This is a genomic window from Sarcina sp. DSM 11001 (assembly GCF_900101015.1).
Classification (GTDB): Bacteria; Bacillota; Clostridia; order Lachnospirales; family Lachnospiraceae; genus CAG-791.
The window spans coordinates 1-57,671 of the sequence record NZ_FNFZ01000015.1; the positions used below are offsets into that span (position 1 = coordinate 1).

Here is a 57,671-nt window from a genome sequence, read left to right on the forward strand (position 1 = left end):
AAGGTCTGCCTTGTGACACGCAGTAGCTGCAGTACATCTTTTGAACGCAAAAGCATCACCTCCTTCAAGGTAATTTTATTAGAAATACAAATTATATTAAAATATTTTCATATTTTATAACATATTTAATGTATTTTTGAACCATATCAGCCTTTAGGGTTCGAAGCGGGAACTTCCGATATATTTGCTGACCGTCTTCAGGCTGAAAACTTCCCGTACTGCAAATACTGCAAAGCTCATCGCGGGATCATGCTGCGGGTGCCGCCCTGCGCGAGGAACTTTTCGCGTGCGGCGATGACCTGCTCCACATGGCTTGCGACTGTCGTGCAGCAGCCCCCGACAGCTTCCGCGCCTGCCTTCATGTAGTCCAGGGCATATTCCTCAAAGGACTTCGTGTCACCGACACCGTGCCAGGTCTTAGTGACGGGATCGTATTCTTCGCCGCTGTTGGGATAGACACCTATGGGGATCCGTTTGCCCTCTTCTGAAGCGTTCAGGCCGGCGCGGAGCTCCCTCACGAGCCCTGCGATGTAGATAGGCTTGGAGCAGTTGACGCCGATCATCCGCAGGTGCGGGTGGTCTTTGGCAAAGGCCTTCGCGCAGTCGCGGATAGGGTCGCCCTCGCAGATGTGTTTTTCATCCATGCACGAAAAACTGATCCAGTAATCCGCGCCGAGCTCCTCCGCGATCCCGGCGGCAAGCAGAGCTTCATGCAGGGAAGGCTGCGTCTCGATCAGGAGGATATCCGCTCCCGCCTCATGCAGGATCTCCATTCTACGGCGGTGAAACCCGTCCAGCACGTCATCGCTGACACCATAATGTCCGCGGTATTCCGAACCGTCCGCGAGGAAGGCTCCGTAGGGACCGATTCCTGCCAGGCACAGAGGCCAGGCGCGGCCTGCCTTTTCACCCTCTTCTTCCCACCACTGCTGCCTGGCTTCACGGAAGATTTCAACCGAACGGGCGATCAGATGCTCCGCCTCAGCCTGTGTATATCCGTTTGCCATCAGGCCCGGAATCGTCGCCTGATAACTGCAGGTGATCCCGCAGTCCGCTCCGGCTCTGAAATAGTCCAGGTGGACCTGCCTGACGAGTTCGGGCGAATCGGCCAGAGCCCTGGCGGTCCAGAGCTTTGAATTCAGGTTCGCTCCCAGCTGCTCCAGAGCTGTCGACATTGAGCCGTCGATGACCATGATGCCGTTTTTGTCAATAATCTGCTTGATGGAGTTTTCCATTTTTAGCTGTTCCCCTTTCTTTAAACTGTTCTATACCTTTTTTTAAAAAACTTATCGATAATGGTTCTATGGGTGGTTAAAACAAGCTGAAAAGCAGTTTTGGGATAGTCTGTCTGACATGCGGATACTTTTCATATTTCGAAATATCTTTTACCCGTTGATGAAACATCGTACTTTTTTGACTGTTAATTTTACTTTTTTACTTTTTTGTGTCAAATGTTCGCCCGAGAGACGGGGGACGGTTCTTTGTCTCCTTTTCTCTGTCTCTATCAGTAGTTCTTTTCAAACTGTCTGCCCTGATTGACAGGTTATCCACGGGAAATACATTGCCCTGCTTGACGGATTATCTCCGGGGAACACATTGCCCTGATTGACGGTTATCCCCGGGGAACACATTGCCTGATTCCAAGATTGAGCCCGGAAGACAGTCTTATTGTGTCCGCCGGTTTTATTTACAACCCCTTGTCAAACTGCTATGATGAAAACAAGGATACAGGGAAAGATTTCTGCGTTCGGCGTCCCCTGTGTTTACAGGCAACCAGAGAAGTGTAAATCAGGGAAATATTAAGGGAAGAAAAATCTTTTTTTATCTATGCCGTCGGGTGCAGGCGGCGGAATGGAGAGAACATGAAATTTATTGAACATACAGTCACGTCATTTACTGAAGTCCTCGCTTCTCCCGCGCCGGTACCGGGCGGCGGCGGGGCCAGCGCCCTGGCGGCGGCAATCGGCATCGCCCTGGGAGACATGGTCGGAGAGCTCACCGTCGGGAAAAAGAAATATGCCGATGTGGAGGAAGAGATCAAAACACTGATGGCGCAGGCCCAGGCCCTGCGGGAACGCTTCCTGAAGCTTGTGGACGGAGACGCAGAAGCCTTCGCCCCCCTCGCGAAAGCCTACGGGATCCCCAGGACTGACCCGGATCGTGACAGGATCATGGAAGAAGCCCTCATGACGGCCTGCGGAGTTCCCATGGAGATTATGCGGGCCTGCGGAGAAGCGATCGATCTTATTGATGTATTTGCGCAGAAAGGCTCCCGCCTTGCCGTCTCCGATGCCGGCTGCGGCGCCGTACTTTGTAAGGCAGCCATGCAGGCAGCCTCTCTGAATGTTTATATTAACACGAAGTCCATGAAAAACAGGGAGGAAGCGCAGAAACTGGAAAAAGAAGCAGATACACTGCTTGAAAAATATACTTCCGCGGCTGACGACATTTATGCGGGGGTCGTAAATTCCATTCGCAGTTGATAACCCTGCAGGCGGCAATGATTCAGAGAAATCTGTTTCTCTTTGAATTAACCGCTATTCCGTTTTGCGATGATTAAAAAAACCTACAGAAACCGGCTGGGAAAACATGATGAAATTTGCTTAAGAAACCCGTGAACTATTGATTGAGAAACCGGTGAAGAAATTAATAGAGAAGCCGGAAAAGAAAGTTGATTGAGAAGCCGGAAAAAAACGAATAAAAAAGCTGGAATGAAATCGATTAAAAATCGAATCTGGAGCAGTGTGCTTCCGGAACTGAAAGAAAGTGAGGAAAGAATGGCTGTTGTATTGAAGGGCAAAGAAGTGGCGGATGCGATGACTGTTCAGATGCGGCAGGATGTGGCGGCACTGAAGGAAAAAGGATGCACCCCGACACTCTGTATACTGCGGGTCGGCGAGCGCCCCGATGACCTGGCTTATGAACGCGGAATTATTAAGCGGGCGGGGACTGTCGATATAGAAGTGCAGAAAGTCGTACTGCCGGAGAATGTGTCGCAGGAGGAGTTCGACCGCACTCTGACCAGGCTCAATGAGGACGACGTCATTCACGGAATCCTTATGTTCCGCCCCCTTCCGAAGCATTTGGATAATGAAAAGGCAAGGTGCATGCTCAACCCTGCCAAAGATATCGACGGATGTACAGACCTGTCCCTCGCCGGTGTATTTACAAATACGAAGACCGGTTTTCCGCCCTGCACTGCGGAAGCGGCCATGGAAATCCTCCATCATTTTCAGATCCCGGTCAGCGGTAAAAAGGCAGCTGTCATCGGGCGTTCTCTGGTCATCGGCCGCCCCGTGGCCATGATGCTCATGCATGAAAATGCCACGGTCGTCAACTGTCACACACGGACGAAGGACGTGCCGGAGATCACACGCAGGGCGGACATCCTGATCGCCGCCTCCGGACAGCTTCACAGTGTAACAAAGGAATACACCAACCCTGGCCAGGTCGTGATCGATGTCGGGATCAACTGGGACGAAAAGAAGGGCGGCATTTCCGGGGATGTGGCTTTCGAGGATGTCGAGCCTTTTGTGCAGGCCATCACCCCTGTACCCGGTGGTGTCGGCAGCGTGACCACCTGCGTTCTCATCCGTCACGTAGTTGAAGCGGCGAGACGTTCCTGCGGTCTTCATTAGGTCCTTCGCTAAGCCGTGAAAAACAAAGCCATATTCTGCATCCACAACTGCGGGGTCACGCATGCCGAAAAATAACAAAGCGATATTCCATCTCCGCAAGCCCAAGGTCACGCATGCCGCGAAAAAGCAAAGCGATATTCCTGTTCCGCAAGCCCAAGGTCACGCATGCCGCGAAAAAGTAAAGCGATATTCCGTCTCCGCAAGCCCAAGGTCACCCATATCGCAAAAAACCAAAGCGATATTCCGTCTCCGTAAGCCCAAGGTCACCCATATCGCGAAAAAGCAAAGCGATATTCGTCTCCGTAAGCCCAAGGTCACCCATATCGCGAAAAAGCAAAGCGATATTTCATCTCCGCAAGCCCAAGGTCACCTATATCGCGAAAAAACAAAGCGATATTCCGCCTCCGCAAGCCCAAGGTCACCTATATTGCGAAAAAGAAAAGCGATATTTCATCTCCGCAAGCCCAAGGTCACCCATATCGCGAAAAAGTAAAGCGATATTCCGTCTTCGTAAGCCCGAGGTCACCCATATCGCGAAAAAGTAAAGCGATATTCCGTCTCCGCAAGCCCAAGGTCACGCATGCCGCGAAAAAGCAAAGCGATATTCCGTCTTCGCAAGCCCAAGGTCACCCATATCGTGAAAAAGTAAAACATTAAGGATTACATATTTGGAAGTATGACCCTTAAAAAAATCCGGCCGAAGCCGGATTTTTTTCTAATTTCCTAATATATAAGTGGACCTTTGTTCGCTTAATGTTATATGCTCCCTTCCAACCCCTTCTACTTGTATTCAAGAGCCCTGCATTCGAGAACCTTGTATTTGAGAGCCCTGCATTCGAGAACCTTGTATTCGAGAGTCCTTCATTCGAAAACCCTGCATCTGAGACCCTTTTACAGAGACACAGGAAATACTGTGCTGCGCAATCTGCACAGTTCATTAATCTGCAAATCTTTACTGACCAAAGCCACTCTGATCAAAAATCTCCCTGTCCGTTGTCCTAATTAAATCTCCCTGACTAAAGCCACTCTGATCAAAAATCTCCCTGTCCGTTGCCCTGATCAAATCTCCTTGATTAAAGCTGCCCTGATCAAAAGCCACCCTGTCCGTTGTCCTGATCGAAGCCTCCCTGATCAAAGCCGCCCCGATTAAAGCCTCCGTGCTTGAAGCCTCCTTTTCCACCGCCGTGACCTCCCATCATCTGATTGGTGATCGAGTCAGTCTCTGTGCCGTTGACAATGATCGTGCCGCCGGTCTTCTGCACGGTGCCGTCATAGTCAAAAGGACTCTGGGCGGTGAGATCGATCGTACCGCCTGTGATTATCAGGTCGCCATTGGAATCGATGGCATCTGTGTCGCCGGCGCCCATTGTGATCGTGAGTTCTCCACCGTTGATCTCTACAAGGGGAGTGCGGAATGAGGACTTCCTGCCGGCGTTGATCCCGTCATCGGAAGCATCGATCGAAGTCTTCCCGCCGTTGATCTGGATCCAGGTCCCCTCAAGACCTTCCGCGCAGGACAAAGTGATCGTGCCGTTGTCGACCTGTGCGATCGTTGTCGCGTGGATGGCATCGTCAGCTGCTGCAATGTTAAGAGTACCGCCACCGATATAGACATATCCCTTCAGGTCATCCTCATCATTCTCGGCGTGGATTCCGTCCTTATTTGACTGGATGGTGACGGTGCCGTCCGCCATCACGACAGAGTCGTTGGCTTCCAGCGCGTCAGAAGCACAGGTGATGGCAAGAGTTCCGCCGGTGATCTTCAGATCATCCTTGCTGCTGATCCCGTTGTCCGTGGAGGAGACGTTGAGTGTTCCGGCTCCGTTCAGGACCAGGTCGTCCCTGGAAAAAATGACTGCATCTGTGTTTGTCTCTCCGTCTGCCTTAAAAGTACCAGTCACAGAGAGGGCGTTTTCCGAGTCTGTTGTAGTGACGAATACCTTGTCCGCTTTTTTGACATAGATACAGGGTATGCTGTCGTTGGTGATTTTGACACCATCGAGGACAAGCTGGACCTTATCCTCTTCCCCCGCTTCGACACAGATCTGCGCATTGGAAGCGGTTCCGGAAATGACATAAACGCCGGCGTTCTTGACCGTGTAGACTTTGCTATCAGCAACGGTGATTGGACGAGCCCCGGTTGTGTCGGCCTTTTGCTCGAGATCCCTGTCAGTAAACAGTTTGGAGGTATCAAGGGCGCTGCCACTGTCTGAGGAATTGTCCGGGGAACTATCTGAGGAATTGTCCGGGGAACTGTCTGAGGAATTGTTCGGGGAACTGTCTGAGGAATTGTCCGAAGAATTGTCTGAGACTTCCGTAGACGCCGCCATGACCGATACTCCTGAATTCTCTGTGACTGCTGCAACTGTTTCCACAGCTTCCCCTGCATTTAAGGCACCTGCGGCATCCGGCTCTTCTGCATTGTCAGAAATGGCTTTGTCAGAAATAGCATTGTCGGAAATGCTTTTGACTATGACACCATTTACCACTGACTGGGAGGAAGACGTTGACCCTGCTGAAGCCAGGGCGTTGCAGCCGATCATGATCGAAAGAAGTCCTGCGCATACAGATGCGGAAAATAATCTTTTATTTATCATTTGTATATATCCCTTTCTTCTCTTTCCGATTTGATCCGGAATCTTCTATATTATTATTGTTACAACTATTGTTCCTGATTTTAGTGATGATAGTGCCTGGTGATGATGTCACTTGGCAGATTCCTGACAGTACATAGCTCATTCATGATGTTACCTGGCAGATTCCTGACGTACAGTACTGATTCATAATGACGCTGACAGATTCGGTTTCTGCCAGTTTCAGCTGCAGACAAATCTGTACAGGCTGTTTTTTTTATACCATAAATCTAGAGGGAAAAAATGAAAATGACATGAAAAAAACATGAGAAGGGAATGAAAGTGTAAAGAAATCACAGTAAAAACATATCTCCTGTGTATCGTTAGATTATGCTATAATCCGTATGGGAATTTACGATGCTTATGTCATGTCGGAAACTGATGAAAGAGAACAGTTGAAGTGTCTTCTTTATATATTTTTATATAGTAAAGATTATTATATATTAAAGATCAAAGTTCCATAAGGAGGCTGTTTTTCAAGGATGAAAAAGAACCGGTTGAGTAATGTGCTGCTTTCAGCCATGATCGCGCTAACTCTCTGCCTGCAGGCAGGACCATACCACATATATGCGTCAGAAGCAGCTGCATTCAGGCAAACTCTGGAACCTGCAGCCTTCCAGGCTTCCCCGGAAACTTCCGATGAAGAGTCTGCTGCGGACAGCATTACACTCCAGGCAGCGGAGTATGGCGTCATTCCGGAGGAGACTACAGACCCGGAAGACGATGATACGAACGGGGGGGTCAGCGCGAAGGACAGTGAGGTGCAGGAAGAGATCCTGGAGGATATTCCTGCGGATGAGGTGGAAAAGGATACTGCCAAAAAAGAAAAGGAAAACGAGAAGAAATCTTCAGAAAAAGAATCTTCAGATAAAAAATCTTCGGATAAAAAGTCTTCAGAAGAAAAGAAATCATCTGAAAAGAAATCTTCTGAAAACAAAAAGAAGTCTGAAGGCCTCCCCGCGGAGGAGGCTCCTCCGCTTGCGGGGGATGACGTTGTCACCCCCGAGGAAATCGCCGAGGCCCCGGAGATCGCAGTGGGCGGGCAGACGGATGTCTATGTCACCCTCAAGGAACCCTGCAGGCTGTTTCTCTTTGTCCCTCAGGAATCCGGCTCCTACCGTTTTTTCACAGAAGGGGAAGGGACGGATACCTATGGCGAGCTGTACGATGAAAACGGCGTGAAAGTCGCGGAAAATGATGACGTCGGGGAAGAGGATGCCAACTGTTCGATCGATTATGCCTGCCTGGCGGGAAAAAAGTATTGTCTGAGAGTCAGGCACTACAGCTACGGAGAACTCTATTTCAGTCTCCGCCTGGAAAAAAACGAGACTTCATTCCAGGCCTGTCCCGCCTGCCCGTCGTTCTGGTACCTCCAGGCCCGGGAAAGCGTGACGCTTTCGGTCAGTGCTTATTCCAATACACCGCTCACTTATCAGTGGAACAGATTCGGCGCGGACATTCCCGACAGCAATTCGGACAGCTTTACAGTGGAAGCCGATCAGGCTGGAATGGTCTCCTGCACGGTGACAGACCAGGAAGGCAATACAGAGACCTGTTTCTTTGAGATCATGGTGGACAACCATCTCAAAGCCTTTCCGGAGGGTGCCGAGAGCGATGCGGAAAAGACGATCAGCACTAAGCCCGGAAAGACCATCGCGCTTGATGTCAAGACCTCCGCAGATGATACCAGCGGTCTGTGGTATGAGTGGTATCAGGAGATCGATGATGAGAAAAACGATACGGAAAGAGAACTGATCGAGGGGGTGAACTCCCCGTCCTGTGAGATCTCCACGGATGATGGCACTGCCAGTTACGTCTGCGTTGTCTATGACCAGTACGGATCCCGTGCGGAAGCCTCCTTCAGGATCATCGTCAATCATCTGGCCGTATACCCCGAAGGCAGCCGGAAAACACAGACCGCCAGACAGATCGTCTCCGAACCCGGACAAAAACCTGTCCTTAAGGTGAATGTCTCCGCGGATGACAAAAAAGGCCTCAAATACAGGTGGTTCCAGGATGTGAACGGCAAGAGAACCAGGATCAAAGGGGCGGACAAGGCCGTATATGAAGTCCCCTATGTTCCGGGACCCTCAGCTTATATTTGCAGCGTATCGGATAAATACGGAAATACCGGTTTTGCCCGCTTTGAAGTCAGTGTCAATTCTCTGGAGGCCTGGGCAAAAGGCAGTGAAGACCATGCTCAGCAGCTGGACGTTTTCGTAGCTCCCGGGGAAAGCCCGGTGCTGGAGGTGGAAGTGTCTACGACCACCCCTGACCAGCTCTCCTATGAGTGGTACGATGAAGAAAATGAAGTGATCAAGGACGCGGTTTCCTCCGTCTATGAGTTCCCGGATGTCAACAGCTGTACCACCTGCCGGTGCCTTGTCAGTGACCCCTACGGCAACTCCGAAGAAGTATATTTTTCCATTTATCCGAATCACCTGCAGGCCCGTCCCGCAGACCTTCCCGAAGGTAAAGCCTCTAAGACCATTGTGGTCCAGGAAGGAAAGGATGTGGATCTCGATGTAGAGGTCCGGGCTGACGACACCAGCAGCCTGACCTACCTGTGGTATGATGATATTAACGAAGAAGCGGTCCCCGGATGGGACAGCGCATCTGTCCATATCGAGGGAGCTGCCGCTTCCGGATCTTACAGATGTGACGTCTGTGACCAGTATGGAAACATCTCAAGCGCCGTCTTCATGGTGGAGATCAACCATCTGAAAGCGTGGCCTGAAGGCTGTGAGGGAATGACAGAGACAGAGGTCTATGTGGAAGAAGGAGAGACAGCCATCCTCAGAGTTTTTGCCTCCGCCGATACAGAAGGAGAGATCGGTTACCGCTGGTATGACGACGAACTGGCGGATGAAAACTATGACACCCTCCAGCACACCGCAGTCTACCAGGTCGCGGATATACGCAAAAACCACACCTGGCGCTGCCATGTCTACGACAGTTATGCAAATTATATCGATATTTATTTCCATGTCTGTGTCCAGAATCATCTGCAGGTCACCCCTGACGGCGAGGAGGAAAATGTCGCCATCGTAAAGGTGCATACTGACGAGAAGGGAAAGGCAAAACTGAAAGTAGACGCGCAGGCGGATGACACGCACGATATGCAGTACAGGTGGTACTATGAAGACAGGTCTTCCGGTTCCTGGCAGGAGATCGAGGGAGAGACATCCAGATCTCTGAAGGTCGAAGTGGAAGAAGCTTCTTCCTACAGATGCGTAGTCACTGACCGGTTCGGGAACGAGGGGATCGTAAACTATACAGTATACAGACAATAAAAGAGTGAGATGGGCCGAGTGGCTACACTCACAGAATAGTTGACAGCATACATTTCATCTAAGAGGAGGTATGTTATTTATGAAAAAAAGAACGTTTACTATCCACAGGATCCTTTCAGCCGCGACTGCTATGCTCGTGGCCGGTTCCCTGATCGCCTGCGGCTCGGAAGGTGCCCAGGGGAGTGCTTCCTCCCCTTCGACTGCTGAAGAGTCGGCTGTGACGACAGAAAATGAAGCAGGTGCCGGAGCGACGCAGTCTCCGGAAGTAGGAGCGGGAGCGACAGATGAGGAAGGCGGTCTCCTGGCGGGTGGTCTGCAGAGCAATGAAGCCGCGATCGAAGGCTTCACTTCTCCCGATGTAGAAGTGGCCGCGCTGACCGAGGAGGATATCAGCGGCCAGAACCCGGTCATGAATTTTATCGGCAGGTATTATTGCGACAGATGTGTTATGACCGTGGCAACAAAGGAGAACAGTGAAAAAGGCGCCGAGATCACGGTCCAGTGGGGCGGCAGTGCCTGGGAGAGCGCGGAGTGGAGAATGAGCGGAGACCTGGATATGGAGACCCTCACGATCGAGTATGATGACTGCGTCAAGAGCGAAGCGGTCTATAAAGATGGGGGAGAACTGGAATCCGAGACTGAGATCTACAGAAACGGAAAGGGACGCATTGTCTTCCAGAGCGGCCTGGGCTCCCGGAATTTGATGTGGGAAGATGACGAAGAACACATAGCGGACGGTTTTGTATTTGAATACAACAGCTACGACGGGGAGGAGTCCGGCGGCGTGGGGATGGCCAATCCCTGGAGAGATGTGACCGAAGAGGAGGTCGCATCAGTCGTCACCCATCTTTTCCGGGTACCGGAAGGCGCGGAAAACGTCATGTGGTCCATGATGGATGCTGGAGAAGCCCAGGAGGCGGAAGGAGAGGAAGTCTCACCCCTCGTCCAGCTCTTCTTTGAGATGGACGGGACGCAGTTCACCGCCCGGGCAAAACAGGGAGGAGACCCGGAGGAGGATATTTCCGGGATGTATTACGACTGGGATGCGACAGAGGACATTGTAGTCGGCAACTGGAACGTGCCCGGAAAAATTTACTCCTTCATGGAAGAAGGTGATAACGCCCAGCTTTGCTCCTGGAGAGACGAAGATACTGCCACTTCCTACAGTCTGGCCGCCAACGGATCGGATCTGGACGGTCTCGACCTCACGGCAGTCGCAGCATTTATGTATAAATAAGACCTTTGTGTAAAACCAAGCCCTTTGTGTAACGTTAAGCTCTTTATGTAAAGATAAGATTACAGGATTATGCTTTTAGAAATCTTTCGAAAAGTGTAGTGTTTTTCAGCCGATCTGCAGTTTTTTACGCACAGACACAACCACCCCTGTCGGGGCTGGCTGTGTCTGTTTTTTGTTAAATAAGCCTGGGACCAGGAGAACTGCCGTAAAGAGAACTGCAGTTACGAGACTTACGGCCAAACAGCCGGCGGTTAAAGGAATTCATGGCCAAACAGTTCACGTATACAGAAGCTCAGGGGTTCTCCTCGTTCCATGCCTGAAGCCGGCTCCTGAAATCGGAGGGAGACATGCCGGTCTGTTTGCGGAAGAGCCGGCTGAAATACAGCGGGTTGTCGTAGCCGACGAGCTCGGCGATCTCCGTGATATTGTGGTCAGACGTCTCGAGGAGACTCTGCGCGGCGGAGATCCGGAGGGAGATCAGGTACTGGGCGGGGGCGGAACCGGTATATTCACGAAAACTTCTGGTGAACCAGCTCACGCTAAGGCCCAGATCCTGGGCGTAATCTTTGATCGAGATCGGCTCACTGTAATGAGCATGGAAATATTGAACTGCGGTGTTCATCTGTCCCGACATATGGGCAGACTGGCGCCGCGCTTTTTTATCGCTCAGACGGCTCAAAAGGATAAAGAGAAGGTGAAGCCGATAGATGCAGGCTTCCTCGTAGTGAGGCTGGCATTCCTTGAGCTCTCCAATGATCTGCTGGAAAATATGGCTGTATTCCAGGGAAGTGCCGCTGTGGATCACATGTTCTCCGTCTTTGAAACCATAGTGCCGCAGGATATTGGTGACATCTGAACCTGTGAAGTGGATCCAGAATACCTCCGTGTGATCGGCACCGTAGTAATAGTACCGCTGCTCTTCTCTGGGACGGTACAGAACCATGTTCCCGGCGGGAATGATGTGTTCTTTTCCGTTGTAATAAAAATGTCCCTTTCCCGCCGCGACATACAGGAGCTGAAAATCGATGCGGCCTCTGGGCCGGTGGGTCGGAAGCTTTGTGATCGATAACAGACGGTACGTCCCGCAGCTCCCGACGAACAGGGGGTGCCTCCGGTCTTTAAAATCAATTCTCGAATTCCGCCAGTATGCGGAGTCAACGTACATATTCTTTCCTCTTTCTTTAAATGCGTGTATCGAAATGAGTGTATCTTTTTGTGCATGTTCTGTCTATCACAGTTTATGTTCAAAGGAGGAACCATGTCGTATGATAGCAATATGCATAACTATTCTAGTGAAACACTATACCACAATATATACGGGAAAGGTATATGTTTTTGAGGGTTTGACGACAATATATCCATATTTTGAAGTTGCTTATTTCAAGATACAGCCGGAAAGAGGATCCGGATAAGGAGAAGGGATCGCCCGGCTGTGACCGCGGTTTCCGGCAAACGCTTTTTGTCCATGAAAGGCCCAAAAACATGCATTATCTGTGCGTAGGAGAGGGACACCCGGAACTGAACACCTTTTTTGTGTATATCCATCTGCGCATCTGGGAGGAAATACTTTGATCATATCTAAGCATTACGAAGATCTGTCTGTCCTTCATGAGGGAACTATGCCGGATCGTGCCTACTATGTACCTGCGGGCAGACGAATGAAATGTCTGGTGGAAAACAGAGAGGCCTCGGACCGTATACATATGCTGAACGGTTCCTGGAAATTCCGGTTTTTTGACAGTATTTATGATTTGAAAGAAGAGTTTTACTGGACGGACTTTGACGTATCCGGTTTTGAGGAGATACCGGTTCCCGGCGTCTGGCAGAATTATGGATACGGCCGGCACCAGTACACAAATATCCGCTACCCCTTTCCGGCGGACCCGCCTTATGTTCCGCAGGAAAACCCGTGCGGTGCCTATGTACATCGGTTTCTGTTTGAAAAAAAGGAGGATCTGCCCAGGACCTTTCTGGAATTTGAAGGCGTGGATTCCTGTTTCTACGTGTGGCTGAACGGACAGTACATCGGTTACAGCCAGGTGTCTCATGCACTTTCCGAGTTTGAGATCACAGACCAGCTGGTGGAAGGAGAGAATGTCCTTGCTGTCCTTGTGCTCAAATGGTGCGACGGCAGTTATCTGGAGGACCAGGACAAATTCCGGGTGAGCGGAATCTTTCGGGATGTCTATCTGCTGCGCAGGCCGGACCAGTGTATTTTTGACTACACGATCCGTTCACAGATTGTCTGGGAGAAAGGGAAAAAGGAAGTGCCCCGCGCGGAGAGCGCCATGCTCTCTATGAAGGTGGAATATCTGGAAAAGGCGGCACCTGTGACCGCGTCTCTTCTGGATGCCGAAGAAAATGAGATCTGCCGCTTCCAGTTTGAAGGTGAAACAGAGTTTACCATAGAAGACCCCCATCTGTGGAGCAGTGAGGATCCTTATCTGTATACGCTTTTTATGGAGACCCGCGGTGAAGTGATCACTGAACAGATCGGTATCCGGGAGATCACGGTGGAGGGAAATGTTGTCCTGATCAACCGCCGTCCCGTCAGGTTCCGGGGCGTGAACCGTCATGACTGGGACCCTGTGAGCGGCCCGGTGGTCAGAGTCGACCATATACGCCGGGATCTGGAGATGATGAAACGTTATAATTTCAACGCCATCAGGACCAGCCACTACCCCAACGCTCCCATGTTTTATCAGATGTGCGACAGGTACGGATTTTTTGTCATCGACGAGGCGGACAATGAGAGCCACGGCCTCTGGATGCTCTGCTACAGGGAGGATACAGATGAGGAGAGGGCGGCCCGCTGGAATGAAATGGTATCGGACAACCCCGCCTTTATCACAGCTACCCTCGACCGCACAAAAAAGCTGGTGTACCGGGACAAAAACCGCCCCTGCGTGGTGATCTGGTCCATGGGAAACGAGAGCAGCTACGGCTGCACCTTTGAGGAAGCCCTGCGCTGGACCAAAGCCTATGACCCCACGCGCCTGACCCACTATGAGGGCGCCTGGAACCCGGGAAGCGCCCGCACCTTCGATCATTCCAACATCGATCTCTACAGCCGGATGTATCCTGCCTTTGAAGATGTCATCAGCTACGCAGAGTCTGATCCGGAAAAGCCCTTTATCATGTGCGAGTACTGCCATTCCATGGGCAATGGGGCAGGAGATTACGAGGACTATTTTGGCCTGATGGAAAACTACGACTGCATCTGCGGAGGTTTTGTCTGGGAGTGGAGCGACCATGCCGTTTACAAGGGAACGGCGGCGGACGGCAGATCGATCTACTATTATGGCGGGGACCACGGAGAGTATCCCCACGACGGCAATTTCTGTGTGGACGGCCTTGTCTATCCCGACCGCACGCCCCACACAGGGCTCCTGGAATATAAAAACGTTCACCGCCCCGCCCGCGTTGTTTCCTGGGCCTGTGGATCCAGCGTTCAGGAGATCCTGAAAGGAGAGACGGACCCTGCCCGCGCCAGAGCTTTGAAGACAGATCACGCAGATCCTGTCCGCACCGGGGCCGTGCATATGCATGACCATTCCGGCAATGCCCAGACCACATGCATCCTCAACATCAAAAATGAGATGAATTTCGTTGATCTGCAGGAGTATATCACTCTGGAATACGAAGTGACCTGCGATGATGTCCGGATCGCGGGAGGTGTGGTCTCGGCGCCGCAGATCCCTTCTGTCCTTCCGGGGAAAACAGGGAGGATCTTCCTGTCCCTGCCTTCCCTCCCCGAAGAAGGAAAGATTTATATGAAGGTCTTTTATCTTCTCCGGAAGGCCGATGAATTCCGGGAGGAGGGTATGCTTCTCGGCTTTGATGAGATCCCTCTGCAGATTGATCGGGGAAACCGGATGGTCATCACCATGGAAAAAGATTCCAATGTGTGTGCGAACAAGATGAAAAAGATTCGCGTGAAGGAGGATGAGCGCCGGCTGATCCTCAAGGGAGAGAGTTTCAACTACGTCTACAGCAGACTGTACGGTATTTTTGAAAAAATGTCTTTTGAGGACAAAGAAATTCTGGATAAGCCGATGGAACTGAATATCTGGCGTGCTCCGACGGACAACGACAGGTATATCAGAATGGAGTGGGAGAGAGCTATGTACGACCGGACCCGTTCCCGCGCCTATACAACAGAATGGACCATGCTCGAAAATGCAGTACAGATCCACAGCAAAATCGGCATCCTGGCTCCCACTGTACAGCGGATCATGGATATCGATGCAGTGTGGACCGTCACCTTCAGCGGCAGGATCAGTGTGCATATGGACGTAAAGAGGAATACGGACTTTCCCGAACTGCCGCGCTTCGGGCTGAGGCTTTTCCTTCCCGAGACCATGCAGAATGCTGTCTATTACGGTCTGGGTCCCCTCGAGAGTTATATCGACAAGCACCGCGCCTCCTGGCACGGGCTCTTTGCCGCGACAGTACGCGACCTCCATGAGGACTATCTTCGTCCCCAGGAGAACGGCAGCCGCTGCGGCTGTGACTTCATGACTCTCAGGGACAACAGCTTTTCCCTCACCGCCTTCAGCCGGATCCCTTTTTCCTTTAACGTATCCGCCTATACCCAGGAGGAGCTGACCGGAAAAGCCCACAACTACGAGCTCTCCCCGTGCGGAAGCACAGTGCTCTGCCTGGATGCCCGCCAGAACGGCATAGGCTCCAACAGCTGCGGTCCACGGCTCCTGCCCGAATACCGCTTTGATGATGAAGCTTTCACCTACGACATGACCCTTCTTCCCTGCATGGGCTCTACGGAGACATGCACCTGCGAAGATTAAACAATGAAATCCCTGGCCTGCCTCATCGGCCTGACCCCCCTCCGGGCCGATAGGAGGCAATATGAGCGCCCTCATCGCTGCCTGCTCCGAATGCACATCCCTGGCAGAAAGCTGATCAATGAATTGTCTGACAAAGGATTTTTCTTTAGGGAAAGCTGATGAAACGGATGACAAGATAAAGGGATGACTTGACAAGGGGATGTATCTTTACAGAACTCTGATTGAGGAATGATTCAGTAAGGGATGTTTTTTATATAGATGCGTTTCCGGTCACATGCGGACAGGTGTGTGACCGGAAACGGCACAATTTAAGTACGACTGGCGCCGATGGCGGAAAAGATTAACCTGAATTAGCCTGAATTATTCATGGGCATATCCCGCGCGTTATGAATAATTCAGGTTTGTTTTTTGATCAGTCTTGTCACAGACGCTGCCCCTTCCGGAATTGGAGCATTGAATTAGTGCACGTTATTTCGTTGATTCAATTTTGTTAATTTTGCCCGATTTTAAATGATTTATTCTAGTATTGTTGTATAATAATACCATGTATTTATTTCAATTCTTTTTTCTTGGAAGGAGGACATATTTATGAAAAAGTATTTGAAACAGTTGATCTGCGCATTGGCTATACTCTGCCTGGTAGCCGGATTTGCACCCGCTCAGGCAGAAGCAGCAACCATCAAGGGGAGTTACAGAATCCATACCATAAAACAGAAGAAATGGTATACTTCCATATCTTCAGAAAAATATACAGACTACTACAAATTTAAAGTTCCGTCCACAGGATATATCAAACTGGAAGTGGATACCAGTAAGACCACAAGCCACCACAGAGCTCCCAGAATAACTATTGATACCAATTATGGTGATGGTGGTATAAGGACAGTGGATGTCTTCAATGGTACAAGCTGCATTGCGCTGCCCAAAGGAACCTATTATTTTTACGCAACTCACGAGAATACACGGTTCAGATATGAATTCGTAAAGCAGAGCCGTACTTCCAACTACTGCCAGGCAAAGGCTGAGTCATTGAAGGCCGGCAAAAACAAGATCGTGGTGTTTGACTATGGGTATGAATTCACCAAATGGTATAAAGTGAGCCTTACAAAGAGCAAAAAGATCAGGATCTGGGCGGCTTCAAAAGACGGATATGGTGATTATACCCCTATCGTGATTGACAAAAACGGGAAGATCCACGATGTTACTTTCCTCTATGAGAATAAGTCCCAGACAGAGGTGCTTCCCAAAGGAACCTACTACATTTTGCTTTCCCGCGATCTGCAGGCAAACAGACGCCACCACAAAAACGCAACAGGCTATTATGTGGAACGTACTGTCTCCTTCACCTGGAATGCTTATTGACATGTGTTGACCCGTCAGAAAAAGACGTCGGTCATACCTGCCTAATCTTACAGAATCCGGATAATCTGCCCATCTTTTCATCTATACAGATAGCATGCTGACGCTGTTTGGAACACAGCCTGTTCACGCCTCTGAAAAGGGGTGAAGATGAAGCGATCCGGAGATATGATCCGATGATCTAACGGGAAACAGAATGATATGATCTGATGATCTAACGGGAAACAGGATGATTTGATTGGAAGATCTTTCGTGAAACAGAATCATTCAGGGATTATCCTGTAAAACAGAAATGCGCCGGGTTTCCGGCGCATTTTTTCTGTCCCGCCAGCTTTTTATGTCAGCGGTCACGAAGAGGCTGCTGCCGGGGTTCTGCAGATCGCCGGCAGGGGAGACAGGCTGTAATTACCTGCACGTTATCTGCCCACGCCCTGTTTTTCCCTGAATACGTGAAAAACAACAGATCCTGCGGTATAATGGCAATACCGGACAATTGTTACACTCTGCTAAAGGAAAGCCATGGACTACTACAACGAATACAGGCAGAAACTCCGGACACCGGAGGAAGCGGTCAAACTGGTAAAGAGCGGGGACTGGGTGGACTACGGGACCAATGTCTGTTTCCCGACTCTGCTGGATGAAGCCCTCGCAAAGCGCAGGGACGAGCTCTTTGATGTCAAGATCCGGGGAAATCTGTGCTTTGGCCCCATCAGAACGGTGGAGTCCGATCCCGAACGGGAGCATTTCTGTTATAACAGCTGGCATTGTTCTTCCTATGAAAGAAAACTGAGCGACAGGGGGCTTTGCAATTATATTCCGATGATCTTCCGCAATCTGGTCCCCTATTACAGGCATTTCCTGACAGTGAATGTCGCTATGATGGCTGTGACTCCCATGGACCGGCACGGATTCTTTAATCTCTCCTGTGCCGCAGGGATCGCCCGCGGGATCCTGAAGGAGGCGGATATTGTGATCCTTGAGGTCAATGAACATCTGCCCAGGATTCTGGGAGGTTTTGACGAAAGCATCCACATTTCAGAAGTAGACCACGTAGTGGAGGGATCTCATCCTCCGCTGCCTGAGTTTCCGATCTCGCAGGCGTCTCAGGAGGACATTGCCATCGCTAATATCCTGGTGCCTTTTATTGAAGACGGAGCAACCCTTCAGCTGGGGATCGGCTCCATGCCCAATGTAGTGGGAGGAATTCTCGCACAGTCGGATGTAAAGGATCTGGGTATGCATACAGAGCTGTGCGGGGATGCCTATTATGAACTTTTCAAAGCGGGAAAACTAACCAATCGTTATAAGACCTTCCGGCCCGGAAAGGGCGTTACGGGAATCGTTTTCGGATCCAGAGAACTCTATGACTGGGTGGACTGTAACCCCGGTGTGGTCATTGAACCGCTGGAGTATGTGAATGCTGCCGAGACGATCGCCAGACAGTACAATATGATCTCCATAAATAACTGCATCTCTGTGGATTTGTATGGGCAGGTCAATGCGGAGAGCTCCGGCCTGCGCCACATCAGCGGGACCGGCGGACAGCTTGACTATCTCACCGGCGCTGCCATGGCACATGGAGGAAAAGCATTTATCTGCATGACCTCGACATTTACAGATGAAAAGGGAACTGTCTCTTCCCGCATTGTCCCCCATTTTAACGGGGAGATCGTCACTAACCCACGCAGCCAGAGCTACTATATTGTGACCGAATACGGGGCCGTTAACCTCACCGGACGAACTACCTGGGAACGGGCTGAGCTGCTGGTCAGCATAGCCCATCCCGACTTCCGCGACGGACTGATCCAGGAGGCGGAAAAGCAGAAAATCTGGCGCAGATCAAATAAAAGATAGCAGATTAAATAAAAGATAGCAGATCAAATAAAAGACAGGGGAAAGGAACCGGTGGAATGAACAGACCCGATTTTCGAGGAATCCGTATACTGATCGACAGTTTTCAGGCTCTGGATAAGGATTTCCAGAGGATGTTTGACCAGGCTGCGGAACAGGAAGCCGGGTTAAAGGAATGCTGTGCCCGGATCCTGCGGGAACAGGCGGTCTGCGGTCTGGCAGATATCCCGGTGGAGGAATTGCGGAATGCCCGCGCCGGGATCCGTGTGGCGGCGCTGAAGCAGGCGGGCTATCACAGCCTGCTGGACCTGTATGAGGCAGACGAATGGAGACTGCAGTCTGTCGAAGGGATTGGAGAAAAGCAGGCCGCGTCGATCAGGATGCTCATAGATACGTTTCTGGAAAAACTGTCCGCATCAGGACGGATCCGGCTGACGACAGACATCCCTGCGACGAACACCTCTGCTGCGAACGTCTCTGCGGAGAATACATCTACATCGGGCACCTTTGCTACGAATACCTCCGCTACGAACACCTCTGCGGCGAATACCTTTACGACAGATACCCCTGCGGCGAACATCCCTGCTGCGGGCATCGCTGCAATGAACACCTCTGCAACGGGCACTTCCTCTGCCCGGGCTGTTCTGGCAGCCGACAGCCGCGTGCTGATCACCCTGCTCGCCAGGAGCAGGGAAGCGGCTCTTGTCCGCCGGGACGCGGAACCTCTGCGGGAGGAGTTTCATACTCAGGTGGAAGCCGGAATACAGGCCGTGGAGATCCGTAACCGTTTCCGGTGGATCTTTTCCGGACGGCAGAAAAAGGAACGGACTCTTCTGGCGGTCGGTTCGCTGCTGGAGCTTGACCGGAGTCCTCTGTGCAGACGTGTCCGCCACCTTTTGTCGCTCTATAACAATACCGTAAAGATCAGCGAGAAAGAAGCTGTTGCGGACTTTGAAAAAAACAGTGCATCGTATTATGCCTGGCTGGAAGCCCGGGGCGGGATCTCTGCCCCGCAGAAAATGATCTACAGCAGCATCCCCGCGCAGCTTGCCGCCCGGATCGATGCGGCACCGCTGGACCTTACCGCCTTTAAAGGAAACCTGCGCGCATACCAGGCCTTCGGGACCCGCTATATCCTTACACAGAAACGCGTCCTCCTCGGTGATGAAATGGGCCTGGGCAAGACCATTCAGGCCATCGCCGCCATGTCCCACCTGACGGCAGAAAAAAGGCAGAGCCTTTCCGCTTCTAATTTGCAGACAGAGGGCACGCAGTCTCCGACAATAGAAGCAGAGAGTGTACAGACCCCGGCAACAGCAACAGGGGGTGGGCAGATTTCTGCTCAACAACCGCATTTTTTGGTTGTCTGCCCCGCTTCAGTCATGATCAACTGGTGCAGGGAGATCGTGAAATTCAGTGAAGTGAAGGCACATCTGCTCCACGGTCCCTTTCTGGAGACGTCTTTTGAGAGGTGGAATACAGACGGCGGCGCAGCAGTTACCAATTATGAGAGCATGGGGAAAATTTTCTCCCGTATAGACGGGAAGATGCGCCTTGCCCTGCTTGTGATCGATGAAGCTCATTATATAAAAAATCCCGAGGCAAAGCGGACCCGCTATATCCATTCCCTTGAGGATGAATCGGACCGTATCCTCCTGATGACGGGAACACCGCTGGAAAACAATGTGATCGAGATGTGCCAGCTGATTGGTTTTGTCCGTCCGGATATGGACTGGAAAATCAGGGAAAATGCCGCCATGCGGCATGTGCCGGCTTTCCGGGAAATGCTCGCTCCGGTTTATCTGCGAAGGCAGCGCGACCAGGTTCTGGATGAACTTCCGCCCTGTACCGAAGAGGAGGAGTGGTGTGCCATGACCCCGCAGGACCTGGAGAACTACAGCAGTTGTGCGATCGAGGGAAGCTTCAATGGTATGCGCCGGGTCTCCTTCCTGCAGGATGATCTGCGGACCTCCTCAAAAGCTGTCCGTCTGATGGAGTTGTGCGAAGAGGCAGGGGATGAAGGAAAGCGGATCGTGATCTACTCCTTTTTCAGGGAGACACTCCGTAAGACAGCGGCCCTGTTGGAGGATTGGAATAAAAAACGGGAGGATAATCCTGATACGCCCGCCGGTCAGATGGATCAGGTTTGTGAAGAAGACCAGACCGGCAGCCATCATATCTATATCGGCATGATCACAGGAAGCACTCCTGCTGCGGACAGGCAGAAGATCGTAGACCGTTTCTCCGGTTCGCCGGAGGGAAGCATTCTCCTGTGCCAGGTGCAGGCCGGAGGAACCGGCTTAAATATCCAGGCAGCGGGAGTCGTGATTTTTTGTGAGCCCCAGATCAAGCCTTCCCTGACCCGGCAGGCCATCGCGCGCGTATACCGCATGGGACAGACGCGGAATGTGCTTGTCTATCACCTGCTCTGTGAGAATACCGTAGATGAGGCCGTGAGAAAGCTGTTGGAGAGCAAGCAGGAGGAATTTGATCTTTTCGCGGACGAATCAGCGCTCGCCGACGCTGCAGACAACCTGCTGGACCGCGAGTGGATCCGGAAATTTATCGAAGAAGAACACCGCAGATATCTGCCTGCGGTTTCAGATGTACATTAAACAGACACATATTTTTCACATAAAAGAGAAAAGATACCATAGAAAAGACAACAGACAAAAGATATCAGACAAAAGAAATCAGAAAAGGATACCAGAGAGAAGACATTCATAAAAGATAGATTTTAGAGAGAAGAGAGAGAAGAAAAAGAAGGGACAAGAGAAGAAGAAAGAGGAATTAAGATGTCTGTAAATCAAACAATGATGCAGTATTTTGAATGGTATCTGCCAAACGACGGTCTGTGGTGGAAGCGTTGTGCCGCGAAGGCAAAAAATCTGAATGACATCGGGATCACAGAAGTCTGGCTCCCCCCGGCCTACAAAGCCATTTCTCAGGAGGATGTCGGATACAGCGTGTACGACTTGTATGACCTGGGTGAATTTGACCAGAAGGACACGGTGCGGACAAAATACGGAACAAAAGAAGAATATTTGGAGGCGATCCAGGCGTTTCACAGCGAAGGGATCCGGGTGTTTGCCGATATCGTCCTCAATCACAGAATGGGCGCCGACGAGGCCGAGGATGTGACTGCCGTGACGGATTCTGCCGAAAACCGCACCCAGCAGGTCGGCGGTGAGCGCCTCGTCAGAGTGTGGTCAAAATTTACATTTCCCGGCAGGCATGGGAAATACAGTAATTTCATATGGGACCACAGGCATTTTTCCGGGACAGATTACGACGAGAACAACCGGGACCAGGGCCTGATCTATCGCTTTACGGGAAACAACTGGGCAAAAGACACAGATCCTGAAAAAGGAAATTTTGACTACCTGATGGGAATGAATGTCCAGATGAGCAACCCGGAGGTTGCCGAAGAAATCCGCAAGTGGCTGCTCTGGTATATCCGGGAGACAGGCATTGACGGCCTGCGTCTGGACGCGGTCAAACACATCAGCTTCAGCTTTTATAAAGACCTGCTCCAGAATGTCCGCAGGGAACTGGGCACCGGTCTGCCGGCTGTGGGCGAATACTGGAATGCGGACCTCGGGCGTCTTTTGTACTATCTGGACCAGGTGAACGGGGAGATGTCCCTTTTTGACGTCGCCCTTCATTACCAGTTCTTTAACGCGTCCCAGGCCGGCGGCGAATATGATCTTCGACACATTTTTGAAAACACCCTGATCGAACAGCGGCCGGATCACGCGGTGACCTTTGTGGACAACCATGACACTCAGTACGGACAGAGCCTGCAGTCCTTCGTCTCAGATGCATTCAAGCCCCTGGCCTATGCCATGATCCTCCTCCGGGAGGGCGGCACTCCCTGCGTTTTTTATTCGGACTACTACGGGAATCCTGTGCAGGACCGCCCCATGGTCCCCAACCTCGGCAAGATGATCAAGATCCGCCGCGGTTATGCCTACGGTGAACAGGAGGATTATTTTGACGATCCCCATATCATCGGATGGGTCCGCAGAGGCACAGCGGACCACCCCGAATCCGGTCTCGCGGTCGTGCTCAGCAACACCGTGGAAGGTGAAAAACGTATGAAAGTAGGAAAAGAACATGCGGGCGCTGCATTTCGCGACGCTATGGGCTGCTTTCCGGATCCGGTCATCATTGATGAAGAAGGATACGGCGTTTTCGGAACAAGAGGCATGGATGTCTCCGTCTGGGTCCGCGAAGCCGGCTTCGAATACCTCGTCGTGACTGAGTAAAGACCAGAACTGAGCAGAAAACAGAAACCGGAGGGTTTCCATATGAACATGAATAAGATCAGCAAGCGGCTTTCATGGCTCCTGAGGCACTGTCAGGAACCCTTATATATTGATCCGCAGGGCGGATGGGCCCCGGTGGAAACCGTTCTTCAGGCCCTGAGCAAAAAAAACCGGACCGTGGACCGCCAGATGCTGGAGACCATTGTCGCCACCGATGAGAAGGGACGCTATTCTTTTGACGCATCGGGAGAAAGGATCCGCGCAAACCAGGGACATTCGATCCCCGGCGTCATCATAGAGATGGAAAAACCGGTTCCGCCCGAATATCTTTACCATGGGACAGCGGGGGACTTTTTGCCCTCCATCATGGAAAAAGGTCTGCTGCCCATGAGCCGGCAGTACGTGCATATTTCTCCTGATTATGAGACAGCCGTCCGCGTGGGCACCCGCCACGGCAGAAACCATGGCGGAACAGCTATCCTCGAATTTGCCGCCGGCGATTTTGTCCGTGACGGACACGACCTGTGGATCTCCGCCAACGGAGTCTGGCAGGCAAAAATAGTTCCCCCTCAATATCTGCAGGTGCGGGTCGAATTTTGCGAAAAACAGATCCCTGCGGAAACGGAAATGCGTTTAACGGAGGCTTTGACTTCTGAATCAGCTTCCGTTGATTCTGTATCTGCTGATCCTGTATCTGCTGACCCTGTATCCGTTGATCCTGTATCTCCCGATTCTGTATCTCCCGATTCTGTAACCATTGATTCTGTTTCAACCGGCCCGACATCCATACCGGATTCCGGCGGCAGGAGAAAAACGGACCACTATGCGATCCCCTGCAAATACTGTATGCCTGTCCTGAGGGACAAACCGCTGAAAGGGATAATTCTGGGTATACACGGTTTTTCCGGCAGTAAAGAAAGCACCGGACTGCATGTCCTTGCAAAGAAGGTTGTGCCGGAAGGATACGGGATCGTCTGTTTTGACCTGCCCGCCCATTGGAAAAGCCCTGCGGCGCCCGAAATGCTGACGGTGGAGAACGCCATGAGAGATATCCTTTTCATGGCTGAAGAATGCCGGCGCGAATTTCCGGATCTCCCGAAATACATTTTTGCCACCAGCTTCGGAGCATACCTGACCCTCCTGTGCTGCAAGGAGAGCAGCCGCCTTATTGCAGGTGGGGATAAAGGGGATAAAAGCCTGACTGCTGCAGGCGGAGATCAAGGGGATAAAAGCCTGACCACTGCATGCGGAGATCAAGGGGGTAAAAGCCTGATGACTGCAGGCGGGCAAAAAGATCTGAATCCTGCAGGCGGAGAACTTGCGGACTATCACATTATCCTCCGCGCCCCTGCTGTAACCATGCCGGAAGTTTTCCTGAACCTCCTGAACATGACAGCGGAGGAATTCCGCACCAAAGCTCCCCTCGACTGCACCAATGATCCTGCCAGACCGCTTCCTGTCTACTACAGCTTCTACGAGAGCCTTATACAGCACAGCGTCTTTGATGCCGGAAAAGAGACCTACCCGCCCATGCTGGTCATGCACGGCGATGCGGACGAGGTCGTCCCCCCGAAGGATGTCCGCAGATTCTGCGATCAGTTCCCGCAGATGGATCTTCACGTGATCCCGGGCTGCGACCACGGCTTTACTGCTCCCGGAGCCCACGAGGAGATGTGCCGCCTGGCAATGGATTTCCTGCAGGAAAATAGATGAATGCAATATCTGCTTAACTGTTTCAGAACGATTTCAGCTTAACAATTTGGGCATGTAGGATGATTACTGATGAGAGAACGAGAACTTTTGCTGAAGCCGGCAGTTATGGCCCTCAATGATCTGAATCTCTATTACATTACCGCAGCCTGTGAAGCCGCACAGAACGTCCAGTCCGGTCAGGATGAAACATCATTAAACCGGAAGGAATCGACAGCCCGTGAAGCCGCACAGAACGTTCAGTCCGGGCTGAAAACAGCAGGGAACGGAGCGCCGGAAATCACTTTGACTGGGAATACTGTGATTGGAAAAGGCAGGCCCATTGTGCTCGTCCACGGGAACGGAGAGGATCATCACCTGTTTGATACGGAGATCCGTCAGCTGGCGGAAGCCGGTTTCACTGTGTATGCACCGGATTCGAGAGGCCATGGGAAATCGACACTTGTTTCGGATGAACCGGTCACTGAATACCACTATGCCGACATGGCGGAGGATATTTATCAGTTCATAAAAGCGCTCGGGCTCAAAAAGCTGGCCCTGTACGGGCACAGTGATGGAGGTATTATCGCTCTGCTTCTGGAGATCAGTCATCCGGGGACCCTTGGGATCATGGCGGCCAGCGGGACAAATCTGTCTCCTCAGGGGCTGATTCCGTCTTTTATTGAGGAATATTCAGAGATCAATAAAAAAGAAGAGGATCCCCTGATCACCCTGATGCTGACGGAGCCCCATATCGATCCGGAATCTCTCAAAAAGATAAGGATACCCGTGCTGGTCACGGCTGGCGATAACGACCTGATCCTGCGCTCCGAAACGGAAAAGATCGCAGCTGCCCTTCCGGACTCAGAGATGGTGATTGTGGAGGACGCAGACCACGGCAGTTATATCATGGACAGTGAGATCATGGGGAAGCTGCTGCTTGATTTTCTGCAGAGAAGGTGGTGCTAGTGGCTGGTATACCGTCCGGACAAAATAAAAGGCTGGAAAAAAATTAAAATAAAAAAGGTAGACACAATAAATGAAAAAAGGTGATTTGCTGGAAGGAATCGTGACCCGGGTCGACTATCCGGGAAAAGGGATCGTAGAGACACAGGAGGGAATCTGTGTCATAAAAAATGTCCTGCCCGGGCAGCGTGTCAGCCTGCGCGTGACGAAAAAAAGGAGGGGGAAGGCTGAAGGGACCCTGCAGGAGGTGCTGGAAAAATCTCCCGTAGAACGCACAGCTCCCTGTCCTCATTTTGGCGCCTGCGGCGGCTGCGTTTATCTGAATCTCCCTGAGAAGGAGGAATCCGCGCTGAAATGTTCCCAGGTTCATTCTCTCCTGGAGGATTCTATGCAGAAAGCTGCTCAGCTTTCCGGGATCGGAGCGGAAGAGTACAACGATATCCTGGCGCCGGACAACTGGTTCGAAGGAATCCTCACCAGTCCCAAAACCTTTGAATACCGCAATAAGATGGAGTTTACTTTTGGCGATGCCTGGAAGGACGGCCCCCTTGCCCTCGGCATGCACAAAAGGGGAAGCTTTTATGACATTGTCACGGTAGAGGGATGCAGACTGACCGATCCGGACTTCTCCCTCATACTGCGGACTGTCCTGGAGTATTTTCAGGAAACACCTCTCGATGCGCTTCTTGTGCGGCAGGAGACAGAAAGCTCCCGGGACGCAGGCGTGCAGCAGAAGACAGAAAGCTGCATGGACGCAGACGTACAGCAGGAGATAGAAAGCTCCCCGGACGCAGGCGTGCGGCAGGAGACAGAAAACTCCATGGACGCAGACGAGCCGCGGCTGCAGACAGTTCCTTTTTACCACAGATTGCGCCACACCGGTTATCTGCGGCACCTCCTGGTGCGCCGCGCAGCCTTTACCGGAGAGATTTTGATCGATCTTGTCACGACGACACAGATGAAGCTCGATCTGTCCGGACTCGTGGAAAAACTTGTCTCGCTGCAGGGGCAGACAGGGACTGACCAGCTGTCTCCTGCTTCACCAGCAGAATCCGATGCAGTGACAGAAAAGCGGAGTTCAACCGGGACCATATCTCAATCTGCCGCAGAAGGCGGAACGGATACAGCGGCAGAGCACCGGAGTCTCGCTCAGGACTCACCGCATCTTAACGGAAAAATCGTCGGCATCCTTCATACATCCAACGATTCACTCGCGGATGTGGTCGCAGATCAGGGAACAGAGATCCTGTTCGGCACTGATCACTTTACAGAGGAGCTTCTGGGCCTTCGGTTTAAGGTGACCCCTTTTTCTTTTTTCCAGACAAACAGCTATGGAGCAGAAGTCCTTTATGAGACGGCGAGAAAGTTTATCACCGAAAAGAATGACCGCTGTGGAATTGTCTATGACCTTTATTGCGGGACAGGCACCATCGCTCAGCTGATGGCCCCCTTTGCGGACAAAGTGATCGGTGTTGAGATCGTAGAGGAGGCTGTTGAAGCTGCCCGCGAAAACGCAAAAAGGAACGGACTTTCCAACTGTGAATTCATCGCGGGCGATGTCCTGAAAGTCCTGGACGGAATCGATGAGAAACCGGACACCATCATTCTCGATCCCCCCCGGGACGGTATTCACCCCAAAGCCCTTCCACGGATTATTGCCTATGACGTGGAAAATATCCTGTACATCTCCTGCAAGCCGACAAGCCTCGCCCGCGACCTCCCTGCTTTTATCGCCGCCGGCTACCGTCCCGTGCGCGGCATGTGCGTCAATCAGTTTCCCTGGACTTCATCGGTCGAGACCGTGTGCCTCTTGAACAACCGAAAACCTGATACGAAAGTCAGGATTGATGTAGATCTGGAAGACTACTACCGTATCAAGGATTCTAAGAAGAATCAGAACTGAAAATAAAACACCGAACTAAGAGCGAAAGCTGCTGATGTGTAAAAGCATTGGCAGCTTTTTATCGCCGAAGGGAGGTTGCGCCTATGATCTGGATCCGGTGATCTTGGAAATGATACTGACAACCAACGACAATCTGAGAAACGGAGGAAATCATAATGGCAAAGAAGAGAAGTGTTAAGGTTTACGGACAGAGCGGCTATAAGTATCGGGAGACGCCGACGATTATGCTTAAGGGGCTGTGGCTTAAAGAAGCCAGTTTTGATATTGGGGATTACATTTCCGTCACCTGCGAAGATGGTAAGATCGTCATCATCCAGGACGCCGAGAGGGCTGCTGTGAAGGCCGCAGAGGCTGGGCGGATTTCGAGAAAGGAGATGAGATAGAATTTCGATGGAAGGCCGTTTTTTGTTGAATCAGTAGAATGTATGTTGATTTTTGAATTGGCACGCTAATAATGAGATTTATTATCGAAAGAAAGCGTAATAAAAGCAGAGAATCAAAAGTAATCCTTGAAAAATCTCAAAAAATGAGATAAATTCTTGCGTTATTTTCGCGGAGGAGTATACTATTAATTGGGGACAGTACGATTTCATGATTTGAGACAGAAAGGAGCGAGTGTCATGACTAAGTTTATTAATAATGTAAATAAATATTTGTCAGAGATGAAGATCAAGCAGACATACCTTAGCATGATTACTGGGATTGATAAGAATAAAATATCGCGCATATTAACCGGTGCTCAGGAGGAAAGCGGCACAGATATGGAAAAAATCGCTCGTGGTTTAGGAAAAACCGTTGAGTTTTTTTTGGCGGACACAGTCTATATCCCGCAAATGGGAACTGCATCAGCCAATAAAATTGCGTTCTATGCCGGAGAACCATCTGAAAAGCAGGAACAAATTGCTGATCAGCTAATGGAACTGATGGAGAATATTGATGAAGTGTTGAGCGCAAAAAGCCGGTTTGAGCACATAGCAAGAGGATAAGGTATGAATGTTGAACGTTTGCGAAAGATAATTTCATACAGTGAATCGGATCGTGAAGAAATTGATTCCAAGGTGAAGCGGTTCTGCTCTTTTGCCGGAATCGAATATGATAGTGACCTGCTTAACATCTTGCAGATTGTCAGATCTTCATTTCAGAAAAAAGGATACCTCGTTTTTGAAATACCTTTTGCTGATAATGAAATAGGAGCTTTGTGTTATAGAGGAGATGGGCTGGGGTATGTTGTACTTAATACATCATTGCCCAAAGTGAACGTTAACTTCGCTATAGCACATGAGATTTATCATGTTTTTTTTGGGTCTGAGGAGTTTGTCTCAAAAGTCGAATTTGTTGATGACCACTACTACGAGCACGAGGGAGAATATGCTGCAAATCTCTTTGCCGGAATGCTCCTGATGCCTGAAGTTAGTTTCAGAAGAATGTATTCGAAGTTCAAAGACGAATCAGAGGAGGATGAAATCGGTGCAATCGTTAGATTAATGTCTTACTATCAGGTACCGTATATGGCGGTATTGATAAGATGCCTGGAATTGGGCCTGATTGAGGGAAATGCTAAGCTGGATGTAATGTTTAGCATTGATAGAGCTCAAGTAAAGAAGCAATTGACAGAATTGTGGTTGGATGAAAGTATTATGGAACCCTCTTTGCGTGATGATTACATTCATATTGAAGCTCTTGTTGGCAGGTTTGGAAGAGAATTCATTGAAGATAAATATATTAATGAGAGAACAGTCAGTAAAGCGCTTAAAAACATGCGAGAAATATACGCAAAGATTAAGGGGGAGTAGATATGGCATCAACATATGCGGAAACCCCTTACAACTATAGTGAAATAGAAAAATCTGTTGTTACGGATATAGATGAGATCAAAAGGATGTTCTTCAAAGCTGAAAAGGTGCTTTTTTATGATGCATGTTCGTTTCAAAGGCATTCGAACTTAAAGGAAAAAGAGAAGAGTATACTAATCCAGTATTTTGAGAACCGGGGAATAGCAATCTTTTTGACAAGATGTATATTGATGGAACTGTCCGGAGACAACCACGTCTTGGATCGGCGGTTTATTGAATATATAAATAAACTGAAAAACTCCGGAGTGAGTGTAGTTATTTTCGACGAGGAATATACATACAGCATCCTTTCGGATTGCTTCTCTACGATTGAAAGAATAAATGAGTATCTAATGTGGGCCGTACGAATGGTGAAAAGCCCTACAAGCACTATTACGGATACTTTAAAAATGAATGATAAACTTAATTCTGAGGTAGTCGAGGGGAAAAATCTCAAAGCATCTGATTTATATCAAAGATTCTTTTCTGCGGTGAGAAGCAATAAAGAGCATGAAGATAATCTCGGAGAAGAACTGATTTCAATATGTGCGCACATCTTATCCTATTTGCCGGGAGTACCGGATGGAAAGCTGTGTGTGCTCACTGATGATAAGGGTGCAGCCAGTAAAATAGATTCTTTAATGAGAAGAACTAATCAAGAATATCGAGGCTCAAGAATTATCCTATTCAGCACTCCGAAGCTCATACAGCATATGTACCAGGAAGGTGTAGGGTTATCAGAAGATGAAATTGTAAATGTTCTTTCCCAAGGCATATCTGAAAATATCGTGATAATGGGGATTACAGACTATGATTTTAGGGTAAATGATAAAATTCCGCTTTCATGTAGAGAGCTCGCTCAAAAAATCATTGAACCGAATGGAATCAAGATTGTTTTTTAAAATATCAGATAGGAGGGACTTCATCAAAGAGATAGAATTGTATCCTGAACGACAGGACGACGGACGCATCTTAAAGCAGCTAAGCTTAGGATTTCCGGTGTTTTATGAAGGTTCTGAGGGTGATACAATTCGGCTGCTCAAACAAAACACAGTCGAGACCGTGGTGCTATTGTCGTGTATGCGTTTTTACAACCGGAAACAGCAGAAAAACTGATGGAAGAAGGAGGTCTGAGCCATGAAGGGAATACTGAAAAAAATGATGATTGCAGCGGCAATGCTGTTTCTGGGGGCAGGTTTAGTGTCGTGCAGTCCGGATGCCGGTGAAAATACCAAAGATGCCAGGTTGGTGATCCTGCATACCAATGATGTGCACGGCTTTATGGAAGCTTCGGACAGCTGCCTGGGAATGGAGGCTGTAGCGCAGCTCAAAAAAGATTACGAACAGCAGGGCTGTGATGTTTTGCTTTTGGATGCCGGGGACATGCTGCAGGGAAATGCTTTCGCGGGTTTTTCCCAGGGTGCGTCAGTCGTGTCGGTCATGAATGCTGTCGGATATGATGCCGCAGCCCTGGGTAATCATGATTTTGACTACGGCTCAGATTTGCTCGAGCAGCGCATGTCAGAGATGGATTTTCCGGCACTGGCAGCAAATATTACAGTGGATGCCACGGGGGAATCCTTTGCCGAAGGAAATGCAGTATTCACACTTTCAGACGGCTCGAAGGTCGGTGTGTTCGGGCTGGATACCCCCTCTACCTCAACCATTTCCACGCCAAAAAATACAGCCGGCCTGTCCTTCGCATCGGGGGAGGAACTGTACGCTCTGGCGCAGGCGCAGATTGATGAGTTGAAAGGCCAGGGCTGTTCCACAATCGTGTGTCTGGGACATCTTGGAGAAGGAAATGCCATTAAAGAAATCGATGCAGAGGAAGTTGTGGAGAATACCAAAGGTCTCAGCGTCATGATCGACGGACACGACCATCAGGTGGAGAACCAGACCGTCAAGGATTTGGAGGGGAATGACGTCCTGATTGCCGAAACAGGTTATTATCTGAAGAACATAGGGGTTTTGACCTGTGAAGATGGCAGATTCACAGAAAGCCTGGTGGAAGTGGGAACCTATACCGGGAGCGACCCGAAAGTGGCGGAGATGGTCGCAGGGATCTCTGAGGAAATTAGGGGTACTTTGGGAGAAAAAGTCGCCGATACCGACTGGGACCTGGATGGGAATGACAATGACCAGGAGACCAACCTGGCTGACTTTGTCACCGATGCTATTTACTGGCAGGTAGATCAGGCTTCTGCTGCGCCGGATGCTGTAGTCCTGAATGCCGGCGCAGTCCGGAAATCCATCAAAGCCGGCGAGATCCAGCGGCTGGATATTTACAATGTATTTCCGTTTAACAACCAGCTCTGCACCATTGAAGTGACCGGCGCAGAACTTCTGGAGACACTGGAGGCTGCAACACAATCATCTCCGGAGCCTGCAACCGCATTTCCGCAGGTCTCACAGATCAAGTATACACTGGATACGACAGTACCCTATAAGAGAGGGGAACGTTACCCCGGCACCACGTATTACGCGCCGGCTGCACCGGGCTCCAGGGTCACCATCACCGAAGTGGGCGGGAAAGCGTTTGATCCGGAAGCCACATATACCATTGCAACCATTGATTTCGTTGCCAGCGGAGGCGATACCTATTATCGCTTTGCGCAGGCAGGCGCCGCAACAAAGATTTATGTCGGATATCTTGATTCTGAGGCGCTGATCAATTATATGAAAACAGAACTGGGCGGAACGATTCCGGAGAATTACGCCGAGCCGCAGGGACGCATTACCGTTATCGGGAATTGACAGATCATAAAAAGGACGGAGGAGGTATGCCATTTAACCTCTTTTTACGGTCTTTTTATCATCCTTCAGCCCGGGGATTTTCTTATTGACATTTGAAGCACGTTTTGCGATAATTCCTCGCATAAAGCAGATCAATAAAGCAGAGTAATAAGCAGAATAATCGTATACGTAAATATGTAAAACGGCAAAGGCGCTGATTTTTGAGAGATGATCTCCCGGAGATTGCACCTTTGCCGTTTTTTTTGTGGTGAATATGTGCTCCCAATATTGTTTACTGTGGCTCTGGAGACTGAGCAGAACAGGATTGCAAAACGATGGAAGAAATGGTGGAAGAAATGATAAACAGGGAATCGGACGACGACAGGATTCTGGAAAAATGCCACAGAGAAAATCCTAAAAAACGGAATCCGGAAAGGCAGAGACCGGAAAATAAACAGGCAGACGCACAGAATCAGCCGACAGAGGGACACCATAGATATGAACAGAACCCTACAGGCAGACAAGTTCCGGAAAGCCGGCAGGCAGATATAAAGCAGCAGCTGGCAGATAGTCTGCGGACAGTCTTTGCCGTGGCGGTCTGTAAGGCATCGAGGGCGGTCCTGCATCGGATCGGCCGGGGAGGAACTTCTTTTCCCGGAAAGGCGGCGATGGTCCTGAAAAAGGATCTGCTTACAGTGGTGTCTCAGGATGTAGCCAGCATCGTGGTGACGGGCACTAATGGAAAGACAACTACTGCGGCCATGTTGGAGAGCGTTTTGAGATGCGCGGGGCTGGAGACGGTCTCAAACCGGTCCGGCGCAAACCTTCTCTCCGGCGTGACTGCGGAGCTTGCGGTCTGCACCGACTGGCGGGGCCGCGCAGTAAAGCACTATGCGGTAATTGAATGTGACGAAGGGGCGCTGCATCAGGTAGTTCCTCTGCTGCGCCCCAAAGTGATCATCGTCACCAACCTCTTCCGCGACCAGCTGGACCGGTACGGCGAAGTCATGCACACTCTGGAGGCTGTCCGCAGAGGCATCGAGCAGGTGCCTGAAGCTGTTCTTTGCCTGAATGCAGATGATTCCCTGACGGCTTCCCTGGCTCTTGACCTGCCCAATCCTGTCGCATGGTTCGGGATCGGAATCGGAGTTGAGGCAGGAGATACTGAGCAGAATTCCGGGCAGGATTTTGGAAATGAGGAGTCTTCTGTCAGTGACGCCCGCTATTGTATCCGCTGCGGGACAGAATATGTGTATTCATTTCGCACCTTTGCCCATCTGGGCGGCTTTCGATGTCCGGCCTGCGGATATGCCCGGCCGGATCCCGATGTTGAAATAACTTCCATCGACAGCATGGATTATACCGGCACCCGGGTCCATATGCGCTTTGAAAAAAGAAGCGTCGGTATGGTGCCTGTGAATATCGCCGCGCCGGCACTTTACAACATCTATAACGCCGCAGCGGCAGCCTGCTCGGCACAGGCTGCCGGGATTTCCCTGCAGGCGGTCCTGAAAGCCCTTGCCTCGACCTCCGGGGCTTTCGGCCGCATGGAAACTTTTGAACCGGGCGGCGCCGCAGCCCAGATGATCCTGGTCAAAAACCCGGCGGGCTGCAATCAGGCGCTGGACTATCTTTGTAGCCTCAAAAAACCATATGCGCTCATCTTGTGCCTGAATGACAGGGATGCGGACGGACATGACATCTCATGGATCTGGGATGTTGACTATGAAAAACTCTGTCAGCACCCCTTTCTCCAGGGAATTTATGTGTGGGGAATAAGAGCGGAGGATCTGCAGCTGCGCCTGAAATACGCGGGTATCCCGGAGTCCAGGATCAGACATATCCGGAAGAAGGAAACACTGCTGATGATCATTCGCGGAAGTAAGGTACCGGTCTTTATCCTGCCCAATTACACTGCCATGCTCCCCCTGCGGGAACTGCTGCAGAAGGAGACGGGAAAGGCGGAATTCTGGAAAGGGAATGAATGATCAGAAAAGAGGCATTTGCAATGTTGTCCCGGAGAAGCGATTTCAGGGAATAGTTCTCTATCAAGGTGTACTTTTTACAATTTTACCAGAACTCTACTAATAATTTTTTATAGGAGTTGACCATAGGAATTCACCATAGAAATTCACCATAGGAGTTCAACAATGGAACTGAAAATCTGCCATCTTTATCCCGATGTCCTGAATCTTTACGGGGACCGCGGAAATATATTGTGTCTGAAAAAACGTCTGGAGTGGCGCGGCATCAACTGCAGCGTGGACTCTGTCGGTATCGGCGAAAAAAACGCTTTGACTTCCTTCGATCTGTTTTTTATAGGAGGCGGACAGGACTTTGATCAGGAGATCCTCCTGGAGGATCTGCGCCTGCGCAAAGGCAGACAGATCCGCTCCGCCCTGGAGGATGGAAAAACCTTTTTATGCATCTGCGGCGGCTATCAGATGATGGGCCATTACTATAAGACGCAGGAAGGGCATGTCTGTAAATTCCTGGGCGCCATCGATTTTTATACAGTCGGAGGAAAGAAGAGAATGATCGGAAACTATGCCTACAGGCTCAGAGATGATTCGGGAGCGGACACGATCGTCGGCTTTGAAAACCACAGCGGACGAACGTACCTGGGAAATAACGTTCGCCCGCTGGGCACAGTGCTGAAGGGCTTCGGAAACAATGGAGAGGACAAAACGGAAGGAGCGAGGTACAAAAACGCATTCTGTACCTACAGCCACGGGCCTGTCCTGCCCAAAAATCCTGTATTTGCAGATCTTATTCTGAAAACAGCCCTGACGAGAAAATACGGAAGCTGCAGCCTGGAGCCCCTGCAGGACGACTTCGAGAGCCAGGCCCATGATGCTGCCCTGCGGCAGGTGCTGCATCCTTCATGGTTTCCCTGGAGAAAATGATGCAGAAGATGAAACCGGATCAAAGGAGACAGAGAAATGTCCCCTTGTCTCCTCCGACGGCTCGCCGGCCGTCAATCAGGATGTTGTGTTGCGGCGCCGACAAACCCGAGGAACAGGGGGTGCGGTCTGTTGGGCCGGCTCTTGAATTCGGGATGGTATTGGACCCCTACAAAGAAGTCCTGATCAGAGAGTTCTACTGTCTCTACGAGTCTGTCGTCAGGTGAAAATCCGCTCAAGGTCAGTCCGCAGTCAGTCAGTATGCCGCGATAATCGTTATTGAATTCGTATCTGTGGCGGTGCCGCTCGGAAATTTCCAGCTTTCCGTAGCAGCGTTCCATGACTGTGCCCGGAGAGATGATACAGGGATAAGCACCAAGGCGGAGGGTGCCGCCCTTGTCAATGTCTTCGCTCTGTCCCGGCATAAAATCGATCACCTTGTGTCTGCATTGTTCATCGAATTCACCGGAATTTGCGTCAGCGATCCCGGCCGCGTGGCGCGCAAACTCAATGACTGCGACCTGCATACCCAGGCAGATGCCGAGATAGGGGACATGGTTTTCTCTTGCGTATTTTGCGGCCAGGATCATTCCCTCGATCCCTCTGCTGCCAAAACCGCCGGGTACAAGGATTCCATTCAGACCGGAAAGAGTCTCAGCCGCATTTTTTTCAGAGATTTCTTCCGAATCGATCCACCGGATCCTGACCTGGACCTTGTGGCAGAAGCCTGCGTGATGGAGAGCTTCCACGACCGAGAGGTAGGCGTCGTGCAGACCGGTGTATTTACCGATCAGGCCGATCTCGACATGGCGGGAACCGGCCAGACTGATCCGGTCCACCATTTCCTTCCATTCCGTGAGGTCCGGTTCCGGAACGGAAAGCCCCAGTTCTCGGCAGACGACCCCGGAGAACCCCGATCTCTCCAGCATCAGCGGAGCCTCATACAGATTGGGCAGGGTGATGTTTTCGATGACGCAGTCGGGTTTGACATTACAGAAGAGAGCTATTTTTCGGAAGATGGATTCCTCCAGAGGCTCATTGCAGCGAAGTACGATGATGTCGGGATTGATCCCCATGCCCTGCAGTTCTTTGACAGAGTGCTGCGTGGGCTTGGATTTGTGCTCTTCCGATCCGTGGAGATAGGGCACCAGCGTGACGTGGATAAACAGGCTGTTTTCCCGGCCTGCCTCCAGAGAGATCTGGCGGACTGCTTCAATGAAGGGCTGGGACTCAATGTCGCCGATGGTTCCCCCGATCTCTGTGATGACCACATCCGCGCCGGTCTTTTTTCCGACTCTGTAGACAAAGTCCTTGATCTCATCTGTGATATGAGGGATCACCTGCACGGTGGAGCCCAGATATTCCCCCCGGCGCTCTTTGTTCAGCACATTCCAGTAAACTTTTCCAGTTGTCAGATTTGAGTATCTGTTCAGGTCCTCGTCGATGAAGCGCTCGTAATGGCCCAGATCCAGGTCTGTCTCCGCCCCGTCCTCCGTGACATATACTTCTCCGTGCTGATAGGGGCTCATGGTCCCCGGGTCCACGTTGATATAGGGATCGAGCTTCTGGGCTGCTACCTTCAGCCCGCGGGCCTTCAAAAGCCGCCCCAGAGAAGCAGCGGTGATTCCCTTTCCCAGTCCGGAGACCACGCCTCCGGTCACAAAAATATACTTTGGCATAGATCTTTTCTCCTCATTCCCGCTCGGCTTATATCCGATATAAAAACTCTTGTACGATATGAAAACTGCTCCATGACATGGAACATGCTGTATGATACAAAAATTGTCGTCTGAAATGAAAAAGGCAAGGGCGTCTTCTGGTTTGATACAAAAGACGCCTTTGCCTTTACGCGGGGTATTCTACACCGCCTTATTCCCCTGTGTCAAGCGGAAAACATTGGGCTGCACGGCTGATTGCCCTCCCTGAGAACTTATTCCCTGTGTCAAGCGAAAAACATTCTACCTGTCTCTGGAATTTTACATCTGGAATTTACCGTCTGTAATTTATGCTCTGTAATTTATCATCTGGAATTTACTATGGATTTTCCTGTCGCTATTGACATTTACGGCGCAGTTTGCGATAATCCACTTCATAAAGCGAATAATCGTATACATGAATACAGAAACGGCAAAGGCGCCGCATTTTCGGAGATGATCTCCCCGGAAAGCGCCTTTGCCGTTTTTTACGTAGTGACCCCGGTTATGAGGAGGTAAACATGTGCTCTATACTTGCTTACTGCGGACCCGGTGCTGATCCGGATATGATCGCAGGGATGATGGAAAAAACAATCAGCAGAGGACCGGATGATACCAGGATCCTGAATACCGGCAGCGGGTATCTCGGATTTAACCGTCTTTCCATCATGGGACTGTCACCGGAGGGTATGCAGCCCTTCACGCTGAGGGGCTCAGCAGTGGTTTGTAATGGTGAGCTGTATGGATTCAGGAGGATGCGGGAGATCCTGAAAAAGCACGGATATTCTTTTAAAAGTGATTCGGACTGTGAGATCATCCTGCCCATGTATGAGGAGTTCGGCCCGGACATGTTCCGCCTGTTTGACGCGGAGTTCGCGCTTGTGCTCTATGACGCGGACACCGGGCAGTACATCGCGGCGCGGGATCCGGTCGGGATCCGCCCTCTCTATTACGGCAGAGATGGAAAGGGAATTCCTGTCTTTTCATCGGAGCCGAAGAGTCTGGTGGGAGTCTGCGGCAGGATCATGCCCTTCCCGCCCGGTCATTACGCAGTGATCAGAGCGTCCGGGGAAGGAAAGGGTGAAGCGCCTGTCATCCACCTGTATGAATACCGGCGGATCTGGGAGGCTGATCATGTCTGCTATGACGATATGGACAGGATCGCGGAAAACATCCATGACAAACTGACCCGGGGCATTGAAAAAAGGCTGGACGCGGACGCACCGGTGGGCTTTCTTCTCTCGGGCGGTCTGGATTCCTCCCTTGTCTGCGGCGTGTCGGCAAAGATTCTGGACCGCCCCCTGCAGACTTTTTCCATCGGTATGGACATTGACGCCATTGACCTCAAATATGCCCGGCAGGTGGCGGAATATATCGGGAGCGACCACCACGAAGTCATCATGACGAGAGAGGATGTCATCGCCGCCCTGGAACCTGTGATCGCGGCCCTCGGTACCTGGGACATCACGACAGTGCGGGCTTCCATCGGCATGTACCTTGTCTGTAAGTGGATCCATGAAAACACGGATATCCGGGTGATCCTGACCGGTGAGATCTCCGATGAGATCTTCGGCTACAAGTACACGGATTTTGCTCCCGACGCGGAATCCTTCCAAAAGGAATCTGAAAAGAGGATTCGGGAGATCCATATGTATGATGTCCTCCGCGCAGACCGCTGTATCAGCGTCCACTCCCTTGAAGCCCGAGTCCCTTTCGGAGACCTGGATTTCGTGTCCTACTGCATGGATATCGATCCGGAAAAGAAGATGAACCGCTACGGCATAGGAAAATATCTGCTGCGTCACGCCTTTGAAAAAGATGATCTGATCCCGCGGGACATCCTGATGCGCGAAAAGGCGGCCTTCTCCGACGCGGTGGGCCATTCCATGCGCCGCGACCTCATGGACTATGCAGAATCCCTGTATACAGATGAGGATTTTGAAACCCGTCGGCGAAAATACACCCACGCCAGGCCCTTCACAAAAGAATCTTTGCTTTATCGGGAGATTTTTGAAAAGTATTATCCCGGCCAGGCGGAAATGGTCATTGATTTCTGGATGCCCAACAAGAGCTGGGAGGGCTGTGATGTAAACGATCCTTCCGCCAGCGTTCTGTCCAACTATGGCGCCAGCGGGATCTAACGGCAGCATGAACGGAGGTCTCAAACACTGATATGAAAGAAAAAATACGACGCAAAATCATCCTGGAGGATGGGCGGGAATTCTACGGATACGCATTCGGAAGCCTGCAGGACAGGGTGTGTGAGATCGTTTTCAACACCTCCATGGCGGGCTACCAGGAGATCCTTTCGGACCTGTCCTATACCGATCAGGCAGTCGTAATGACCTATCCCCTGATAGGAAACTACGGTATGGCCGCAGAGGATTATGAATCGTGTATCCCTTCCATCGGAGCCATGATCGTCCGCGAATATAATGACGAGCCCTCTAACTATCGCAGCCGGCAGACTCTTGGAGAGGTGATGGAAAAAAACGGTATTCCCGGGATCACCGGCGTGGATACCCGCGCCCTGACCCGTTCGATCAGGGACTACGGCACCCGGAAAGCCCTCCTCGCGGATGCCTCTATGTCCACAGCCCGGGGACTCGAGATACTGCAGGAGACTGTTCTTTCGTCCGATGCAGTCTCCCGCGTGAGCTGTAGACAGCGGTGGGAATCCCCTCCGCTGCCTGCAGCGCGAGGCCTCGGGGGTGGGGCATCCCACCGAACAGGTACTGTGCCCGCTTTACTGTCTGCCTCGGGATGCCTCGGGAGTGGAGCTCTGTCGATTGAGGATCTTTCTCTTGCCGCAGATCAGCCAGGCATTGCTGTTTCCCGGGCCGCGGCATCCTCTGTGGATCCCATCACAGGATCGCAGACAAAAAAAGCCCTGCATGTCGCTGCCATAGACTGCGGGATAAAGCGGAATATTATCCGCTCCCTGAACAGGCTGGGCTGCCATGTGACGATCGTACCATGGAATACAGGCGCTGACGAGATCCGGTCCCTGTGCCCTGACGGGATCCTGATCTCCAACGGCCCCGGAGATCCGACGGATGTACCTGAGACGATCGCGGCTGTCCGCTCCCTGCTCGGCAGTTTTCCCGTTTTCGGGATCTGTCTGGGCCACCAGATCCTGTCTCTGGCCTACGGAGCCCACACCTATAAACTCAAGTTCGGCCACCGGGGCGGCAACCATCCCGTCAAAAATCTGGCGACGGGAAAGATCGAGATCACATCCCAGAACCACTCCTATGCCATAGAGAAGGAAAGCCTTCCGGCGACTCCTCTTAAGACAACGCATATCAACCTCCTGGATCAGACCATCGAAGGTGTGGAATGCACGGCTGACGGCGCTTTCGGCGTGCAGTACCATCCCGAGAGCGCTCCCGGCCCGCAGGACAGTGCATATCTGTTCAGTAAGTTCCTGAAAGCCATGCGCAACTGACCCGTTGTTTTTTATTTTCAAAATTTATTTCCAAAACCATACTCTGGTAACGATGGATACAGGAGGCTTAGCATGCCCAAGAGAAAAGAAATCAATAAAGTCCTTGTGATCGGTTCGGGACCCATCGTGATCGGGCAGGCGGCGGAGTTCGATTATGCCGGCACCCAGGCCTGTCTGGCGCTGAAGGAGGAGGGCTGCGAGGTGATCCTGTGCAACTCCAATCCGGCGACGATCATGACGGATACGTCGATTGCTGACAAGGTATATATGGAGCCTCTGACTCTGGAATACGTCGCCAGAATTATCCGCTACGAGCGCCCGGATGCCATCCTTCCGGGGATTGGGGGCCAGACCGGCCTCAACCTCGCCGTGCAGCTGGAGAAGAAAGGTGTGCTGGCTGAATGCGGGACGGAGCTGTTGGGTACCAAAAGCAGTTCCATAGAGAAGGCGGAGGACCGCGAACTTTTCAAGGAGCTGTGTGAGGAACTCGGGGAGCCGGTCCTGCCCTCTGAAACTGCTCATAATATAGACGAAGGACTGGCGGCCGTCCGCCGGATCGGCTTTCCCGTCGTCCTGCGCCCGGCTTTTACCCTGGGCGGCACCGGCGGGGGATTTGCGGAGAATGAAGAGGAATTTTTGTCTCTCATGAAAAATGCCCTGGCCTTGTCTCCCGTGCAGGAGGTCCTGATTGAAAAGAGCGTCAAGGGCTTCAAAGAGATCGAGTATGAGGTCATGCGGGACAAAAATGACACCGCCGTCACTATCTGCAACATGGAAAATATCGACCCGGTGGGCATCCACACCGGGGATTCCATCGTGGTCTGTCCCTCCCAGACTCTCACCAACAAGGAGTACCATATGCTCCGGGACAGCGCCCTCCGGGTGATCCGGGCGCTGGAGATCGAGGGCGGCTGCAACGTCCAGTTTGCCCTGGATCCCGCATCTTTTCAGTACTATCTCATTGAGGTCAATCCCCGCGTGTCCCGTTCCTCCGCCCTGGCTTCCAAGGCCAGCGGCTATCCCATCGCCCGTGTCTCCGCCAAGATTGGAATCGGAATGACCCTGGATGAGATCATGCTGGCCAATACACCCGCCTGCTTTGAGCCAGCTCTTGACTATGTGGTCACCAAGATGCCCCGTTTTCCTTTTGACAAGTTTGCGGATGCCAACAACACTCTCTCGACCCAGATGAAGGCCACCGGCGAAGTCATGAGCGTGGGAAGGACGATGGAGGAGAGCCTGCTGAAGGCTGTCCGCGCCCTTGAGACCGGTCATTTCCATCTGTATGATCCCAAATTTGACCGTATGGAAAAAGAAGACCTGCTGCAGTATATCCACGAGGGCAGGGACGACAGAATCTTTGCCATAGCGAAGCTCCTCCGGGACGGGACAGAGAAAAAGGACTCATGGAAGAGTGAAACAGAGAAAAAGAAACCAGAGGAAAAGGAGACAGAGAATAAGGAGACTGAGAATAAAGAGAAAGAGACAGGATTAGAAAAAGAGACAGGATTAGAAAAAGAGACAGAAAAAGGAAACGGATATGAGATAGAAAACAAAACAAAAGACGAGGCAGTAAAAGAGATATTTAAAAGAACCGGGATCGATCCCCTTTTTATCCGTGTATTCCGGAGGATCGTAGAGGAGGAAGAGCGCCTTCGTCAGAATCCCGGAGACACAGAGGAATTGTGGATAGCCAAGCGCATGGGCTTTTCAGACCGGGCGGTCAGTGTGCTCTGGAACATGACCGAGGAGCAGGTCTTTTCCTTTCGCCAGGAAAAAAAGATCGTTCCTGTCTATAAGATGATCGACACCTGTGCCTCCGAATTTGAGAGTTATGTCCCCTATTTTTATTCGACCTATGAAGAAGAGAACGAGGCCCTTCCCGTCGGGGATTCAGAGAACAGAGGCGTTGGAGCCAAATACAGGGAAAGAAATTTCAGGGAGAAGAATTTTTCCGGCAGCAGCCTCAGAAAAATCATAGTCCTGGGATCGGGACCGATCAGGATCGGCCAGGGCGTGGAATTCGATTACTCGACGGTCCACGCCGTCCAGACCATCCGCAGGGCAGGTTATGAGGCGATCATTATCAATAACAATCCGGAGACGGTGTCCACGGACTACACCTGCTCCGACAAACTCTATTTCGAGCCTCTGACCGTCGAGGACGTGATGAATGTGATCGCGATGGAAAAGCCCGAGGGCATCATTGCGACCCTTGGCGGACAGACAGCCATCAACCTGGCGGAGCCCCTTCACAAGAGGGGCGTCAGGATCATCGGTACAGACTGCGACGCCATCGAGCGGGCGGAAAACAGGGACTGCTTTGAAAAGCTTCTGGAGGAGCTGGAGATCCCGCAGCCCAAAGGGCATGCGGTCACGTCTGTTGAGGCGGGGATCCGGGCCGCCGCTGAGATCGGCTACCCCGTCCTGGTGCGGCCCAGCTTTGTCCTGGGCGGCCGCGCCATGCAGATCGTCGGCAAGGAGGAAGAACTGTACGAATATCTTCAGACTGCCGTTGAGATCGACGCCGACAAGCCGGTCCTTGTGGACAAGTATATACGGGGCAAAGAAGTGGAAGTGGACGCGGTCTGTGACGGCGTCGATGTTTTCGTCCCCGGCATTATGGAACTGGTCGAGAGGACCGGCGTACACTCCGGCGATTCCATCAGCGTCTATCCCCCCTACAGCCTTTCCTCGTCTGTCCGGAACCTGATTCTGGACTACACGAAGAGGCTGGGGCTGGGGATCGGGATCAGAGGGCTTTTTAACATCCAGTTCATCGTGGACCGCGATGACCGGGTCTATATCATCGAGGTCAACCCCAGATCCTCCAGGACTGTGCCTTTTCTCTCCAAAGCCACCGGCTGGAGCCTGGCGGATATCGCGACCCTGGTGAGTCTTGGCGTGTCCCTGCGGGAACAGGGGATCACGCAGGAGGCGGTCGGGACATGGAAAAGGGCAGATTTTACAGCGGCGGCTTCCTTCCGGAATATACCTGCATCCACGTGTCAGGAAAATCTTCCGGGCGCAAACAGTCATTATCCGAAGAAGTTCGTTTCATTTACAGGACAGGGAGTTTTTCCGGGAAGACCGGTTTTGTCAGCCATTTACCCCCGGGAAAAAGAACGCTGTTATGTCAAGGTTCCGGCTTTTTCTTTTTCAAAACTTCTGGGCATGGATGCCTATCTGTCTCCAGAGATGAAATCGACCGGGGAAGCGATCGGATATGACAGGAAACTTCACAGAGCCATGTACAAAGCCATGATCGCTTCGGGAGTGCGCCTGCGCAGCTACGGTACGGTGGTGGTGAGCGTCGCCGATGAGGACAAGCTGGAGACCATCCCGCTGATCCGCCGCTTTTACGATATGGGATTCAACATCGAAGCTTCGACCCTGACAGGAGAATATCTGGAAGAAGCGGGCATCCGGACCAGGATCCGCCGCAAACCCAGTGAGGGCAGCGAAGAGATCCTGGACATCATCCGGACCGGTTTTGTGAGCTATGTGATCAACACCCGGGCCATTCTTTCCGGAGTCCACTACGGAGACGGAATCCGCATAAGGACCTGCGCTGCTCAGAACAATGTTCCCATGCTGACTTCCCTGGACACAGTCCGCATGCTGCTGGATGTCCTGGAGGAGATGACCATGGGCATTTCCACGATTGATGCTGTATGAGGAAGGAGGTATCCTATGGCGGCATTTGAAAAGATCAAATCGGGCATTCCCGCGATGGATGACGCCCTGCATTGCATCCGTCTGGGCGACAATGTGGTCTGGCAGGTCAGTTCGCTGGATGAATTCCGCGCGGTCGCGGTCCCCTTTGTGGAGCAGGCGATCCGGGACGGGAGGAATCTCTTATACATCCGGTTCGCGGAGCATGAGCCGATCCTGCCCGAGATGGAGGGCCTCCGTGTCGTACACGTGCCCCTGTCGCACCGGTTCGAGACTTTTACTGTCGAGATCCACAACATCATCGAAAAAGAGGGTTTCGACGCTTTTTATGTTTTTGACTGTCTTTCGGAACTGGAGGCGGCCTGGGCGACAGATCTTCTGATGGGGGATTTCTTTCATCTGACCTGTCCCTTTTTGTTCATACTGGATACAGTGGCCTATTTTCCGGTGATCCGGGGAAGGCACTCTTTTGATGCCATTGCCAAGATCCGGGACACGACCCAGTTGTTTCTGGATGTCTTCCCCAATGAGGATCTCCCCTCCACAATGTATGTGCGGCCCAAAAAGGTCTGGCGCAGGGAGTCGGCCACCATGTTCCTGCCTCACCTGTTTGAGCCGGCGAAAGGGACTTTTGTACCGGAGACGGACGGGGTCCGGGTGAGCCGCTTTTACCAGAGGATGAATAAGGCAAACGCGGCGGTCAACCAGAGCATGGACAGCTGGGAGCGCTTTTTTCAGAAGACAAGAATCAAATATGAGAGCGGCATGGATGTCACGGAGGAATGCGGCAGGCTCTGCAATATCATGCTTTCCAGGGACGAAAGACTGAGGGAGCTCATCAAGGAGCACTTCAGGCCGGAGGACTATTTTGAGATCCATGACAGGATGGTGGGCACGGGCATGATCGGAGGCAAGGCCACCGGCATGCTGCTCTCCAGAAAGCTGACAGAAAACCTGCGGCCGGATATCTACAGCCGCATTGAACCCCACGACTCTTTTTACATCGGGTCGGATGTCTTTTATACCTATATCGTGGACAACGGCTTCTGGGATCTGAGAGTGCGGCAGCGCACGGAGGAGGGGTATTTTGCCCTGGCGGAGGAGTCCAGGCAGAAGCTTTTGAGCGGCCGTTTTTCGGACGCGATGGAAGAGGAGTTCCGCCGGATCCTGGAATACTATGGGAGCGACCCGGTTATCGTGCGGTCGAGCTCTATCCTGGAGGACGGCTTCGGAAATGCTTTTGCGGGCAAATACGAGTCTGTTTTCTGTGCGGGAAACGGGTCGCCGGACGAGCGCCTGGAGACCTTTGAACAGGCAGTCCGGACGGTCTATGCCAGCACGATGAGCCTGTCGGCCCTGGATTACCGCAAGCGCAGGGGCCTCGACAAGCGGGACGAGCAGATGGCGATTCTGGTACAGCGCGTATCCGGTTCGCGGTATGAGGACTTCTACATGCCTTGCGCGGCCGGCGTGGGCTACTCCATCAGTCCCTACAGGTTCGGGATGGAACATCCCAGTGAGGGCATGCTGCGCCTGGTCATGGGACTGGGGACGGCGGCGGTGGACCGGCGGACAGGCTCCTACCCGCGTATGGTAATGATGGAGGATCCCACCAGGGTCACCATGACCACGTCATCGGAAAAGCATCAGTTTTCCCAGCGTCTGGTGGACGCTGTCAGCTTTGCGAGCGGCCAGGTGGAGGGCTTCGACCCGGAGAAGATCCGGAAGGAGATCCCGTCCTATATGACCCGGCTCCTTCTGTCCCACGACTGGGACGCCGAGAGAATGTTCCGGGACAGGGGACAGGACCGGCTGATCTACTATGTTTCCTGCGACGGTCTGGTAAAAAACAAACAGCTCATGGACGATATGCGGGGGATCCTCCAGCTCCTCAAGGAGGCCTATGTGTATCCCGTTGATATCGAGTACACGATCAACATTGATCCCTCCGGAGACTATGTCATTGACCTGCTCCAGTGCCGCCCTCTGCAGCAGACAAAAGAGGGAGATCCGGTGGTCGTTCCCGAGGTCCGGGCGGATAAAATTTTCCTCGAGACAAAACAGGTCTCCATGGGCTTTTCCCGGACTTTCCCGGTGGATCTGGTGGTCTATGTCGATCCGATCGCCTATTACCAGATGCCCTACCGCGACAAATTCAGAGTGCGGGACATCTTGTCCGCCATAAACTGGAAGCTGCGCGGAAAAGGGAAGAGGATGCTGCTCCTTACCCCCGGGCGTATCTGCACCTCCTCGGCGGAGCTGGGCGTCCCCTCCGCTTTCGCAGATATCAGCGAATTTGATATGATCGTGGAGATCTCCGAATCGAAGGCGGGCTACATACCGGAGCTGAGCTACGGCAGCCACATCTTCCAGGACCTCGTGGAAGCCGGCATCCTCTACACCGCCGTCTTTGAGACAGAAAGCACCGTCCATTTTGCCCCGGAGCTCCTCGGCCGGTGTGAGAACAGACTTGCCGGGTATGCCGAAAACGCCGGCGGCCTGTCCGGGATCGTCAAGGTGTGGGAGACCGAAAATACCGGACTCACTCTCTATTACGACATGTCCAGAGAGCACCTCATGGTCGCGATGGAAGAAACTCCAGCCCGGGACAGGACAGAATGAAACTTTCTTGACACATGTCTGCTCTTTGGATAGAATACCAGTCTGCAGGCAAAGGCGTCTGCAGGAATGATCGATCGTACCTGCAGGCGCCTCTGCGCATTTTCGCAGATTATAAAGTATATTTTTTGCAGATTTTAAACAATATTTTTTGCAGATTTTAAACAATATTTTTGCGGTTTGAAAAACGGAGGGCGGAGATGGACAAAATACTGATTCTGGATTTTGGAGGACAGTACAAGCAGCTGATTGCGCGCCGGGTCAGGGAATGCAATGTCTACTGTGAAATCCATCCATACACACTGGAGATTGAAAAAATAAAGGAAATGAATCCGAAGGGGATCATTCTGACAGGCGGTCCTGCCAGTGTCTATGACGGGAAGTCTCCCACCTGTCCTCCTGACTTGTTCAATCTGGGAATCCCTATCCTGGGAATCTGTTACGGCTCACAGCTCATGGCCTATCGCTGCGGTGCCTCTGCTGTCTCTGAAACGAAAGATATGGATTCCGGCACAGGTTATGCCTGCAATCCGGAGGCGGTCAGGACCGCTCCTGTCAGCGAATACGGCCGCACAGAGGTGGTGATCGACGCGCCGGATTCCCTGCTGTTCCGGGACGTGGAGACGAGAGACGGCACAGATGAAAATGGCGTAAATACGGTCTGCTGGATGAGCCATACAGACTACATTGCCCGGATTCCGGACGGATTCCGGATCACGGCGCACACCGCCAACTGCCCGGTCGCCGCAATGGAGAATCCCGCAAAGAAGCTCTATGCGGTTCAGTTTCATCCGGAAGTGGAACATACGCCCGAAGGCAGGAAGATGCTGCGCGGCTTCGTCATGGATGTATGCGGCTGCAGCGGGGACTGGCAGATGTCCTCCTTCGCCGAGCGCACCATCAAAGAACTCAGGGAAAAAATCGGAGACAGCCACGTACTCCTGGGACTTTCGGGCGGGGTTGATTCCACTGTGACCGCGGCTCTGCTGTCAAAAGCCATCGGCGACCAGCTTCACTGCGTCTTTGTCGACCACGGCCTCATGCGTAAAAATGAGGGAGACGAGGTGGAGAATATCTTCGGACCCAGGGGCAGCTTTGACCTGCAGTTCGTCCGCGTCAATGCCCAGGAGCGCTTTTTCAGACGGCTCATCGGGCAGACGGATCCCGAGATCAAGCGCACCATCACCGGGGAGGAGTTTCCCCGCGTCTTCGGCGACGAAGCCCGAAAACTGCAGGGTAAAGTGCGCTATCTGGCGCAGGGGACCATCTACCCGGATGTCGTCGAAAGCGGCGACGGCAAGACAGGTGACGTGATCAAATCCCATCACAACGTGGGTGGTCTTCCCATCGAAGTAGTACGTGAACTCGGCTTCGATGAGACTCCCATTGAACCCCTGCGTATGCTCTTCAAGGATGAAGTGCGCCGTGTCGGCCTGGAACTGGGTATCCCGCGTGAACTGGTCTACCGTCAGCCCTTCCCCGGTCCCGGTCTGGCTGTCCGCATCATTGGCGAGATCACACCTTACAAGGCTGAAATCGTGCGCGAGGCGGACTACATTTTCCGCGAAGAGCTGCATAAGGCAGGTGTGGACGAGAACCTGGGCCAGTATTTTGCCGCCCTCTCCAACATGCACAGCGTCGGTGTCATGGGCGACCACCGCACCTACGGCCTGGCTGTTGTCCTCCGTGCCGTCATTACCAGCGACTTCATGACTGCCGAGGCGGCCGAGATTCCATGGAATGTCCTCCAGACCACTATGAACCGAATTATCAACGAGGTGGAAGGAGTCAACCGCGTGCTCTACGACATTACCAGTAAACCGCCCGGAACAATAGAGCTGGAATAGTACAAAATCAGCGGAGAGCCTTGATTTATAAGGCTCTCCGCTTTCTTCATCTACAAAATGTCTACATTTTTCAGAGATTCTGTTCTCTACTTACTGCAATAAAACTTGATTTCTTCCGCAATATCGTTGGAGTTTTCCTGCAGACTATCCCTGAACATGATCTCAAAATTGTCGCGCAGGAAGTCATTTTCTTCTCCGCTATTCCGCATATACTCCAGAAAATCGTCAATCTGACTTTTAACAACACTGAAAGAGGGAACAGGAATGCAATATGTTATGGTCAGCTGACGGTCAGTCAATTGGAAGTCTGTATAGATATCTGCTCCCAGGCTTGAATAGTAGTCCAGTTCCGACAGAAACTGTGCAAAAAGCTCTTCAGCCTGGTCTGAGGGCGGAGTTAAAAGCTCATTGACTACAAAGGTAAAACCGGGGCCTTTTAAGCTGTTCGGAGCATCTTCAAAAGAAGTAGCAACTGTAAAACCGGATTCCACAATACTCCTCAGGAGGAGGGCAAACTCAGATGTGTTTTTAAAATGAGAATGGAGTTTACCTGCTTTCTCTACCAGTGGATCATAGTGGGTATGCAGTGAATGCTCTTTTGCGGAAAAATATTCCCGGGCATTCGTGCCGAATTTCCCTTTCCAGGATTCATAAGCCTTGAGCTGCTCAGAAGAAGCTTCCCCCGGACTTGAGAGGATAGCGGCCTTTTGATTTCTCCACAAATTCATGTAGGTGATGAGGGTCCGTATTCTCCTGTTGTTATCATCAAAGACCAGAGTGGTCTTCCCATCTTTTTTCTCTATATCCATCCCAAACAAATCTTCAAACAGAAAAAGTGCCTGCATCACATCCTCATCTGTCCGGATATCGATATCTGACAGAGCAGCAAGATCAACATCCAATACATCTGCCAGTTTTGTCCTGATCTCTCCCTTTGGAGCCATCAGATCTTTTTCATATTTTCTGATTCTGGAATCAGCTGTGGAAGCGGAAAAACCTACAGCAAGCCCTAGGTCTTTCTGTGTCCATCCCTTTAGAATTCTGTATTTTCTAATCTTCTCCCCAAGAGTCACGTTTGTCTCCTCTCATAAAACATCATAAATTTCTTCCTGTATTCTACCATAACAAGCAGAAAAAAGTAATTCCTTTATGAAAAAATAGACCTAAAAACATGACTATTACTGTTGACAAGCATTAAGTGTGGTCGTATTATATTATCCACAGACATAAATATATGACTGTTTAAGGATGCGATAGACATATTGAAGGAGGGGTTATGAATAATAAGAATAAATCTTTGTTTGTTGGAGTAGAAACTGTGAGAGCGGATCTTGGAGTATCGAGATCCAAGGCATACGAAGTAATCAGGGAGCTGAATGCTTCCATGAAAGAAGCGTATCCGAAGGCAATTGTGGTACCCGGAAAGGTTAACCGGATCTGGTATGAGGAAGCCTGTCTGGGAGCGGGGGCACATTGATGGAGTGCAGGGAATGAAAACGGAATGAAAGGAGCAATAGATATGGCAGAGAGACGAATGTTCTCCCGATCCGTTGTGGAGAGCGCCAGGTTTTTAAAGATGCCGGTATCGTCTCAGAATCTGTATTTTCACCTGGTCATGAACGCTGATGATGACGGGATCGTTGAAGCATATTCTGTAATCAACCTGATCAGAGCAAATGAGGACGACTTGAAGGTCCTGCATGCCAGAGGGTTTGTCCGGATCCTGAATGAAGATCTGGTGACCTATGTCATGGACTGGCGGGAGCAGAACAAAATCAGGCCTGATCGAAAGAAGGATAGTATTCATAAAGAGCTTCTTCAGCAGACACTTCCGGAAGTAAAGCTTCTCGAAAAAAAAGAGAGGTCAGACCTGGTTAAGAAATCTGGACCGTCCGTGGACGGCACTATGTCCGCACAGTGTAGTAGAGGTAAGGAAAGTGCAGGTAAGGAGAGTAGAGGAGAGGTGAGTAGAGTTCCTGTCACACCAGAAGCACAAACCCCCATATTCCGCCTTGGCAATGAATTTCTTACCGAAGATGAGTATCGGGAACTTGTTCATACGTTTTCAAAGCCTGTTGTAGATGGAGTAATCGGAAGAATACTAAGAAAGCCATATCATGGGTGCCTGAATCACAAGACCATCTATGCATGGTGCACAGAATATAGATATAAGACAAGTATTCCTGCCATGGAGCACAAAGAATCCGGATACTCTGAGCAACTCAGGAAACTGGCCAGGGAAAGGGAAGGAGGCATGTATGGATGAGAGGAAAGAGATGTGTCCGGTCTGCAGAAATCTTGGATATGTCTATTTCGAAGATGAAAACGGACGCACTTATTCGAAACCCTGCAAATGTACCGCTGTAAAAGAAGCGAGAAAGCGTCTTGAGAGAAGCGGACTGGCAAAGCTGTTCAAATCAAAGACATTTGATTCTTTCATGACTTGCGGCAACCCTCTGCTTGAGGACGCAAAGAGGACTGCAATGCAGTATACAGAATCATTTGCAGAGAGGACCGACTCTGATTCCAATTCCCTCTTGCTTTGCGGACAAGTCGGTGCAGGGAAAACACATCTGGGAACAGCCTGCAGTGTCCGGCTGATCGATCAGGGGATTCCCGTGATTTATATGGGCTACCGAGAGGAGATGACAGCTTTGAAAGCAAAGGTGACAGATGAAAAGGCATACAGGGATGAAATGAACCGATATAAAAAAGCTGCAGTTTTGTTTATCGATGATTTCCTGAAAGGAAAGATCACGGAAGCAGATATAAACATTGTTTACGAAATCGTGAATTACAGATACAACAATCACCTGCCGCTGATCATCAGCACGGAGAAAACTTTGGATGAACTGATCAGTTTCGATGAGGCTGTCGGAAGCAGACTGATAGAGATGTGCCGGGGACATATTATCGTTTTTGAAGGCAGAAAATTGAATTATCGATTGTATCGAGGGGGTGTAGCTTAATGGCTGTTTACAGGGACAAATGGAACGGTTACACAGGCAATAGCTGGCGTGTTGCCTGCTATTACACAAACTGGAAGGGAGAACGTGTCAAGCACGAGAAACGCGGGTTCTCAACCAAGAAGGAGGCGTTGGCTTATGAAAGGAAATTCCTGGCAAAAATGAGGAAGGATATCAAGATGGGGTTTTCCTCTTTCATTGATTGCTATCTGAACGATGTCCGGCCGCAGTTGAAAGAGACTACGATGGCAAATAAGGAAAACATTATCAACACCCATATCAGACCTTATTTTGAGCAGAAAAGTCTTTCAGGAATCACTGCGATAGATATTCTGCAGTGGCAGAACGAATTATTGTCAAGTCGGGATGAAGATGGAAAAGGATATGCCCCCACCTTCCTAAGGACGATCCAGAATCAGTTGAATGCGATTTTCAACCATGCCGTCAAGTACTATGACCTGCCGAAGAGTCCGTGCGATGCGACAAAGAAAATGGGGACAAGCAAAAATGCGGAGATGCTTTTCTGGACAAAGCAGGAATACCAGAAGTTTTCAAATGAAATGAAGGAAAAGCCGATTTCCTATTATGCTTTCCAGGTGCTGTATTGGACCGGCATCCGCGTCGGGGAACTGCTGGCGCTTACAAAAGAGGATTTTGATCTGGAAAACCGTAAGCTGCGGATCAATAAGAATTATCAGGTGATCAAGGGTGTGGAAAAGATTCTCACCCCCAAGTCCATGAAGAGCATCCGCGTGATCGACATTCCCCAGTCGCTGTGTGATGAAATGCAGGAATATTTTGATTCTCTTTATAAAGTCGACGATAAAAGCCGGATCTTTGTTATTACAAAGAGTTATCTGCATCATGAGATGAACCGTGGGTCAAAGGCTGCGGGTGTAAAGCGGATCCGGATCCATGATCTCAGGCACTCAAACTGTGCTCTTCTGATTGACCTTGGCTATTCACCGGTCCAGATTGCGGAGAGACTCGGGCATGAGAGCAGTACGATCACAGAGCGATACGCACACCTGTATCCGTCTGTGCAGCAGGAGATGGCAGAAAAACTTGACCAGGCCTTTAAGGAAACCGGGGAGGAGATTGATGAAGATTGATGGAGGAGAAGACAAGATCTACCGCAGATCTACGCAGTCGAAAGGGACAAAGCCAAAAAGAAAAAATGAGAAAAACAGATTGAGAAATACGATTATGAATTTTCGTGTTTCACCGAAGGAAAAGGAATTGATTGAGGCTCGAATATCAGCGACCGGAATGGAAAAAGCAGATTTTTTTATCCAGAGCTGTCTGTACCAGACAATTCTTGTAAGAGGAAATATCCGGTCCTTTACCGAGATCAGGAACAGGATTGAGGAGTTGGCAAAAACGATTCATCGCAATCCCAGGTTGGAGGAGATGGATCCGGCTCAGGCAGAGACACTGAAAACAATTCTTGAAATCCTTGACAGAAGATTTGAAAAGGAGGAAACAAGTGGCGGCAAAAACGTATGAAGAGAGAATCGCAGATCTTCAGAAAAAGCAGAGCCAGCTCAAAGCGCGGGAGAATGCGCTGAAGAAAAAACAGGCTGCAGATGAAGCGAAAAAGCGCAGTCACAGATTGATTGAACTTGGAGCAATCATTGAATCTGTTTTAGGAAGATCTACGACAGAGGAAGATAAACCGAAACTATTAAATTTTTTGAAAAAACAGGAAACAAATGGACACTATTTTACTCGCGCCATGAATGCGGAAGCAGTCTCGAATCCAAATCCGGAGCGGTGGGAGCAGTGATTTCGCAGTTCCCTTAATACATTAAGGGCGCACTTATATGTGGGCGGAGACCCACATGTATAAGTTTGGGGTAGCACACTGCCCCAACCGGTCAAGCCGGGCGCGTTCCGTCGGCGGGCATTCCATGCAGGCCCCTTACGCCGGGGAGGCGGTCCTGCGCGGACGGCGACAGGTTTCATCTGCATGAAGTGCTGCGGACGGTACAGCCAGGTTTCCCCAGAAAAGTGACCACCTATGCTGCCCTGCGGGGCACCGGCAAGTCAGACGTTTGAGGAAAAACTTGCTGTAGGGAAGGAAGTATGGAATGTCAATTTATCATTGCTCTATAAAGATCATCAGCCGCACCGGCGGAAGATCAGCTGTAGCTTCGGCCGCTTACCGGGCAGGCGAGAAATTATACAATGAAGAGACCGGTCTGACTCATGATTTTACCAGGAAGGGCGGAGTTATTATGAATGAGATTCTGCTCCCTCATAATGCTCCTGTCAGATATAAAAGCAGGGAGACCTTATGGAATGAAGTTCAGACAATTGAGAAGCGGTCGGATGCGCAGTTAGCAAGAGAAGTGGAAGTGGCATTTCCCACAGAACTGGATCGAAATCAGCAGATTGAGTGTGTGCGTGATTATATTCAGGAAAACTTCGTAGGTAGAGGGATGATAGCGGATTGGGCACTTCATGATAAAAACGACGGAAATCCCCATGCGCACATTCTTTTAACAATGCGTGGGTTTGATGAGCATGAACAGTGGCTGAAAAAGCAGAAAACTGTTTTCGCAAATACACGGGATGCTCAGGGAAGACCAATCTATGATCCCAGCCTTCCTGTATATGATCCGAAAGATAAGGAGAATACTTTTCAGTACCGGATTCCGGCGCTCGATCAGGACGGCAGACAGAAAACACGTGTCCGGAAAGGAAAAGGAACAGAGTATCTTTGGGAAAAGATTTCTATTCCGGCCAATGACTGGAATGAGCACTCCATGGCGGAAATATGGCGGGCTTCCTGGGCAGAACACTGCAACAGATATCTTGCAGAAGAGAATCGCATTGATCATCGAAGCTATAAACGACAGGGCCTTGAGATAGAGTCGACGATTCATGAAGGAGTTGCTGCCAGGCAGATGGAAAAGGAGGGGAAATCCTCAGACCGATGCCGGATTAACAGGCAGATTGATGAACGCAATTCTATCCGCCGACAGATGAAAGATTTGGCGATGGAGCTGACCCGATTGATCACAGAAAAGGCAAAGGAGATCTATGGACGATTTAAAGAACTTGGAAGACGTGCTCGAGATGCTGAGGGTGCAGGAACAGATGCAGGAGATCCTGGAGAAACAGCAGGACGAAATCGAGGAATTGCGAATGGAAAACCGGAGCTTGAAAGAACAGCTGGACGAATCTATGAACTCCAACGAGCAGTTGCTGAAGCAGGGGAAGAGATTGAACGAACAGATCGGGAAATTGAAGGAACAGATCAGCGAATTAAAGAATTAAAGCAGCTTATTGCTGAAAGAGAGGCGGAACGTGATGAAAGGCTTGAACGACTCAAAAACCGACGAGCTTCTTACCTTGTTGGAGGAGCAGCAGGAAGAAAACGAGACGCTTCAGGCTCAAATCCTGGAAGCCCGGCAGACGGTATCGCTGCTCTCCTCGCAGAACTCGATCTTAAGGAACGAGCTTCGGAAGAAAAGCGAAACCATCGTGTCACTGAACGAACAGATCGGGAAACTGAGCGAGAGCGATCTCGTGCTGAAGCGGAACGAAATACTCAAGAGGCAGATCATAGAATCCAGGGAAAGCGTACAGAGCGTAAGACGAGAAGCAGAAATCGCGGTTTCGACCGCTGAAAAGAAAGCAGAGTCTGCGATACGGGAGGCGAGGAGAGAATACACACAGCGGAAGGAAACTCTGAAAATCCTGGAAGTTGAACTGGGAGAACGGGAAACTGCTGTTTCAGGCAGAGAGAAAATGTTGGAGAAAGAAGTGGAACGGCGCTCAAAGCAGATCATAAGGGATAAGCTGCAAACCTTCGAGACGCATTATCGCAGGATGAGGAGAGGTTATTCCGCATTTGTGTTCTTTACGCTGTCCTTTGCGACAGTCATGACAATGATTACAGCTTACAGAACCGAAGTCTTCATGCAGGATTTAGAGGAGTTTTTCCATATGAACGGACAGGTGATCGAGTGGATATGGGTTCGAATCGGCAATATTGCCTCAAGTGTATCTAGCCTGGGGCAGATCATTCCTCAGGATGAACTCGCCCGGGTTATTCAGGGAATCCTGTGGGTGATTATTGTGTTCCTGCTTATAGGGATAATAGACATACCTCTGCTCTTATGCCTTGGAACAATAATCAAATACGTCCAAAAGGGGCAGGCTGATGAAATATCTGTTTTCGTTGTGTTGGTGGAACTGGCTTTCACGTTTTCTTTTGCAGATGAAATCAAGGATCTGTGTAAAATGAACCTATTGCTAATTGTATTCCTGGTGTTCGTAGTATATAGGGTGATTCGTATCTCGATGATGAAAAAGATGTCGAATGAGGATATAATCAGATAGGTAGAACAGGACAGACTTGATCACCGTTAAATCAATTTGACGAACAATTATCTGGATGGTAATATAAAAGCAGAAAAAGTGCTGCCGATAGACGGCCAGCCCGAATTATAAGTTAGTCACAGAATGACCGCCTCACTTTTGCAGAGCTTGGGCGGTCATTTCTGTGTCTTCGATTCAGAATTACTTCTTCCTCTATCTTTGCCGATGGCAAAAGACTAAAGTCTTTACGAGGCTGAACGCACCCAGCACAAGGCTGAGGATACCTACCAGTCCTTCAAGTGTCAACATAGCTCAGCCCTCCTTTCTAAGGATTCCTTTCCTCGGTTTTCCATTTTTCACGGTTTCCCGTTCGATTTGGTCTTCCGGATCCGGTTATCTGATCGGAGGGTCACAGGTCTTCGTTCCACTACGGTCGGCGCTGAACGGACGTCCCCTGGACGTCCAGCGCCCCTCCGTATTACCTTTTCAGGCCTTCGTGAGGGCTGATAACCGCCTACCGTATATGGCAGCACGTAAACTATTATAGCAGAAAAGAGCACCTTGTAGAAGATGAATTGTTTCGTCAAAATGTGATTAGCCAATTCGACACGGAAGTGTCTGTATGTCAGATATAACGGTCGCATAACCGATGTATAGGAGATGAGAATTGCATTGGGCTTTAGATAAAATATAGAGATTTTGCAGTCAGGCAATCCCTGTTTTTTATGAGATATAAAAGCAGGGATAGAGATAAAGCCATTATCCAAGTAACACCAGTTGACTATATCGAGTATCGATGTTATATTGTGAATATAGTAATATCGACACACGATATGTAGGAGGCTGATCGTGAAAAGAAAATGGGTTCCTGTATCCTTTAACTATCTTCAGTGTGACGAAATGGCGGACTGGCTGGGAAAGATGGCAGGAAGAGGATGGAACTTCCGCCGGTTTTGTTTTGGATTTTTATTTGATGCTTGTGAGCCGGAGGAGCAGGTGTATGATGTGCAGGTCTTTTTAAAGAACACGGAAAACGATCTGGCACCGACGGAAGATACGCTTGATTTTGCCTCTTATTGTGAGGCTGCAGGCTGGGAACTTGTCGATTCCCGAGGGCGGTTTGTAGTGTTTCGGAGGATCCGGGAGGACGCCGTTCCGATTCTGACACCGCAGGAGCGTCTGGAAACATCATTTGGCGCTCAGAAGATCTCAGCTGTAACAGGTTTCATTGTTTCCTTGCTGATCCTTCTGATCTCTTGGGGCTATATACTGCTGCTTGACTTTCGCCTCTCCCATTCTGCAGTGAATGTCTTCAATCCCATCTTTTTCGCTGTTGGAGTAATGTACTTTTTACTCCTTTTGGAGCAGGCTTTTTATCTCTTGTATACATATATCTGGCATAAGCGTAAAAAACAGGAGATTGGGCAGACAGGTCAGCTGAACTGCAGGATTGGACGTATGGGAAAAATCTTGCATAGGATTCTTCTTTGTGCCTGGACAGCTCTGGTTATCTGGCTCGCGGTTTTCCTTATTTCGAACCTGGTGCAGAGACATCCATCAGGATGGCAGAGCATACACTTTGGCATTGCCTGGCTTCCCCTGTTTGCTATATATGGCGTGAAATTCTATAATCAGCTTGGGCGTCCAACTCGCGAAACGAGACAGCGCCGGATCATTCTGGCAGGTCTGTTCTGCTTTTTTGCAGTGTGGTTTTTTTCCATGATTCAAAGTGTCTATGGGAAAGAAGATGACAGCCTGCCAAAGCCCATTCAAGAGATTTCCCCGCCTATTGCAGTCACAGATCTTATAGAAATCCGGGATGAGCGTGATACAGAGAGCTTTTCGACATTCTTCAGGCACAACGTCCTTGGAACTGTCATCCGTTATGAGATTGACTGCCCAACTCCGGGATTTGAGGAAGCATTACAGGCATGGGAAGAAGAAATGAATAGACCCGGCAGGACCTGGACAGATGAG

The 57,671-nt window shown here is 50.7% G+C and carries 39 protein-coding genes (1 of these 39 running past the window's edge); 34 read left to right on the forward strand and 5 right to left on the reverse strand.

The annotated features are described in order from the left end of the window. Positions 1-236: 236 nt before the first annotated feature. A complete protein-coding gene (mmuM, locus tag BLT02_RS09250) occupies positions 237-1,235 on the reverse strand; it encodes a homocysteine S-methyltransferase (protein ID WP_092994190.1) in 999 nt (332 codons plus the stop codon). Positions 1,236-1,862: 627 nt separating this feature from the next. On the opposite strand from mmuM, the gene BLT02_RS09255 reads away from it, so the two are divergent. The 3 genes from BLT02_RS09255 to BLT02_RS09265 all read left to right on the forward strand — a co-directional run bounded on the left by BLT02_RS09255 (position 1,863) and on the right by BLT02_RS09265 (position 4,131). Further along, the gene (locus BLT02_RS09255; protein ID WP_092994193.1) at positions 1,863-2,483 is read left to right on the forward strand and encodes a cyclodeaminase/cyclohydrolase family protein; all 621 of its coding nucleotides are present in this window, start codon (positions 1,863-1,865) and stop codon (positions 2,481-2,483) included. A 294-nt stretch (positions 2,484-2,777) separates the two neighbouring features. Continuing rightward, positions 2,778-3,638, forward strand: a complete 861-nt coding sequence (locus BLT02_RS09260; RefSeq protein ID WP_092994422.1) for a bifunctional 5,10-methylenetetrahydrofolate dehydrogenase/5,10-methenyltetrahydrofolate cyclohydrolase — start codon at positions 2,778-2,780, stop codon at positions 3,636-3,638. A gap of 61 nt (positions 3,639-3,699) precedes the next feature. Further along, a complete protein-coding gene (locus BLT02_RS09265; RefSeq protein WP_092994196.1) occupies positions 3,700-4,131 on the forward strand; it encodes a hypothetical protein in 432 nt (143 codons plus the stop codon). Between the two features lie 595 nt (positions 4,132-4,726). Here the strand turns inward: BLT02_RS09265 and BLT02_RS09270 are convergent. Continuing rightward, positions 4,727-6,235, reverse strand: coding sequence for a carbohydrate-binding domain-containing protein (locus tag BLT02_RS09270; RefSeq protein ID WP_092994199.1), 1,509 nt, complete (start codon positions 6,233-6,235; stop codon positions 4,727-4,729). Positions 6,236-6,753: 518 nt separating this feature from the next. Here BLT02_RS09270 and BLT02_RS09275 point away from each other — a divergent pair. Both BLT02_RS09275 and BLT02_RS09280 read left to right on the forward strand, forming a co-directional pair. Continuing rightward, a complete protein-coding gene (locus tag BLT02_RS09275) occupies positions 6,754-9,564 on the forward strand; it encodes an immunoglobulin domain-containing protein (protein ID WP_092994203.1) in 2,811 nt (936 codons plus the stop codon). Positions 9,565-9,643: 79 nt separating this feature from the next. Further along, complete coding sequence (locus tag BLT02_RS09280) at positions 9,644-10,801, forward strand: hypothetical protein (RefSeq protein ID WP_092994207.1); 1,158 nt, start codon at positions 9,644-9,646, stop codon at positions 10,799-10,801. A gap of 292 nt (positions 10,802-11,093) precedes the next feature. On the opposite strand, the gene BLT02_RS09285 is transcribed toward BLT02_RS09280, so the two are convergent. Beyond that, positions 11,094-11,966: an AraC family transcriptional regulator gene (locus tag BLT02_RS09285; RefSeq protein WP_092994210.1), complete on the reverse strand. Its 873-nt coding sequence runs from the start codon at positions 11,964-11,966 to the stop codon at positions 11,094-11,096. 403 nt (positions 11,967-12,369) lie between these two features. Between BLT02_RS09285 and BLT02_RS09295 the strand changes: the two genes are divergently transcribed. The 15 genes from BLT02_RS09295 to BLT02_RS09370 all read left to right on the forward strand — a co-directional run bounded on the left by BLT02_RS09295 (position 12,370) and on the right by BLT02_RS09370 (position 35,119). After that, complete coding sequence (locus BLT02_RS09295) at positions 12,370-15,609, forward strand: glycoside hydrolase family 2 TIM barrel-domain containing protein (protein WP_092994216.1); 3,240 nt, start codon at positions 12,370-12,372, stop codon at positions 15,607-15,609. A 588-nt stretch (positions 15,610-16,197) separates the two neighbouring features. Continuing rightward, positions 16,198-16,971 (forward strand): hypothetical protein, encoded by a 774-nt coding sequence (locus BLT02_RS09300; protein ID WP_092994219.1) that lies wholly within the window; start codon positions 16,198-16,200, stop codon positions 16,969-16,971. Positions 16,972-17,487: 516 nt separating this feature from the next. Beyond that, the gene (locus BLT02_RS09305; protein WP_092994222.1) at positions 17,488-18,822 is read left to right on the forward strand and encodes an acetyl-CoA hydrolase/transferase family protein; all 1,335 of its coding nucleotides are present in this window, start codon (positions 17,488-17,490) and stop codon (positions 18,820-18,822) included. Between the two features lie 56 nt (positions 18,823-18,878). Continuing rightward, positions 18,879-21,434 (forward strand): SNF2-related protein, encoded by a 2,556-nt coding sequence (locus tag BLT02_RS09310; protein WP_092994225.1) that lies wholly within the window; start codon positions 18,879-18,881, stop codon positions 21,432-21,434. A gap of 180 nt (positions 21,435-21,614) precedes the next feature. After that, a complete protein-coding gene (locus tag BLT02_RS09315; RefSeq protein ID WP_092994228.1) occupies positions 21,615-23,087 on the forward strand; it encodes an alpha-amylase in 1,473 nt (490 codons plus the stop codon). A 42-nt stretch (positions 23,088-23,129) separates the two neighbouring features. Further along, positions 23,130-24,800, forward strand: a complete 1,671-nt coding sequence (locus tag BLT02_RS09320; RefSeq protein ID WP_092994231.1) for an alpha/beta fold hydrolase — start codon at positions 23,130-23,132, stop codon at positions 24,798-24,800. Positions 24,801-24,869: 69 nt separating this feature from the next. Then, the gene (locus BLT02_RS09325; protein ID WP_092994234.1) at positions 24,870-25,745 is read left to right on the forward strand and encodes an alpha/beta fold hydrolase; all 876 of its coding nucleotides are present in this window, start codon (positions 24,870-24,872) and stop codon (positions 25,743-25,745) included. Between the two features lie 70 nt (positions 25,746-25,815). Then, positions 25,816-27,645 (forward strand): class I SAM-dependent RNA methyltransferase, encoded by a 1,830-nt coding sequence (locus tag BLT02_RS09330; RefSeq protein ID WP_242869755.1) that lies wholly within the window; start codon positions 25,816-25,818, stop codon positions 27,643-27,645. 155 nt (positions 27,646-27,800) lie between these two features. Then, positions 27,801-28,028: a SymE family type I addiction module toxin gene (locus BLT02_RS09335; protein WP_092994237.1), complete on the forward strand. Its 228-nt coding sequence runs from the start codon at positions 27,801-27,803 to the stop codon at positions 28,026-28,028. Positions 28,029-28,265: 237 nt separating this feature from the next. Then, positions 28,266-28,631 carry a helix-turn-helix domain-containing protein gene (locus BLT02_RS09340; protein ID WP_092994240.1) on the forward strand — a complete coding sequence of 122 codons (366 nt, stop codon included), beginning with the start codon at positions 28,266-28,268 and terminating at the stop codon, positions 28,629-28,631. 3 nt (positions 28,632-28,634) lie between these two features. Then, complete coding sequence (locus BLT02_RS09345) at positions 28,635-29,438, forward strand: ImmA/IrrE family metallo-endopeptidase (protein ID WP_092994243.1); 804 nt, start codon at positions 28,635-28,637, stop codon at positions 29,436-29,438. A gap of 2 nt (positions 29,439-29,440) precedes the next feature. Next, positions 29,441-30,379: a hypothetical protein gene (locus BLT02_RS09350; protein WP_092994246.1), complete on the forward strand. Its 939-nt coding sequence runs from the start codon at positions 29,441-29,443 to the stop codon at positions 30,377-30,379. 235 nt (positions 30,380-30,614) lie between these two features. Then, the gene (locus BLT02_RS09360; RefSeq protein WP_092994251.1) at positions 30,615-32,234 is read left to right on the forward strand and encodes a bifunctional metallophosphatase/5'-nucleotidase; all 1,620 of its coding nucleotides are present in this window, start codon (positions 30,615-30,617) and stop codon (positions 32,232-32,234) included. Between the two features lie 314 nt (positions 32,235-32,548). Next, a complete protein-coding gene (locus BLT02_RS09365; protein WP_242869756.1) occupies positions 32,549-34,201 on the forward strand; it encodes a Mur ligase family protein in 1,653 nt (550 codons plus the stop codon). A gap of 162 nt (positions 34,202-34,363) precedes the next feature. Continuing rightward, the gene (locus tag BLT02_RS09370) at positions 34,364-35,119 is read left to right on the forward strand and encodes a type 1 glutamine amidotransferase (protein WP_092994254.1); all 756 of its coding nucleotides are present in this window, start codon (positions 34,364-34,366) and stop codon (positions 35,117-35,119) included. 71 nt (positions 35,120-35,190) lie between these two features. On the opposite strand, the gene BLT02_RS09375 is transcribed toward BLT02_RS09370, so the two are convergent. After that, positions 35,191-36,795: a CTP synthase gene (locus BLT02_RS09375; RefSeq protein WP_092994258.1), complete on the reverse strand. Its 1,605-nt coding sequence runs from the start codon at positions 36,793-36,795 to the stop codon at positions 35,191-35,193. Positions 36,796-37,331: 536 nt separating this feature from the next. On the opposite strand from BLT02_RS09375, the gene asnB reads away from it, so the two are divergent. From asnB to guaA, 5 genes are all read left to right on the forward strand, one after another. After that, the gene (gene asnB / locus BLT02_RS09380; protein ID WP_092994262.1) at positions 37,332-38,951 is read left to right on the forward strand and encodes an asparagine synthase B; all 1,620 of its coding nucleotides are present in this window, start codon (positions 37,332-37,334) and stop codon (positions 38,949-38,951) included. Positions 38,952-38,983: 32 nt separating this feature from the next. Next, positions 38,984-40,258 (forward strand): carbamoyl phosphate synthase small subunit, encoded by a 1,275-nt coding sequence (locus BLT02_RS09385; RefSeq protein ID WP_092994265.1) that lies wholly within the window; start codon positions 38,984-38,986, stop codon positions 40,256-40,258. A 72-nt stretch (positions 40,259-40,330) separates the two neighbouring features. After that, on the forward strand, positions 40,331-43,936 hold the full coding sequence (gene carB, locus BLT02_RS09390; RefSeq protein ID WP_092994268.1) for a carbamoyl-phosphate synthase large subunit: 3,606 nt from the start codon (positions 40,331-40,333) through the stop codon (positions 43,934-43,936). Positions 43,937-43,951: 15 nt separating this feature from the next. Beyond that, positions 43,952-46,555, forward strand: coding sequence for a PEP/pyruvate-binding domain-containing protein (locus tag BLT02_RS09395; RefSeq protein ID WP_092994271.1), 2,604 nt, complete (start codon positions 43,952-43,954; stop codon positions 46,553-46,555). Between the two features lie 197 nt (positions 46,556-46,752). Then, positions 46,753-48,399: a glutamine-hydrolyzing GMP synthase gene (guaA, locus tag BLT02_RS09400; RefSeq protein WP_092994274.1), complete on the forward strand. Its 1,647-nt coding sequence runs from the start codon at positions 46,753-46,755 to the stop codon at positions 48,397-48,399. 86 nt (positions 48,400-48,485) lie between these two features. On the opposite strand, the gene BLT02_RS09405 is transcribed toward guaA, so the two are convergent. Continuing rightward, positions 48,486-49,472: a helix-turn-helix domain-containing protein gene (locus tag BLT02_RS09405; protein ID WP_092994277.1), complete on the reverse strand. Its 987-nt coding sequence runs from the start codon at positions 49,470-49,472 to the stop codon at positions 48,486-48,488. A 203-nt stretch (positions 49,473-49,675) separates the two neighbouring features. Between BLT02_RS09405 and BLT02_RS09410 the strand changes: the two genes are divergently transcribed. The 9 genes from BLT02_RS09410 to BLT02_RS09450 form a co-directional block, all read left to right on the forward strand. Next, positions 49,676-49,876, forward strand: a complete 201-nt coding sequence (locus BLT02_RS09410; protein ID WP_092994280.1) for a hypothetical protein — start codon at positions 49,676-49,678, stop codon at positions 49,874-49,876. Positions 49,877-49,918: 42 nt separating this feature from the next. Continuing rightward, positions 49,919-50,665: a replisome organizer gene (locus BLT02_RS17165; protein WP_175453761.1), complete on the forward strand. Its 747-nt coding sequence runs from the start codon at positions 49,919-49,921 to the stop codon at positions 50,663-50,665. Further along, positions 50,658-51,368 (forward strand): ATP-binding protein, encoded by a 711-nt coding sequence (locus BLT02_RS09420; RefSeq protein ID WP_175453762.1) that lies wholly within the window; start codon positions 50,658-50,660, stop codon positions 51,366-51,368. The genes BLT02_RS17165 and BLT02_RS09420 overlap by 8 nt, the downstream gene beginning before the upstream one ends. Beyond that, positions 51,368-52,477 carry a site-specific integrase gene (locus BLT02_RS09425; RefSeq protein ID WP_092994289.1) on the forward strand — a complete coding sequence of 370 codons (1,110 nt, stop codon included), beginning with the start codon at positions 51,368-51,370 and terminating at the stop codon, positions 52,475-52,477. The genes BLT02_RS09420 and BLT02_RS09425 overlap by 1 nt, the downstream gene beginning before the upstream one ends. Then, positions 52,467-52,871: a plasmid mobilization protein gene (locus tag BLT02_RS09430; RefSeq protein WP_092994292.1), complete on the forward strand. Its 405-nt coding sequence runs from the start codon at positions 52,467-52,469 to the stop codon at positions 52,869-52,871. Before BLT02_RS09425 ends, BLT02_RS09430 begins: the two co-directional genes overlap by 11 nt. Then, positions 52,834-53,151: a relaxasome subunit MobC gene (locus BLT02_RS09435; RefSeq protein ID WP_242869757.1), complete on the forward strand. Its 318-nt coding sequence runs from the start codon at positions 52,834-52,836 to the stop codon at positions 53,149-53,151. Before BLT02_RS09430 ends, BLT02_RS09435 begins: the two co-directional genes overlap by 38 nt. 304 nt (positions 53,152-53,455) lie before the next feature. Then, the gene (gene mobQ / locus BLT02_RS09440; RefSeq protein ID WP_092994298.1) at positions 53,456-55,000 is read left to right on the forward strand and encodes a MobQ family relaxase; all 1,545 of its coding nucleotides are present in this window, start codon (positions 53,456-53,458) and stop codon (positions 54,998-55,000) included. Beyond that, complete coding sequence (locus tag BLT02_RS09445) at positions 54,900-55,715, forward strand: DUF6040 family protein (protein ID WP_139187515.1); 816 nt, start codon at positions 54,900-54,902, stop codon at positions 55,713-55,715. Before mobQ ends, BLT02_RS09445 begins: the two co-directional genes overlap by 101 nt. 828 nt (positions 55,716-56,543) lie before the next feature. Then, positions 56,544-57,671 carry the 5' portion of a DUF2812 domain-containing protein gene (locus BLT02_RS09450; RefSeq protein WP_092994305.1) on the forward strand. The gene runs 372 nt beyond the window's last position, so 1,128 of the gene's 1,500 nt are visible here — the first part of the coding sequence; the start codon lies at positions 56,544-56,546; its stop codon lies off the right edge, out of view.

What these genes read in the sequence shown, in the direction of transcription:
- BLT02_RS09300 (WP_092994219.1), top strand. Translation starts at nt 16,198, where the DNA reads ATGAAAAAGTATTTGAAACAGTTGATCTGCGCATTGGCTATACTCTGC.
- BLT02_RS09260 (WP_092994422.1), top strand. Translation starts at nt 2,778, where the DNA reads ATGGCTGTTGTATTGAAGGGCAAAGAAGTGGCGGATGCGATGACTGTT.
- BLT02_RS09360 (WP_092994251.1), top strand. Translation starts at nt 30,615, where the DNA reads ATGAAGGGAATACTGAAAAAAATGATGATTGCAGCGGCAATGCTGTTT.
- BLT02_RS09395 (WP_092994271.1), top strand. Translation starts at nt 43,952, where the DNA reads ATGGCGGCATTTGAAAAGATCAAATCGGGCATTCCCGCGATGGATGAC.
- BLT02_RS09255 (WP_092994193.1), top strand. Translation starts at nt 1,863, where the DNA reads ATGAAATTTATTGAACATACAGTCACGTCATTTACTGAAGTCCTCGCT.
- BLT02_RS09325 (WP_092994234.1), top strand. Translation starts at nt 24,870, where the DNA reads ATGAGAGAACGAGAACTTTTGCTGAAGCCGGCAGTTATGGCCCTCAAT.
- BLT02_RS09385 (WP_092994265.1), top strand. Translation starts at nt 38,984, where the DNA reads ATGAAAGAAAAAATACGACGCAAAATCATCCTGGAGGATGGGCGGGAA.
- BLT02_RS09345 (WP_092994243.1), top strand. Translation starts at nt 28,635, where the DNA reads ATGAATGTTGAACGTTTGCGAAAGATAATTTCATACAGTGAATCGGAT.
- mobQ (WP_092994298.1), top strand. Translation starts at nt 53,456, where the DNA reads ATGTCAATTTATCATTGCTCTATAAAGATCATCAGCCGCACCGGCGGA.
- BLT02_RS09410 (WP_092994280.1), top strand. Translation starts at nt 49,676, where the DNA reads ATGAATAATAAGAATAAATCTTTGTTTGTTGGAGTAGAAACTGTGAGA.
- BLT02_RS09270 (WP_092994199.1), bottom strand. Translation starts at nt 6,235, where the DNA reads ATGATAAATAAAAGATTATTTTCCGCATCTGTATGCGCAGGACTTCTT.
- asnB (WP_092994262.1), top strand. Translation starts at nt 37,332, where the DNA reads ATGTGCTCTATACTTGCTTACTGCGGACCCGGTGCTGATCCGGATATG.
- BLT02_RS09285 (WP_092994210.1), bottom strand. Translation starts at nt 11,966, where the DNA reads ATGTACGTTGACTCCGCATACTGGCGGAATTCGAGAATTGATTTTAAA.
- BLT02_RS09275 (WP_092994203.1), top strand. Translation starts at nt 6,754, where the DNA reads ATGAAAAAGAACCGGTTGAGTAATGTGCTGCTTTCAGCCATGATCGCG.
- BLT02_RS09370 (WP_092994254.1), top strand. Translation starts at nt 34,364, where the DNA reads ATGGAACTGAAAATCTGCCATCTTTATCCCGATGTCCTGAATCTTTAC.
- BLT02_RS09430 (WP_092994292.1), top strand. Translation starts at nt 52,467, where the DNA reads ATGAAGATTGATGGAGGAGAAGACAAGATCTACCGCAGATCTACGCAG.
- carB (WP_092994268.1), top strand. Translation starts at nt 40,331, where the DNA reads ATGCCCAAGAGAAAAGAAATCAATAAAGTCCTTGTGATCGGTTCGGGA.
- guaA (WP_092994274.1), top strand. Translation starts at nt 46,753, where the DNA reads ATGGACAAAATACTGATTCTGGATTTTGGAGGACAGTACAAGCAGCTG.
- BLT02_RS09340 (WP_092994240.1), top strand. Translation starts at nt 28,266, where the DNA reads ATGACTAAGTTTATTAATAATGTAAATAAATATTTGTCAGAGATGAAG.
- BLT02_RS09425 (WP_092994289.1), top strand. Translation starts at nt 51,368, where the DNA reads ATGGCTGTTTACAGGGACAAATGGAACGGTTACACAGGCAATAGCTGG.
- BLT02_RS09280 (WP_092994207.1), top strand. Translation starts at nt 9,644, where the DNA reads ATGAAAAAAAGAACGTTTACTATCCACAGGATCCTTTCAGCCGCGACT.
- BLT02_RS09310 (WP_092994225.1), top strand. Translation starts at nt 18,879, where the DNA reads ATGAACAGACCCGATTTTCGAGGAATCCGTATACTGATCGACAGTTTT.
- BLT02_RS09365 (WP_242869756.1), top strand. Translation starts at nt 32,549, where the DNA reads ATGGAAGAAATGGTGGAAGAAATGATAAACAGGGAATCGGACGACGAC.
- BLT02_RS17165 (WP_175453761.1), top strand. Translation starts at nt 49,919, where the DNA reads ATGGCAGAGAGACGAATGTTCTCCCGATCCGTTGTGGAGAGCGCCAGG.
- BLT02_RS09420 (WP_175453762.1), top strand. Translation starts at nt 50,658, where the DNA reads ATGGATGAGAGGAAAGAGATGTGTCCGGTCTGCAGAAATCTTGGATAT.
- BLT02_RS09375 (WP_092994258.1), bottom strand. Translation starts at nt 36,795, where the DNA reads ATGCCAAAGTATATTTTTGTGACCGGAGGCGTGGTCTCCGGACTGGGA.
- BLT02_RS09350 (WP_092994246.1), top strand. Translation starts at nt 29,441, where the DNA reads ATGGCATCAACATATGCGGAAACCCCTTACAACTATAGTGAAATAGAA.
- BLT02_RS09265 (WP_092994196.1), top strand. Translation starts at nt 3,700, where the DNA reads ATGCCGAAAAATAACAAAGCGATATTCCATCTCCGCAAGCCCAAGGTC.
- BLT02_RS09315 (WP_092994228.1), top strand. Translation starts at nt 21,615, where the DNA reads ATGTCTGTAAATCAAACAATGATGCAGTATTTTGAATGGTATCTGCCA.
- BLT02_RS09330 (WP_242869755.1), top strand. Translation starts at nt 25,816, where the DNA reads ATGAAAAAAGGTGATTTGCTGGAAGGAATCGTGACCCGGGTCGACTAT.
- BLT02_RS09335 (WP_092994237.1), top strand. Translation starts at nt 27,801, where the DNA reads ATGGCAAAGAAGAGAAGTGTTAAGGTTTACGGACAGAGCGGCTATAAG.
- mmuM (WP_092994190.1), bottom strand. Translation starts at nt 1,235, where the DNA reads ATGGAAAACTCCATCAAGCAGATTATTGACAAAAACGGCATCATGGTC.
- BLT02_RS09305 (WP_092994222.1), top strand. Translation starts at nt 17,488, where the DNA reads ATGGACTACTACAACGAATACAGGCAGAAACTCCGGACACCGGAGGAA.
- BLT02_RS09320 (WP_092994231.1), top strand. Translation starts at nt 23,130, where the DNA reads ATGAACATGAATAAGATCAGCAAGCGGCTTTCATGGCTCCTGAGGCAC.